This is a genomic window from Robbsia sp. KACC 23696, assembly GCF_039852015.1.
GTDB lineage: Bacteria > Pseudomonadota > Gammaproteobacteria > Burkholderiales > Burkholderiaceae > Robbsia.
In genome coordinates this window covers 517076-574153 of record NZ_CP156627.1, presented here as the reverse complement: position 1 = coordinate 574153, position 57078 = coordinate 517076, and the positions used below count along the sequence as shown (strand labels likewise).

The window sequence follows — 57078 nt, the reverse complement described above, 5'->3', positions numbered from 1 at the left end:
TTCCAGCCAGCGGTGATATTTCGCAGCACCAGCCACAGCAGCTTGGTCGCGGCCTCGTCACTCGGGAAGTGGCCGCGCGTGCGGATGATCTTGCGCAAACCTGCATTAACGCTCTCAAGTGCGTTCGTCGTGTAAATCACCTTGCGCACCGCCGGCGGGAATGTGAAGAAGGTGTCAATATCGGCCGTAATTTCCTCAAAAGTGGGTGCGGACAAAATCTTGGACTACCTGGAGGTAGTTCATGTATTCGTATGAAGACCGCATGCGAGCGGTTCGGCTTTATTTGAAGTTAGGGAAACGTGTTGGCGCAACGATCCGGCATTTAGGATATCCGACGAAGAAATCCTTAATATCGTGGCACCTCGAATACGAACAGCGTCGTGATCTACGGGCAGGCTATGCACGTTCCAAGCAGGTGTACTCGGCCGAACAGAAGAAGCTGGCCGTCGATCATTACTTGAGCCATGATCGAGAGGTTCCAGCGTCAATGAAACATCACGAGAAGCGAGCTCCGGAGCACGAGCGTGCGGATCTGGAAAAGCAAGTCGAATCGCTTCCACGCGATATCCGCAAGCTAGAGCTCGAGCGCGATATCCTCGCGAAGGCGAACGAATTAGTAAAAAAAGGAATAGGCATCGACTTGCAGCTCCTGAGCAACCGGGAGAAAACGACGTTGGTTGATGCCCTGAAACAGACCTATGCGCTGCCAGAGCTGTTGCCAGCTCTGAGGCTCGCCCGCAGCTCCTACTTCTATCACCGCGCTCGTCTGCTGGTAGCTGACAGATATCTTGGTGCGCGTCGTGTCATGGCAGACATTTTCGAATGCAATTATCGCTGCTACGGTTATCGTCGTATCCAAGCGGCATTGAGCAGGCAGCAGGTCTTGATCTCAGAGAAGGTCGTGCGACGCTTGATGCGACAAGAGGGACTGTGCGCCGCCACAACCAAACGACGTCGCTACGGCTCTTATGGTGGTGAAATCAGCCCGGCTCCAGCGAATCTCATCAATCGCGATTTCCGAGCAGCGGGGCCGAATCAAAAATGGCTTACTGACATTAGCGAATTCCAGATCCCTGCCGGCAAAGTGTACCTGTCGCCCGTGATAGATTGCTTCGACGGCCTGGTTGTAAGCTGGTCAATCGGTACACGGCCAGACGCTGAGCTCGTCAATGCCATGCTGGATGGTGCCATAGAGACAGTGGCCGAAAGTGCTGATCGGTCCGTGGTCCACTCCGATCGTGGTGCGCACTATCGTTGGCCGGGTTGGCTATCCAGGATGCGCGATGCGAGGCTCATTCGCTCGATGTCACGCAAGGGATACTCGCCCGATAACGCAGCCTGTGAAGGTTTCTTCGGACGACTCAAGACAGAAATGTTTTATTCTCGAGATTGGCGGGGTACGACCGTTGATCAGTTCATCGAGACGCTCGACGCCTACATCCGGTGGTACAACGCGAAACGGATCAAGGTATCGCTTGGCTCGCTAAGCCCACTTGAATACCGCGCAAGTCTCGGAATTGCCGGATAAACCGGTCCAAGAATTCCGCCGCACCCCAAACGGGTGGTTTCCGTGCAAATCAACATCCGGGACTATGTTTTGCTCCGGATAGCGGTATGAGAGAACAATGCCTTCACAGCACCGTCGCTGGAGAACAACTTATGCGGCCTCACGTCACCGTGTCACCCCTACGGGTGCTTGTCATGGACGATATCCGCCCGTGGGCGAAAGCCATTACAGCGTGGCTGGAAGATAATGGCTTCGAGGTGGCGGTCACCTACGCGGGTCCCGAAGCCATCGCTAAGTGCGTTGCTTGGCAACCGGATGTTGCTTTGCTCGATGTGTTGATGCCTGGGTGCAGTGGGCTCGATGTCGCGATTGCTTTACGTGACAATCCCATAACAAATCAGGTGTATCGTGTGGCCGTTTCTGGCTTGAACGCCAGAACGATTTGCAAATTCCCCAACGGGAACTGCTTTGACGCTTATTTTCAAAAGGGTCACCGCATGACAGATCTTGCCCGCATCATCACGCAATCCGTGCAAACGCGCTCTTTAGCTAACGGCATTGCCAACGGTCAGAAACGAGAATGAAGCGCTGGCAAGCACACCTCAAACGCCGCGCCAAGCCCTTCTCCGTCGCTGTAGACTGCCACGGTGCCGCCGTGCAACTCCGTCAGACTTTTAACCAGCCATAGACCCAGACCTAAACCACCAACCCTGCCACTTCGTTCGCGCGATGCCTGTTCGAACTTGTCGAAGATCTTCGGCAACAAATCCTCGCGAATGCCAACGCCGCTATCGACCACCCGCAACTTTACAACATCGCCTTCGTCGGTCAGTGACACCGTCACCGAACCTGTCTCCGTATACTTCAGTGCATTAGACAGCAGGTTGTAGACAATCTGGCGCAGCCGAGTTTCATCACCGGACACGGCCAAGGAGGCAACGTCTTCACCCCTCAGCACCAAGCCCTTTTCCAAAAATTGCACCCGGAAATCCTCTACGGCAGCCGCAACGACTGCCCCGAAATCGACAACCTCGTGACGCATTTCTACACCACCGTGGGCCAGTGCGCCTGTGTCGAGCAAATCGTCAACCATCGACGCCAGCTGCCGAGCGTTTCGCTCGATCGTCTCCGATGCTCGGGCGATCGATTGAGGCGAGGTCGTCCGCCGCGTGATTTGCGACCACGAGAGAATAGCGTTCAACGGCGTGCGGATTTCATGGCTCACGGCCGACAGAAAGCTATCCATCGCCGAAACCCGGTAGTCACTCGCTACTCGTGCCTCTTTTTCTACCTGCGCTTCGGTCGCCTGCCGCAGCTCAGCTTCCTTGCGGGCAGTAATGTCCAAGGTAAATCCGTGAAGCGACGACAAATCGCCCTTGTCGTCATAACGACCCTTGCCGCGCAACATGATCCAATGCGTGGATCCGTCGTGCCACATCGCCCGGTATTCGGTCTCAAAAAACGTTTTATCCGCTACCGCCTGGTTCATCGCATCTTGCACGCTTGCACGATCGCGCGGGTGGATGAACGAGTGAAAGAGATCGTATTTCGTCACGAGGCCGGCGTCGGTAATGCCCAAATTCTGCCGACACTGTGCCGTACAGGTGACAACCCCTGTTTCCTCATCGAGCCGCCATGCGCCAATATTCGCAAACGCAAGCACCTCATCGAGCTGTGCGCGCTCGTTCATGGCTTCTTCGCGCGCTTCCTCAACTAGGATGGCCCGTAGCTGTGCCGTCGAGCGCAGCTGCGCGCGTGCGCGCTGATCTCGATCCCTCGCCTCTCTCGCTTCGCTGTTGTCAAGCAGTCGGACGATGAGGATGTCTTCCTCTGCGACGTTGGCGCGCACTCTTTGCACTTCCAACGCCCATACTTTCACGATCGCGAAGCCGTTTTCATCCAATCCGAAGTCTTGGTGGTATTCGGGGGAACGGACTAAACGCGTTGACGTTGCCGCATCCAAGGCTCGGCGTAGCCACTCGTTTCGCTCTTGCTTAGCAGGCGCCGTTGGCGTCGAAAGCTCATACACGAAACGGCCGACCATTTCCGCGCGGGATCGCGCAGTGATCTCGAGATATGGCTCACTCACAGCCAGTACCACATGCGCTTGGCTCAACGCCATGTAAGCCTCTGGGAGGAAGCTGAGGAGCGTGAGGTCCAATGCGTGCGGAGGGACCGCATCGGGAGGAATGAAATTTCTCACAATGAGTAGGCAAATCAGGGGAATAAATGCGCACTGAGTCGCGCCCGTCTCTTGCTAACCAAACAGCCTCAACATCAGTCTGATTGCGGTTGCAAGGCCAATGTGAAAAATATCAGTGACAAGCGACAAGCAATTAATCGGGCTTGCGCTCAACGGTCTCAATCGAATTTTTCTCGGCGTTGAGCGATGTAACGGTGATGCCTTCCTCGTCCTTTTGTTTCAACGCCGGCTGAAGCGGCTCGTTGAGCACCGCCCAATACATGCCAATATCATTCACGGCCGCAAGGAAGTCAGCGTACTTCACCGGCTTGACGACGTAGCCATTGACGCCCAGATCATAGCTGCGCGTCAAATCCGCCTCCTCCCGTGACGAAGTGAGCATCACAATTGGGATATAGCGAAGGGCCGCGTCAGCACGCACAGCCTTAATAACCTGATGTCCGTCTATTTTCGGTAGCTTCTTGTCTAACAAAATGACACAGGGATGCTCATGGCTCGCCGTTTCCCACTGTCCTTTCCGACGAAGGAAATCGAGCGCTTCCGCGCCGTCTCGCACCGTGAAAACCGGGTTCGCCAGCCGGCTCTTCTCTAGGGCGATCAGTATCAGTTCGAGATCGTTCGCACTGTCTTCAACGATCAAAATAGGTTTTAACATAGGCTTACCCATCCTTCAGACTCTTCTTACGTACGCCAACACTCGGCGCAATTTCTCCAGCGGCCACCATTCTAGCAATGACTGCTGACGCCGACTCATCTGCATACGTTTTGTTCGGCCTGGCGAACACAGGAAGCGCCACGAAAAATGTAGCCCCTTGGCCAACGTCGCTTTTTGCCCAGACCTTTCCGCCATGGCGTTCGGCAATCCGTCGCACGTTTGCCAGTCCAATCCCGGTTCCGCTGTAGTCCTCGTCGCGGTGCAGGCGCTGGAACACCCCGAACAACTTGTCTGCGTATGCCATGTCAAAACCGACGCCGTTGTCTTTGACGTAAATAATATCAAAGCCCACAAGCTCGTCGGCACCGCTATAACATCCGATTTCGATGACGGGCTGAGCGTTTCCCGCTGAAAACTTAATCGCGTTTGAAAGTAAATTTTGCATGGCACGGCGCAAGAACACCCCGTCTGCCAGTACATTTTTCATATTCTCTAGCTTCCAGACGACCTTGCTAGCGCTTCCGATCTCTTCACCCTGAATGATCTCGTCCACCAACCTCTTGAGATCAACGTTCGTCGGCTCGACAGCCACTCTACCTAACTGCGCGAAAGCCAGCAGATCATCCACCTGTTTGCCGCCGAGTTCGGCTGAAGCTATGATTCGGTCGAGGAAGTTGCGACTGCGAGCGCTGACGTTGTCACCGTCCATATCGCGCACCAACTCGCTGAAGCTGTGGATATGTCGCAAAGGCGCGCGGAGGTCGTGCGAAACCGTATAGGAAAATTCCTCCAGTTCGCGATTTGCCTGCGAAAGCTCCACAACGAGATTGGCCAGTTCTTCCGCGCGCGTCAAGACAAGGGCTAATAAAGCAGTCCGGAATTCGACGGCTATTTCAATTTCCTGCCCCGTCCATTCTGAAGAGCGCCCTCGGACCGTTTGCGTCCAGACCTCGAAACTCTCCCGCGGCGACATGGTGCCGGCAAGATTGACCAGTTTCGCGCGAGGATCGCCAGCCCATGCGATCGTCTGGATCACCTCATGGCGAAACCAAACCACGTAATTTCGGAAGACTTTAGACAACGAAATGGCGCAAAACCCGACAATCGAAGTGCCTGCCGGAAAGTCGGAGAAATCTTCTCCCGCGTTGACAGTATGAACTTCATCGTCAGCTTGATTGACCAGCCACGCAACCAGCTTCTCAACCTCTTCCGTCGGCGGCGCATCCCCCATGAGCGTCACCCGCCCCTCAAAAATGATTGCCGCGCCGGTGGCACTCAAAATGTCGCAAAAGTCCTGAGAGTGCTCCTCGAGCGCATCAATGAAGTGCTTCGATTTGGCCGTATGTGCCAACAACTCATTCAGTTTCTTTCGCGCGCCCAGGCGATTCAGCGCGTCGACCTGCCCTTCGCGGGCAGCGATCTGCAGCGACACGAGCTGGGCAATGTGCTCGCACGCCACACGCACTTCGAAAGGCGGGATTTTCGGTCTGTCGTGGTGGCAGGAGATGAGACCCCAAAGTCTTCCATCGACCACAATCGACATCGACATGGATGCAGCCGTGCGCATGTTTTTCATGTACCTGATGTGCACTGGCGATACACTACGCAATGACGCGGGCGTGAGGTCCGTGGGCTGGCGTGTGTCGGGATGCAATTCAGGAATAAGCCGCTGCGGCACATAGTTCGCGTCTCCAATGAGGCGAATTCGGTTTTCTTTGTACAGGGCCCGCGCCTGTGCAGGTATATCTGCGGCTGGAAAGCGCTGTCCGAGGTACGAATCGAAGCCAGGAAGCAGCGTTTCGGCGAGCACCTCGCCGTGCTCATCCGATGGCGAAAAAGCATAGACGAGTGTACGGCCGAAGCCTGTAATGGCTGAAATCTCTCTGGCGGCAATCTGAGCAATCTCCACCACGCTTCGGGTCGATTCAATGTCGCCGAGGAATGAGAGCACGTATGGGTACATGGACGAATGCACGTCCCCGGCCGCCACCGTGCGTTCCAATTCAATGATGCTTGCGCCGGAAAAGCGATGAAGAACAAGTGCCCAATTTTCCAAGGAAGGCTGGCCCACATTCGACCGAAACTGCTCGTGCGCGATGGTGCCTAGCAGCCTTGTTTTTCCGTCGGGCAAGAGCGCTAGCTCGCGCAAAATTCGCTCCGCGGTCTCCGCGCCAAATAGCGAATCTAGGGGTCTCCCCAGCAGCGAATCAGCGGCCTCTCCAGACCATTCATAGATGTTTTCGCTTGCCTGGGCAATAACCCCCGTTTCTGCAAGCGTGAGAAGGTATCCATGCGGTTGGATCGCGCCAGGAATTCGAATCGGCTCACGCGAGCAATGCTCCTCGATCGACGAGGCGCTCAAAAATTGAGTCATAGAAGTGCTTCCATCTTAGAAAAGCCTCAGCTGTGCAAGCCGACCTGATGAAGATTATCCCTTACTCGTCAAGTGGATCGCCCCGGGAATCGCGGAGGCTGGTTGGCTTAAGTTGATGCGGATTCAGCGGCGGCTGTTTCAAGTTGCCGACAGTAGTTTGCCTCAGCGTCGGCCGGCGGGATGGAGCCGAGGGGTTCCACCAATCAATGGTGATTGAACCAGGGCACCCATTCCAGCGTTGCCATCTCGACGGAGTCCCGGGTTTTCCAGGTGCGGCGATGTATCAGTTCGGCCGTGTACAAGCCGTTGATTGTATCCGCCAGTGCGGTGTCGTAACTGTCGCCGCGGCTACCAATCAAAGGCTCGATGCCCGCTTCGGCCAGTCGCTCGCTACCGCGAACGCTAAAGTCTTGGGCGGATTCAACCGATTATCGCAGCACGTTTAATTGTGTAGGCGCGTGGAAGCCGCATTTTTTTCAGGAATTTTAAGCCTGTTCAATGGTGATAATTCCTATTATCACCCCCGCACCAGGTGGCAGGCTAAAGGTGAAGAAAGCTTAGAAATTTTGCTGGCGCGAGCGGATCGCGCAATGCTTGAAGTAAAGCGTAAGGGCCGAAACCAAACTGTCGCAGCCCAAACACCTCAAGATATCGGTGCCGATGCCGCTATCTAGCAGATTCGTACCGGTGGCATCATACACATCAACGTCGTAGCGAATCATGTCAGATTACACTGCAAAAGCGAAGGAACAGGCTCGCCTCCGGGCACTCCGTGCTACACGGATTCTAGACACGGCATTCGAGCCGTTTTACGACCGCATTGTAAAACTCGCAAGCCGCCTATTCGACGTTCCTACCGTCCTCGTTTCGTTAGTAGACGAGGATAGACAGTGGTTCAAAGCTCGACTAGGCTTTGATTGCACAGAAACGCCAAGGGGGATATCATTTTGTGCCCATGCGATATTGGACCCGAATGTAACAGTGGTTCTCGACGCGTCACAGGACGAACGCTTCGCTGACAATCCGCTGGTTATTAATGCTCCATACATCCGCTTCTATGCGGGCGCTCCATTAATCACTCATGATGGCCATGTTCTAGGCACGCTTTGCATCATAAGCGCCAATGCAAGAAAAATATTTTCTACTGTACATCGTTCCCTTCTCGCGGATTTGGCTGGGATTGTCTCGACAAAATTGGACTCTTTACGATCAGTAACCTATAACGACCCGCCAACCGGCCTCCCGAACCTTCCTCGGTTTATTGAAGATGTCTCCCACGATATAAATTCTCTAACCGTGGAATTAGACTCGCATATTCACGCTGTTTTGCTCGACGTATATCCATTTGGGGATATCAATGGACTAATAATCTCTTTGGGCTTTATGTCCATTAGTGAAATGGCTGAAATTTCTGCAAGTCGCCTTAAATCGGTATTGCCAGGAAACATCACTCTGTACAGAGTCGGTTATGCACGATTCAGCTTCCGCACCGCTTTACCGATAGATCAATTATACAGTGTCGTCGAAACCTGCTTAGGCGTGTTCGCCGCACCGCTTGTGGTGCGGAATTCAATCCCCGTTTACGCACGGCCGCATGCCGGTATCGTTTTATTGAGAAAATCCGTAGACGCTTTCGAACTTTCAGGTCAACTTGTCGCTATAACGCAAGAGGCTCGCTTAACGGGTCGCAAAATTTTATTTGGCAACGATGAAATGTTGTTTGGCGCGCGAAGAGCGTTTTCAATAGTAAATTCGATACAGTCTGCGTTAGCAGCAAAAAACGAATTGCGCCTGGTTTATCAGCCTATCGTGTCCCTCGCAACTGGTAATTGCTCCGCCTTTGAGTGCCTCTTGCGTTGGACACACCCCTCTCTCGGCCCCATCTCGCCAAGCGAATTTTTTCCCTTGGTGGAATCCACGGCGTTCATGGCATGCATCACAGATTGGGTTTTGGCAACCGCGTTAAACCAGTTGCGCGAATGGAAAGATGCCAACATAAATATCAAATTGGCGTTAAATCTTTGTGCAAACGACATTTTACGCGAAGATATAGTTCCCAGCATTTATAAAATGCTAACTGAACGAGAGCTTACTGGGCATGACATCGAAATAGAAATTACGGAAACCGCCGCAGTCAAAGATATCGAAACAGCGCGCGCTAACGTAATTGCCATAAAGCAGATTGGTGTCAGCATCGCCATAGACGATTATGGCGCCGGTTATTGCAACCTTTCTTTGCTACAGTCGATACCAGTAGATGCGATTAAAATTGATCAAAGTTTAGTCAGAGGTATTGGCTCGAACCCAAGAAGAGAGGCAATAATTAGATCCACCATAGCTTTGGCGCACGAGCTGGATTATAAAGTAGTTCTGGAAGGAGTGGAGACGCGCGAGGTCCTGAATGTAGCGCAATCTTGGGGTGCCGAATTCGCGCAAGGCTATTTTATTTCGCGGCCCATGGAAGCGAGTGATGTCCCGTCTTATGTAATGTCCAAAAATAATTTTGGATAAATATTATATTTTACCTTTTTAAATTAAACCAAAATTTTTAATCATGAAAAGTATACCTTTATTTATAATAATCGCATTTTTCCTCCTGTTGAGATATGATGTCTATCGCTGATTTTTCAAAACACGATAAGTGCGCGGTAAATAGCCGGAACCCGGCAAGCGTTACGAAGTTGCTCATATTGGCCGGAGCTGGATAGGCGCCGTCAGCGGCCTACGACATTACCCAATTCATCTATACTTCATGTACATGGCCGCAGTTTGTCCAACGCGCTTAGTGATGCTAAAATAAAATACGCTCCGATTGTCTCGGAAACGCTTGGACGAACGAAAACGTTGCTCGAAGATGAAACTGCATCCAGAAACGGTATAAAATGAAAAAACTGCAGTCGCGTCCAAATTTTTCTCTCGGGGACTACAATCAATTACAGCTATTGATATCTGCCGCATGCCACGCCTTGGGTTATTCCAGCGCTGCGCTTTATGAGCAAAAAAGCGAATCATTACAAATAATAGACGTTTTGTCATCGCAATCTGATGTATTCGTTAATAAAATTGCATCTAGCCTCTCAGCTACCCTCAAAAATCCCGGCATTGAAAAGTCTAATGGAGCGTTATTTGAGATCACATTTGAAGACATAGATTCGCAAGGTGGCGAAAGAAGGGAATGCAAAAGTCTAGCTGCAATAATAATTGATTCTGTTACGAAAAAGAAATTCTGGCTTATTTTTTCGTCACAGTTTAATAAAACAAAAAATGCATCCAAGAACACGTTTCTATATCTATTACCAAAAATAGTTTTACTCCTTCGCAGCCTATTTACGAAACCTCGCGCGCACATGATACGTGTTGAGGAAAAACCGCTTGATCCAAGAATATCTTTGCTGCAATCCGCCGTGCTAAACGCCAGAGATGCTATTTTAATTACATGTGCAGAGCCGATCGATGAGCCAGGTCCGGTAATAGTTTATTGCAATCCCGCCTTTACAAAAACTACGGGATATGAAATAGACGAGGTAGTAGGAAAAAATCCACGTATATTGCAAGGTCCGGCTACGGACCCGACGGCTCTCGCAAAACTTCGAGATGCATTGGAACATTGGCGGCCGATTGAAATAGAACTTTTGAACTATCGCAAGGATGGCACCGAATTTTGGGTGGAACTGAGCATTGTCCCGGTATCTGACGCATATGGCTGGTTTACGCACTGGGTTTCAATTCAACGCGACATTACAGATAGAAAAAAACATGAACGCGACGCGATTACTTTGCTCGAAACGTTAAAGGACCGCGAAGTGTTGGAAGCCACGCTTGCGGAACGGATTAAATCCGAGCGCGCGCTCTATCATGCTGCGACACACGATCATTTGACTGGCTTATACAACCGATCGTATTTTAGCGAATTTCTGCAGAATTTTTTAAAGAAAAATGAAGGAAAAAAAATTATTTCTGGTCTTATTTTATTTATGGATCTTGATGATTTTAAATCCATAAATGATAAATTTGGGCATGCTGCTGGGGATGTTTTTTTACTACAATTTGTAAAAAGACTTTTATCATGCCTACCTTCCGGATGTGTAGCTGCCCGATTTGCCGGGGACGAATTTGTAGTGTTTGTCAATAATGTTTCTGATTCAGCCAGCGCCCGTCAAATTGCGAATAAAATCATTCTCGCCAACTCCGTTCCACTTGGGGACAACTTCCATGGAAAAAGAATCTCTGCGAGTATCGGCGGAGCTTTTCTTTCAGTAAATAGTACTGCAGAGGATGTTTTGAATAAAGCTGATGCGGCGATGTACGTATCAAAGCGAAAAAATAAGGGGTCCTTTTATATCCATGACATTTAGCCCCTACGACTGACCGTACCCCGGAATTAGTCCCGCTCAGAAGTAGAGAAATCCGGCTTCGCGGTTACTTCTGACAACGCCGTTTCCCGCGCCTGGCGGGCGAATTCGGCAGGTGTCGCCCACTGCAATGCAGAGTGGGGACGGCGACGTCACCCCGGTATTGAGTAGCGCGAGGATTTAGAGTCGAATCACGTAGTCAGGAGATTGGGCATGAAGAAGCGGTTCAGCGAAGAACAGATCATTGGGTTTCTGCGCGAGGCAGATGCCGGCTTGCCGATCAAGGAGCTTTGCCGGCAGCACGGCTTCTCGGAGGCAAGCTACTACCTGGCGAAGCAAGTTTGGCGGCATGAACGTGTCCGACGCCAAGCGGCTCAAGTAGGTTGAGGCGGAGAACACGCGCCTGAAGAAGTTGCTGGCCGAGTCGATGCTGGAAATCGAGGTCACACGCGAGGCGTTACGAAAAAAGTGGTGAGCGCACCGCCACGCCGAGACTTGGTGCGCCATATGACCCACAGTGGCTTGAGCGAACGACATGCGCTGCGGGTGATCGGCATGAGTGCGAGCTCGTATCGTTATGCGGCTGCGGCGGATAAGAATCAGGCTCTGCGGGAGCAGATTGTGGCGCTGGCTCAGCGGCACCGCCGATACGGCTCTGGCATGATTTATCTGAAGCTTCGTCAGTCGGGCCTAGTCGTCAATCACAAGCGCGTGGAGCGGCTGTACGCCCAGGAGAACCTGCAAGTACGTCGTCGCAAGCGCAAGAAGGTGCCGGTGTCTGAGCGTCAGCCGTTGGGCAGACCGTCAGTGGCGAATCAGATGTGGTCGATGGATTTCGTGTTCGATCGAACCGCCGAGGGCCGTGTCATCAAGAATTTGACGGTCGTAGACGATGCGACGCATGAAGCTGTGGCGATTGTTCCGGAGCGGGCCATTGGTGGGCAAGTTCTCACGCGAATCCTTGACCGACTGGCGTTGTTGCGCGGCTTGCCAAAAGGCATTCGGACAGACAACGGGAAAGAGTTCTGCGGTAAAGCGATGCTGACATGGGCGCATCGGCGTGGCGTGAAGCTGTTTCTTATTGAGCCAGGTAAGCCGAATCAGAATGCTTATATCGAGTCGTTCAACGGTCGATTCCGTGACGAATGCCTCAATGAAAACTGGTTCACGAGCCTCGTTCATGCACGCGTTCTAATCGAAACATGGCGCCGGGAGTACAACGAAGAGCGACCGAAGAAATCGCTGGGCGGTCTGACGCCAATGGCTTACGCTCGGCAACTGATAGCAGACGCCGTCATATCAACTACGGATTCTGAAGCCAGTGCTACTGAAAACGGGGTGACGTCGGATGAGTCGAGGGGGCGGCCGACGCTGCCAGTACGCCGAACGCAACGCGTCACACACCAGCTTCGCGTCGATGCGCTCGGACATCGACCAGCCGACGATACGGCGGCTTCCCAGATCCAGAATCGCTGCAAGATACAGCCAGCCTTCGCCCGTTGCCAGGAACGTGATGTCCGCGACCCACGCCTGATTCGGTGTCCAACCATCAAAGCGTCGTGCCAATAGGTTCGGCGCCACCGGCAGACGATGCGCCGAGTCTGTGGTGGCGCGCCAAGCGCGGCGATACGCCGGACGTAGGCTTTGGCGCACCAGGCTACGACGCACGCACTCGGCACTCGCTTTCTGTCCTTGTGCGGCCAGCGCCTTCACCAGCCTGGGCCGACCATAGGTGCCCCGGCTTTGCGCGTGCAGGCGCACAATCTCGCCATCGAGCGCTGCCCGCCGCTGGCTACGCGCGCTTGGCGGGCGCACTCGCCATTGGCAATAGCCGCTACGTGAAACCTGCAACACCCGGCACAGGCGGCTGACGTCGTATTGGTCGCGGTGAGCATCGATCCAAGCGTATTTCACCGCGACCCCTTCGCGAAATACGCCGTCGCTTTTGCAAGCACTTCCAGGTCCAGCTTCAGACTGGCATTTTCCTTTCGTAAGCGCGAATTCTCTGCCTCAATCTCCGAGACAACCGGCTTGGCGCGAATGACGGGCGAGGCCACATCAAGTGCGACAATGACACCTTGCTTGCGTTGCCGCCGTGCCCAATTGCCAATCGTTGCCACAGGCACACCAAGACGGCGCGCCGCCTCGTTATGACCAACGGCGTTGGCCAGCCGTGCCGCTTCTTCTTTGAATTCCTCTGTGTACCGACGCTTCGGTACGTTCGTCTCGCTCATCGCCACTCCCGTTCAACAGATTATAAACATCTGCTGTACGTCGTTTCGAGGCAGGGTCAATTCTCGCGCTAACCTTACGTCTGCTTCAGCTCCAGTTGATATGCCTTCAATACGAAACACCGCGTCACACTGCTCGATTAATCGAATCGCCACTGGATATAAGAATTCCTAGCTAATTACATCGCCGATCACGTGCGAACCGGCAATCGCCGCTAAAGGAAGCGCCACCCATTCGCCAACCATCGGCATATGTCCTCGTTGATAGATCTGCAGGGCCGTTTCTTCCAGCCGCCTGAGGTTTGACGCAATGCGTGCAGGATCGCCTTTCGTTCCACTGCGATAGGGGCCTGCGATAAGGATGAGTTGAGCGTTCATCTAGTTTGTTGCCTGGTGAGTTGGCGTAACGCAAGATGCTGCAAAAGCATGATGGTCTTCCCGTCCACAATTTCACCACGATCCACGGCCGCTAGTGCGTCGTCCAGCGCGAGTTCTAGCACTTCGAGGTCTTCGCCTTCGGCTTTGACTCCACCGCCATTTCCGACGCGTGCCGTTGCATCATATTCAGCGATGAAGAAGAAAAGCTTCTCAGTCACCGATCCGGGACTCATGTAAGCCTCGAATATCTTCTGTACATCGTGTATGCGATAACCCGTTTCTTCCTCGACCTCGGCGCGAATACGCACTTCCGGTGACGCGTTGTCAAGCAGGCCGGCTGCGGCCTCGATCATCATTCCATCGTGGCCATTCACGAATGCAGGCAACCTGAATTGGCGAGTCAATATGACCGTCTGTCGCGTACGATTGAACAGCAGCACAGTCGCACCGTTGCCGCGATCGTAGGTTTCCCGACTTTGCCGCTGCCACGTGCCGTCGCGTCGAAGGAAATCAAAAGTCGTCTTTCTCAGGACGTACCAGTCGTCAGAAAGCACGGTCGTATCGATGATCCGAACACGGTCTTTCGTTGTCGTCATAAAGTGCTCCAAATAGGAAAAGGGCAGATCCATGATATCGTGCAGTTTCGTGTAACATCAAGAAAAAACGTGAAAATCATGTTGACCACTCAACGCAAGAAGACAATTCTTGAATGGCTGACCCGAGAGGGGCAGGTGCTGGCGGGTACGCTGGCCGAAAACTTCGGTGTTTCGGAAGACACGATACGACGCGACCTGCGGGAACTGGCTGCGGAAGGATTGCTACAACGTGTGCACGGAGGGGCACTGCCTGCCTCGTCTGCCGTTGCTGCATTCGCAGAAAGACGAGCGTTGGAGTCATCCGGAAAACGGGCGATTGGAATCGCTGCCGCATCCATGATCGGGCCGGGCCAGATCGTTATCATTGACGGAGGAACCACTTCTGCCGAGCTGGTGAAACATATCCCTCACACGTTGACGGCGACTGTCGTTACGCACAGTCCGACAGTCGCCGTCGCGCTGGCCGACCATCCTTCAATTGATGTGATCATGATTGGTGGCAAGCTATTCAAGCATTCGATCGTGAACGTCGGCGCCGCGGCCATCGAGGCGATGTCGCATATCAACGCCGACATTTACTTTATGGGCGTGACCGGTGTTCACCCGACAGCGGGTCTCAGTACGGGCGATCTTGAAGAGGCGTATGTGAAACGTGCGCTTGCAGCACGGTCGGCCGAGACAGTCGTCTTAGCGTCGATGGACAAACTTAATTCGGCGTCGGCATATGTGATAGGCAATTTGACGCTTGCGCAGACGATAGTTGTCGAAGGATTAAATGACCCTGTGCTGACTGCAGCACTGGAGGTTGCCAATGTGTGTATTGTTCCCGCGTGACCTCAACCAAGGCGCAGCTAGGTTGAGCCGGTCGATAGTCCGGTGAGGATTTCCGATGTTTGCGCGGCAAGTTTCAGAAATCGGCCATAAAGGGACATTCAACCGATCAGGCCAAATCGACGACAATATGCGTCTTAAAACAACCAGCGGAGGGGAACTTTGACGGTGACGATTCGAGCGGCCAGACACGAAAGACAGTGTCGCCATCGCTGCACTATTGCATCAGCTAGGATACGGCGTAACACCCGTAAAAATTCGTGTAAATATATCCGCTTCGGTCGACAGCGCTTCATATTCCGCGTTTGTAGCTTGCTAAGACAATATTGCGATAGGCTGCGTCAGCCTACACGCGCTTCCGCTGTTTCATATGCTTGGGTCGCTTGGACGCATTACGAGCCTCGTCGTCGAGAAAAACATCGTGGCCGCGGTACAGGCCAGATGTTGGTCCGAGTTGCTGAGCGCTGGTTCCATAGTGTCGGCTGCGTCAAGGCCGAGGTGACCAGCGGCGATGTTCGAATCGATGCGCACCGGCTTTTATGAGAGGGAAGGTTTTTCGCGTGATGGTCAGCGGCTCTCGAAGAAAATCTAGAACGTGGTTGCAACGCCTGACTTCGGCCACGAGCGGCCATTCGTGCACTTCATTGTTCGGGCGTCGGGACGTCGGCTTCACCTGGCAACCGGCCATAACATACTCCAGACTTTTATGCGCCGTGCGCTTGGCAGAGGAATTGCTTTACAAGTCGCCTCCTCCGTTCGCACATGGTTCAGTTATGCCGAGACCGTCGTTTTCCACTCAGCTTCTCACGCTCTGGATTCTCATCGCCGTGCTGTGCGGTCTGCTGAGCGTCGCGGTATGGCTCATGTTGTCGTCAGCGCTGAGCGAGCGCGTCATGGCCGCAAAGCAGCAGGCGGCGGCCGCCTGCACCGCCGTAGCATCGCGCTATGACCTGTCGATGCAGCGCTCGGGCGAAACCAACATCGATCTGATGCACGCGGTGCTCGATCTCGTGCTGATTCAGACCGATGGCGTCGAAGGCGGCTTCTGGACCAGCGACCCGCCTTCGAAGGCGCCCAATGGCTTCATAGCCTACGCATTTCCTACCTACGGAGGCAGCGGCGTCAAACGCGATATTCCAGAAGCCGAGACCCCACTTATTCTTCGCGCGCTGAAGAGCGAAGTGAGTGCCCGACAGTTGGAGGCCGAGATCGTGTCGAACGGAACGAACGCTGTGCTCGCGGTCGCCTGTCCGGTGCCACGTCACACTAACCTGCTCGCATGGACGCTCACGCGCGCCCGCCCGCCGCTTGGACCCTACCGCGAGCGCGCTACGGCGATTCTGGCGGGCGCGCTCGCCGTCATCGTCGTGCTCGCGCTATTTCTGGCGCTGACGCTCAAGCGATGGCGTCAGAACCTCACACGGCTGGAACATGCGCTCGCTCCGGACGGCGGATTTGAGCAAGGCAAGCGGCTCGAGCGCTTCGGCGAGCGCGATCTCGACCCGATCGTCGACGCGCTCAACCGCTATGGCGCGCGGATCGATCGACTCAAGCACGATGCCGACGCGCTGAACCGTCAACTCGCGCAGGCCGAGCGATTCAGCACATTGGGGAAGATGGCGGCGCAAATCGCGCACGAGATTCGCAATCCGGCGGGCGCGATGCGACTCAAGGCGGAGAATGCGCTGGCAGGTGATGGTGCACGCCGCGAGGCCGCCTTGAGGACAATCATCGAGCAAGTAGGACGCATCGAGTTGCAGGTGACGAGCCTGCTTGCATTGACGCAATCCGTTACGATCCATGCGCGCGAGGTCGATCTGCGCGCGTGGCTGGACGATATAGTTCATACGCATGAATCGCGCGCCGAAAGCAGGCGTGTTACGCTCGGCGCGGAAGTAGCACCGAGCCCGACGCAGCCGGCTTTCGATCCCGCGCAGATGGCGCGGGCGCTCGACAACCTGCTTGTGAACGCGCTCAGGCATACGCCGTCAGGCGGAAGAGTGATGGTTCGCGCGTATGGCACGGCTGCGGAAGATTGTGAGCGCCTCAGACTGGAAGTCATCGATAATGGTCCGGGCGTAAACCCCGTCGAACGCGAGTGGATCTTCGAGCCATTCGTGACGAGCCGCCCCGACGGATCGGGTCTCGGTCTCGCCGTCGTGCGTGAAATTGCGTCGGCGCACGGAGGCCGTGCTTACCTTGCGGAAGATTCGAACTTGACACGCTTTGTGATCGACTTGCCATGGCGACCATCCTGATCATCGACGATGACGACGGTTTCCGCGAAGGCCTCGCGGAAACCGTGCAGGACCTCGGCTATTCGCCGTTCGAAGCCCGCTCAGGCGACGATGCGTTTGAGCAGTTGCGCGAGCGTCCTGCACCCGACTGCATCTTTCTCGACTTCCGCTTGCCAGGCGCGGATGGCCTCGTCGTGTTGGAAACGCTGCGCAAAAAGCCGGGGCTACAGACCGTGCCGGTCGTGATGCTCACCGCGCACGCTACGAGCGACAACACCATCGGCGCGATGCGACTCGGCGCTTTCGAGCACCTCACCAAGCCGGTCGGACGAGACGAGATTGCGGCACTGCTCAAGCGCATTCTGTCGGTCCGCGTCGACACGCCCACCACGCGCGTGTTCGCTGATGAGGCACGATCCGATGAGCCGCAACTGCTCGGGGTGAGCGAGGCCATGCGTGAGGTGCAGAAGCGCCTCGGCCGCGCGGCTGTCGGAAATTCGACGGTGCTGATTACCGGCGAAACGGGAACAGGCAAGGAAATCGCGGCGCGCGTACTGCATCGTGCGTCGGCGCGCGCGAGCGGTCCGTTTGTCGCGGTGAACTGTGCGGCCATTCCCGACGATCTACTCGAAAGCGAACTCTTTGGGCACGGCAAAGGCGCGTTCACGGGCGCAAAGGGCGACAGGCGAGGGCGCGTCGAGGAGGCGCATGGCGGCACGCTCTTTCTCGATGAGGTAGGCGACATGCCGCTTCCCATGCAAGCCAAGCTCCTGCGTGTGCTCCAGGAGCGGCAAATCACGCCGCTGGGCACGAACCGGGTCGTTACGGTCGACGTGCGCGTGGCGGCCGCCACGCATCGCGATCTCGTTGCGATGGTCGAGGCGGGCACGTTCCGGCAGGACCTGCTGTTTCGCCTGAATGTGATTCCGTTGCATCTGCCGCCGTTGCGCGAGCGCGTGGCCGATATCCTGCCGCTCGCCGAGCATTTCCTTGCTGGCGCACCGGTCGGGATCGCGCGCAAACATCTTTCAGCCGATGCACAGCGCCTGCTAGCGACCTTCACCTGGCCGGGCAATGTCCGTGAGTTGGCCAATGCAATCGAGCGGGCAAGCGCGCTCGCTCCCGCTCAGGTACTGACGCGCGATGACTTCGCGTTTCTGGCCACGACCCGAGATAGCGCAGATGACGCGATTCCTCCGGCGCTGCTCGACCTTCCCCTGCCACAAGCGGTGGCACAACTGGAGCGCGCGCTGATCGTTCGTGCGCTGTCAGCATCGCGCGGCAATCGCGCCGAGGCGGCGCGGCGGCTTGGCATCAGCCGCCAGTCCCTTTACACGCGCATGTCGGTGCTGGGTATGTCCGAGGCTTCCACGTAAGGCCGACACCGTCAAGGAACCGGACATATGTTGTCGGTTTCCTTGACACTTCCACACGGCTTGATCAGATTACACGTTGAGCCACCAGCGTTTCTCGACTGGCATAGCAATTGCAAATGATTCCTCGCTACGCAAAAGGAGTGAATCATGCAATCGACCCGATACCCCAGCTTGCGAATCGCCGTGCTCGCGGCAGTGCTCACAGCGAGCGCCGGCTGTGCGGCACAAACTCAATTTCAGCCCGCTGCAACACCGACACCTCCCGTCGCCGGAGTGCCTCCACCTCCGAGCGTCGCTCCGCCTCCGCCTGCCGACGCGGCTTCTGTCGCGACCGCGCAAGGCACTGTCACGCGCTTTCTCATTAATCCGGATGGCGACGTCGATGGGTTCATAACCGACGACGGCACCCTCGTGCATTTTCCGCCGCATATGAGCGCGCAACTGACGTCGGCAGTTCGTCGCGGCGATCTCGTGCAAGTGAGCGGCAGGCGCGATGAAGGCGGCAGCTTCGCGGCGCAGCGCATCACCGATACGCAAACCGGCCGGCAAGTGATCGACGAACCGTCGATGCCCGGCACACCGCCGATGCCGCGCGACGCGCGCGGAGCAGGACTCTCGCGTCTTAGCGCGCAAGGACAGGTGGCGCACGTCACGACTGCACCGCGCGGCGAGCCCGATGGCGTGATTCTCTCCGACGGCACGGTCATCAAACTCACGCCGCCCGTGGCTCAACAGTTTGCGACGCTCGTGCGCACGGGCGCGACCGTATCGGCGCAAGGCTATGGCACACGCAATCAATACGGCACCGCGCTCCAGGCGACGGCTTTCGGCTCGCCGGGCAACCTCACTCCGCTCTACGCGCGCAACGCGCCGACGCCTTGAGCCGGCACTTTCATAAAGGACAAAGAACATGCACTGGATCGACCCAACAAGCCTTCCGGAAACACGCGGCAAAGTCACGCGCTTTCTACTGAACCCGCACGGTGAAATCGACGGCCTCGTCATTGGCGCCCGTCAGGTTCACTTTCCTCCGCATCTGTCGAAACAACTCGCGCGTCACGTTGCGCCCAGCGATATCGTTCGCGTGCGCGGAGTCAAGCCTCGCGATGCCGACATGATCGCCGCCGTGTCACTAACGACACGGAGCGGTGTCGTGGTTCTCGACGAGGGTCCGCATCTCAACGGCGAAAAGCACCACAAGCCGGATGTCGAACGCAAGCCAATGGATGCATCCGGTGAAGTGGTGCTTTCGCTCCTCGGCCCGAAAGGCGAACTGCGTGGGGCGCTGCTGGACGATGGCACGTCTTTGCGCATGCCGCCTCACGCTGCCGCCGAACTGGCCGACTACCTGGCGCCGGGCGCACACGTTCACGCCTGGGGCCGCGGCGTCAGGAACCGGCACGGTCGCACGATCGAGGTCGACGAAATAGCCGAACTCGTCGATGCATCGCAGGCAGCCTGACGAGCCCGCATCTCGCTATGGAGCATGTGTCATGTTGAGCTGGGTACACTTCGGCGACCTGCATGCGTCGAACGACGACGGCCATGAAAGCCTCAACCATCTGAAGTCGATGATCGGGCTGGTCAATCGCCATTTGTCGGACCGTGTCGATTTCGCTTTACTGCCAGGCGACAATGCGAACAACGGCTCGCCCGAGCAGTTTCGACGGATTGTCGATGAAGTGCAGGCGTTGAAGCTGCCGCTCCACGCGATTCCCGGTGACCACGACTACGAGCCGCGCAACCTTGACGTGCCTGCTACCACTGCGAATTATCGGCTGCCGTTGACGGTGACTGCCCGCACCGCTGACGGGCGAAGCGGCGAAGATACCGTCGCACTGCCGGCCGCAGGCCACGCGGACAAGCACTTCAAGCATCACCCGGCGCTCGGCGCCGATGCGTATGCGGTCGAAGCGTGGCCGGAGCACGGCATCGTTGGCTCGCAGCTCGGGCCCAACAAGAGCGGACGCCATTGGTGAGACGGGTGAGCCATGAACCCCCAGTACGCGCTCGAAGGACTGAACTTCTTCATGGCTGATGTGCAGGCGGGCATCGGGCCGTTCCTTGGCGTCTTTCTTCAGGCGCATGGCTGGCATCCCGAGGCGATCGGCACGGTAATGACCTTGTGTGGTATCGCCGGCATGCTTGCGACCCCTCTGGCAGGCGCTCTCGTCGATGCCACGCACCACAAGCGCGGCATTATTATCATCGCGGGGATATTGACGACGCTTGCATCGCTCGTGCTGTGGGTATCGCATAGTTACTGGATGGTGGCGGCGTCGCAGATCCTCACCGCCGTGACGGTGGCCGCGCTGGGTCCGGCCATGGCCGGCGTGACACTTGGAATCGTGCGCGCGAATGAGTTCGACCGGCAGTTCGGCCGCAATCAGGTGGCCAATCACGCGGGCAACGCGGTCGGCGCGGCGCTGTCGGGCGGGCTCGGATGGCGCTTCGGATTCGGCGCGGTCTTCGTGGTGGCCGTCGTGTTCGGCATCCTCACTGTCATCTCGACGCTGCTGATCCGGCGAGACGCGATCGATCACGACATCGCACGCGGTCTCCAAGAAACGGCGCCTGGCGCGTCGAACCCCGGGCATGAACACGCGAGCGGCTTTCGCGTATTACTGACCTGCCGGCCCTTGCTTCTGCTCGCAGCATCGCTCGCGATGTTCCATCTGGGCAATGCGGCGATGCTACCGCTCTACGGCCTTGCAGTCGTCGCCGCGCATCAGGGCGATCCGAGCGCCTTTACCGCGCAGACCGTCGTGGTCGCACAACTCGTGATGGTCGTCGCGGCCTGCTTTGCGAACCGCCTGATTCAGCGCATCGGTTTCTGGGGGGTGATTCTGATCACCTTCCTCGCGCTGCCGCTGCGTGGCATGACCGGCGCGATGTTCATCACCGCGTGGGGCGTGTGGCCGGTGCAGGCGCTCGACGGCATCGGCGCAGGCTTGCAGAGCGTCGCGGTGCCTGCGCTGGTGGTGCGTCTGTTGCAAGGTACGGGACGGGTGAATGTTGGGCTGGGCGTGGTCATGACCGTGCAGGGAGTCGGCGCGGCATTGAGTCCTGCGCTCGGCGGCCTGCTCGCCCAACACTTTGGCTACGCGACTGCTTTTCTTGTGCTGGGCGCCGTATCGACTGGATCACTGGCGCTGTGGCTGCTCTTCGGCACCACATTAAAGAAAGCTTGCGGCATCATCCACGGCACCAACAACGATTCCCCTCTGACGACATGAATCCGATTTTTTTTTCATGGGGCATTGCGCTCGCCGCGACTGCCGGCGTCATCTTGCGGCCTTTTCGCTGGCCCGAAGCGATCTGGGCCGTGACCGGCGCCCTGATGCTCGTCGCGCTCGGGCTGCTTCCAGCCCATCTTGCATGGCAAGCGATCGGCAAGGGCATGGACGTCTATCTGTTCCTTATCGGCATGATGCTGCTTTCGGAACTGGGACGTCGTGAAGGCTTGTTCGACTGGGTGGCGGTGCACGCCGTCAATTTCGCGAAGGGATCGCCTTGCAAGCTCTTTCTTCTGATCTATCTCGTGGGCGTCGTCGTGACGACCTTTCTGTCGAACGATGCAGCCGCGGTCGTCCTCACCCCCGCAGTGTTTGCTGCCGCCAAAAAGGCACAAACAAAGCCGCTACCCTTGCTCTACGTCTGCGCGTTCATCGCGAATGCGGCCAGCTTCGTCCTGCCAATCTCGAACCCCGCGAACCTCGTGCTCTATGCGAATCACACGCCGGCGCTCGGTCTTTGGGTCGCGCGCTTCGCCTTGCCTTCTGTGCTGTCGATCGTCGCCACTTTCGTGATGTTGCGCTGGACCCAGCGTGCCAATCTCCGCGATACCTGCGCGCGCGACCTGCTGGTCGAACCGCTCAGCACAAACGGCAAACTGACGCTGGCGAGCATGGGCGTCACGGCGATCGCATTGCTGGTCGTCTCGGCGCTCGATCTGCAACTCGGTCTGCCCACTGCGGTTCTCGGCATTCTCACGGCGCTGGTCGTGTTGATAAAGGAGCGCCAGTCACCCGTGGAGTTGGTCAGCGAAATATCGTGGAGCGTCTTGCCGCTCGTCGCGGGCCTCTTCGTGCTAGTCGAAGTGCTGGATCATACCGGTGTCATCCGCGAACTCTCGGCGTTTCTGCGGCAGGCAAACCAACAGAATCAGCCGATGACGGCGGCCGCTTCCGGTTTCGTTATCGCGTTCGGAAGCAATGCGATCAACAACCTGCCTGCCGGACTGATCGCCAGCGCGACCGCTTTGCAGGCGCACAGTCCTCAGCGCGTCATCGACGCACTGCTGATCGGCGTGGACCTCGGCCCGAATCTTTCGATCACCGGCTCGCTCGCGACGATCCTCTGGCTCTCGTCGATTCGACGGGAAGGCGAGGAAGTGAGCTTCATGCAGTTTCTGAAGGTCGGCGTCGTGGTCATGCTTCCCGCGCTCGTCCTGGCGCTCGGCAGCCGGCTCCTGACCGGACATTGAAGGTTCATAAACGGAGACAGGAACAATGAGCGGCGCGTGGATTTATCCCTTCATCATCCTGGGCGGCATTCTTCAGGCTGCGGGCGCTCCGATCAACGGCGAACTCAAAGGTACGCTTATCAATCCGTGGCTTGCGTCGAGCGTGTCGTTCCTGCTCGTCACGTTCCTTGCCATCGCCGCGTTCTGGATTCAGCCGACACCGTTGCCGACACTCGATGACCTGCGCAGCATGAAATGGTGGGCTCCGCTTGGCGGCATCGTCGGGGCCGTCGCGGTGTTTGCCGGTCTGACGCTCGTGCAGAAAGTGGGTGTCGGCACGCTCAATGGATTGACCATTTGCGCCAACCTAGTTGCATCGGTTGTAATCGACCATTTCGGTCTAATCGGTGTGGCCGAGCATCCGCTGGGCTGGATGCGCGCGCTCGGCACATTGCTGATGATGGCGGGCGTCGCGCTTGTCATACGCTTCTGAGATTTGAATCGTGAACAGCCGCACCGTATTGCACCAACGCCCACTCTCGCTCGATTGGCGCATCGTGCTGCTCATGGCGTTGGTCTTCTTCGCCTCGGCAACTCGACTTCAATCCGTGGACGGGGGTCAAAGCGAGCGCGGTGGAGCGAGAGGCGGTGCGCATCAAGGCGGATCACGCCTTGATGCGCGCCCAATGCGCTTACGTACTGGCCCACATCGAACGGGATGCGGGAGACGCGATCGCCGAGCATGCGCGCTTCATGTTCATCCTGGGTTGTTCGACGGGATTGCGGCTTGCCGAAATAGCCACCGCCACTCTCGGAGGATTGAACGCCAAGTGGATTGACGACGAGATCGGCACCGCCTGGACACTTGATGTGATCGGCAAGCGCACCAAAGCCCGTACGATCCCGCCCCCCCGCAAAACGTTTGCGGCCTTGCAGAAGAGGTTTGCCAGAGGATCCGACGCGCAGTGATCCAACCACGCCGCTGATCGGCCGTTTCTCGGGCGAGGATTTGCGGCCGCTGGAACCGCGCTCATTGGCGCTGGCGTTCAAGCTGATATTTACCCGTGCCGCCGGGGCGTCGCTTCTTGAAGATGCGCACGCGGCCGCACGCCTGGCAAAAGCCTCGACGCATTGGCTGCGTCATACCTTTGGCACCCGAGCCATCGAAGCTGGCACACTATTAGACATCGTGCAGGAAAACCTCTGCCATGTCTCGCCGGCGACGACGTCCATTTATGTCACAACGGAATTACATCGTCGCATCCGGGCGCTTGAGGAGGCGTTTTGATTGCGAAGGCACACCACGAAACCGACTAGGCGAACCTTTTAACTGCTTTTTTCCCCTTTGCTGAAGCGCTCACTACGAGACTCTCAACGATATTGCCTATTTGCAACAAAGTCTACTATAAGTCGTTTCGAGGCAAGGTCAGTGGGCCGCCAACGGCATAAGTCCTTGCATTCCTGGTGACTGATATCGCGCTGAAGAGACCTCGGAATCGGCATTGACACGGAAGATCGCCACCGAATCACGCAACGCTTGCGCTTGATCTGCCATGGCGCGAGCCGCAGCCGTCGCCTGCTCGACCAGGGCGGCATTTTGCTGTGTCACTTCGTCCATCTGACTTACTGCAACGTTCACCTGTTCGATCCCGATGGTTTGCTCGTTGGAGGCCGAGGCGATCTCTCCCATTATGTCGGTTACCCGTTTGACCGAGCGCACGACTTCACTCATTGTCTGTCCTGCATTTTGTACCAGCGCCTCGCCGGCAGTCACATGCTTTACCGATGTGCCTATCAGTTCAGTGATTTCTTTTGCCGCAGCCGCACTACGTTGCGCTAGCGTGCGCACTTCGCCCGCTACCACGGCGAATCCACGACCTTGCTCTCCAGCTCGTGCGGCCTCTACCGCTGCATTCAGTGCGAGGATATTGGTCTGAAATGCAATGCCCTCTATCACGGTGATGATTTCGGCAACTTTCGAGGAGCTCGTGGCGATGTCCTGCATCGTGGTAACGACGCTCCCCACGACCTCTCCCCCTGTGGCAGCTGTCTCAGAAGCAGTATTAGCCAGCGTGCTGCCTTGACGTGCATTCTCTGTATTCTGACGAACCGTCGCTGTAATTTGTTCCATGCTGGCCGCGGTCTCTTCTAACGAGGCGGCCTGTTCCTCGGTGCGTTGCGACAGGTCTACGTTGCCTTGTGAAATTTCTCCCGCTGCAACTGAAATAGACTCCGCAGAGGTCTTGATGCCAGAGACAATCTCGCTCAAATTGGTCCGCATCGTTTCAAGCGATGCCATTAGGCTTGTGTTGTCATCGGCGGCAAGGTGAACTTTTTGGGTCAAATTGCCCTCCGCGATCTGCCGTGCCATATTCTGCGCCACAGTCGGCTCACCACCCAACTGCTTCAGAATACTGCGAGTAATGAAAACGGCTAGGAATACACCCAATAAAAGTGAAAGCCCGACGATCGACCACGCAGCGACTTGGATAGCGTGGTAGGTACTATTTGCTTCTTCGGTGGCTTGTGCGTTTAACTGATCTTCGAAATCAGCGAGCTCATTTAGGTGTATCAACCAGGCAGCCTGTTTTGGCCGTGCTTCTTGAAGCAATACCTTTATTGCTTCTTCGGGCTTATTTGCCATGCCTAAGGCAATGGCCTTATCCATCAAGGGTACGGTAGCGGCGTTGTCTAACTTAAGTTGGGCAAAAAACGCTCGTTCACGCTCTGTAGTGCCCGCTTCTGTTGAGAACATCTTGCCCAGAGCGTCGTCGGCGTCCGCATAAATTTTCTTTTGCTTCTCTACGCGTCTTGACTCTTGCGCCAGTGCGGCCGGGTCGGTCAGCAGTGCAATGTTGCGAATCGCGATTGCGCGATCCGCAACGGAGGCTTTCATATCCTTGGCATACTTCGATTCCAAGTTGTTGACACGCGCTATACCATCAAGCCTGTTGTGAAGCATGGACATGCCGTAGAAGCCTACCAAGGCGATCATGAGCAACAGAAACAGAACGCTTCCAAAACCAATTGCCAGGCGGGTCGATACTTTTGAGTTGTTCATCACATTTTTACAAAAAAAGTTAGTGGGCTAACAACAACACCCTGGCGGAACCGCTATTTACGGTTGCGCAATGAGCAACCCAAATAGGTTGGTGTGCAGGGTTTTTTCGGAGTACAAGCCCAGTGTGGAAATGACGGTCAAGAGTTGGAGAACGAGCTCAGAGAACACAGCAAGTCGGGGCACTGCTTTCAATCCTTTCATTTTACTGATCTTTGACGAGTTTCAAACGTTTGTTCGTCTATTAACGGCGCAGTTCGTCCAAAATTCAGCAAATCGGTAAAAAATGGTTATTGTATTTTTCAATGGAACATTTTCCGATTGGGGAAATAGGCATTGTCACGTTATCGGGGGCGTTTGACGAAATGGGCGACAAAGTACACTAAGACGCCAACGGGTCAGACGCAGAAGTGTTCGCGAGTCACCCGGCCGTAAAAGCCTGGCGGAGCTGCTGGGCACGTTTGATTTCGTCGCTGTGCAGGTAATCGACGTTGTCGCGATCGCCCCGGGCGTCGGTCTGAATGCCCCCGAGCCTCGCGCCCACGAGTTCGCTTGCGCGCAGGCCGGTCGAATGCCAGATCCAGCACAAACCGCAGGCGCTGCGCGGCCGGAACCTCCCATCCGTAAGACCACTCCAGTCCGTCAGCGATGGTTCGCAGAAGTTGCCACTCGCCCCCGCAGAAGGCGTGCGACGTGTCGAGCGCGGTTGAACGCCCGCTTCCCCGTACCTTGACGCCGGCGAACGGATAGGTCAGCAGATATCTCTGTCCGATCAGCCAGCGGAACAAAGCGCCGAGCACAGATAACGCGTAGGCAGTTGACCAGGCAGACAGTCCGTGTGCAAACGGTCGCCATTCGGACGACGAGCTGGGGCGGGATTGCCCGACCCAGCGCCCATGTGGCGTAGGCCTTCGGAGGAAGCTGCGATATGCAATCGCGTCGTCGGTCGTCAGCGACGACAGGGCCCGTTCACGTTCAACAATCGCCCACAGGATCAGCCGTTCGGCTTCCTTGTGGTAAGCCCGCTGGGTCGCCACCGATTCGTGCGACGACAGCCAAGCCTGCACCGCTTCGTAGTCGTTGCTCGAGTTGAACGGGTTCTGTCGCGATAAGAGTTGGGGGTCGGAAGAATGTCTATATTTGTAGGATTACTTATGTAACTAAGGAGGCGAATTACTGAGCAGGCGAGAGTGCCTTAGCGCAGCCGTTCATCTGACCTTTGCGAATCATTTGCATGGTCTCGATTCCACCAAGGATGACGCATGCGCAGCGAAAATCTTTGAAACCTATCATTGGGCGCGTTCGACGTTTGATCGCGCGGTGATCCTGTTCGACAAGGTTGTTTAGATACTTTTGCTGGCGAATCTTAATCGGTATTTTCCGCTTGGCATTGATCGCTTTCAAAGGTAAGCGATCAGTTAACCACACCCTATCGAGGAATGCTGAGGTGCGAGAAAATGGACTTCCCCCGGTCTGACGGACAAATCGGACCCTCACGCCGAAGCCATTTCAAAGGCCTCGGGACTGACGCCACCCAGATGACTGTGGCGTCGGGTTCGATTGTAAAAGACTTCGATGTAGTCGAAGATATCGGCGCGTGCCAAGTCGCGAGTCTTGTAGATACGTTTGCGGATACGTTCCTTTTTCAAACTGCTGAAAAACGACTCAGCAACGGCATTATCCCAACAATTCCCCCTACGACTCATGCTTGGCACTAACGAATGCGCACGGCAGAAACGTTGCCAATCGTCGCTTCCATATTGGCTTCCCTGATCGGAGTGGACAATGACTTCGGACGTCGGCTTACGCCGCCATAGCGCCATCAATAATGCGTCCAGCGCGAGTTCGCGCGCCAACGTCGGCTTCATCGACCAGCCGATGACCTTCCGAGAATAAAGGTCGACGACGACCGCCAAATACAGCCAACCTTGCCAAGTGCGGATGTACGTGATGTCGGTGACCCAGACGGTATCAGGCTTGGCGACCTTGAATTCCCGGTTCACCCGGTTCGGTGCCAGGATAGATGGACGACCGGCGATGCGTCGCGGCGACTTGTATCCACGGACAGCCGTAATCTTGTTGGCCCGCATGATCCGCGCCACCCGATTTCGACCGCATGTCTCACCCGCTTCACGTAGGTCGCCGTATACGCGCGGTGCGCCGTAGACGCCGCCACTGGCAACGTAAGAATCTCGAATTAGCTTGAGCAGCCGACGATTAGCAATAGCGCGATTTGATTCGGGCTGGTGCAGCCATTCATAGAAACCAGTGCGCGACGCCTTCAATACACGGCACATCGTTGCAATGGGCCACGCCCTGCGGTGCTCATTGATGAAGCGGTACTTTACTCGGGCTCCCTGGCAAAGTACCGCGCGGTGGGTTCAATGGGTCATTGCAACACCTTCCTATTAATATCGAATGAGGGAGGGTTGACGAATGGCACAGATGGGAAGGCCTGGGTTGCCGACAGAAGGCAAGGCGGAAGTTTGGCGGAGGTGGCGCGCCGGAGAATCGTTTCTTGGCATCGGCAAAGCGCTGGGCAAACCAGCCGGATCGATCTACGGCGTAATCCGGCTATGCGGAGGTTACAGCCCTGCTGTGCGCAAGCGATCGTCGCGGGCATTGACTCTCAGTGAACGTGAAGAGATTTCGCGCGGCGTGTCAGCCGGGCTTTCCATTCGGGCCATAGCGCGTGAGTTGCATCGTGCGCCATCCACCATTTCGCGTGAGATTGCGCGTAACGGTGGAACGGGCCACTATCGGGCTCTGGACGCCGATGAGAGAGCCTTGAAGGTTAGCTTGCGTCCCAAAGATTGCCTGCTGGAGCGCAACCCGCGCTTGCGCTACGCTGTTGAACGGAAGCTCTCTCGCGAATGGTCTCCGGAACAAGTAAGCGGCTGGCTTAAGCTCCGATATACCGATGACGAGTCGATGCGCGTGTCACACGAAACGATCTATCGCAGCCTGTTTGTGCAGGCGCGCGGCGTTCTAAAGAAAGAGTTGCAGTATCATTTGCGCACGCAACGCAAGATGCGTCATTCGCGCTTCTCCAGCACCAAGGGCGCGCGCAACAAGATAGCTGGGGCTGTTTCGATTCATGAGCGCCCGCCCGAAGCGGCCGACCGCGCCGTGCCTGGGCACTGGGAGGGCGATCTTGTCAGCGGCGCGAACAATACTCACGTCGCCACGCTGGTCGAGCGGCGCTCAAGGTTCACCATCCTCGTCAAGGTTAAAGGCAAGGACACGGTGAGCGTTGTGGCGGGCCTTAAACGCGAGGTAAAGCGGTTGCCGCAGCATCTACGCAAGACGCTCACCTGGGACCGTGGCATGGAATTGGCAAACCACAAAGACTTCACGATCGCCACGGATGTGAAGGTCTACTTCTGTGACCCACGAAGTCCCTGGCAACGCGGCACCAACGAAAATACGAACCGACTTCTACGACAGTATCTGCTCCATGGTACGCAGCTTGATCAATACTCGCAGGCGCAACTGAACAAAATCGCAGCGCGCCTCAATGAACGGCCGAGAAAGACCTTGGGCTTCATGTCTCCGGCCGATAAACTACGCGAGGCTGTTGCGACGACCCATTGAACCCACCAAGTGGCTTTTTTTAAAATAGTCTTCTCCCTCTCGAGGCGTTCAACCCGCGCCTCCAACTCCTGGATACGCTGCTGCTCGGGCGTCATGGCAGGGCTCTGCGGTGTGATGCCACGGTGCTCTTGGTGCAGTTGTTGAACCCAGCGGCGCAGAACGGACTCGGCGACGCCGACCGAACGGCTGGGATCGACGTGGCTATAGCTCTGGTCGAGAACCAGAGATGCGGCACTGCGCTTGAACTCGGGGGAAAACGTACGACGTTGCTTGCCCATCAGACACCTCTTCATGGCGAGTATTCTCGCCTAAATTGATGTCCGGGGGGATTAGACCACTACACACCGACACCACTGGACTGAGCGACGCCACCACATGCTCGCCCGTCAATCGCTGGCCCAGATCAATGACTGAACACACACATGCGTTCATTGTTCTTCTTTGATTTCAGGCTGCGGTGTTACGAAGCTTGAAGATAGTCACTGTATCCCGAAGTCTCTTCGATTGCTCTGCCATCGCTTGCGCCGCTGCGCTTGCTTGCTCAACCAAAGCGGCATTCTGTTGCGTGACTTGATCCATTTGCGAGACGGCGATGTTGACTTGCTCGATTCCGGTCTGTTGCTCCGACGACGCAGCCGAGATCGAGCTCACCAAGTCGGTCACACTTTTAACGGATTGGACAACGTCATTCATCGTATGTCCTGCTTCTTCTGCGAGCTTCGATCCTGAACTTACTGTTTGGACGGACTTGCCGATTAGCGTGTTGATCTCTTTCGCGGCGCTTGCACTGCGCTGGGCGAGCGTGCGCACTTCTCCCGCGACCACTGCGAATCCCCGCCCTCCCTCCCCTGCGCGCGCGGCTTCTACAGCCGCATTCAGAGCGAGGATATTGGTTTGGAAGGCAATTCCTTCAATAACGGTGATGATTTCGGCTACTTTTTGGGAGCTTTCGCTGATCTCTTTCATCGTGTCGACGACCCGGCCGACCACCACACCGCCGCGCGAGGCCACTTGTGCGGCGTTGGCCGCGAGGATGTTGCCCTGTTGCGCGTTTTCGGTGTTTTGTTTAACGGCGGCCGTTAGCTCTTCCATGCTCGCGGCTGTTTCTTGAAGAGAGGCGGCCTGTTCTTCGGTGCGCTGGCTGAGGTCTGCGTTACCCGCAGCAATTTGTGCTGAGGCTGTTGCGATGCTTTCGCTGCCATTACGAACTCTTCCAACCAAATCGGCGAGACGTTCATTCATATGACGTAGCGCTCGGAGCAATTGGCCCGTTTCGTCCTTTCCCTCGTCGACGATCTCCGAGGTCAGGTCACCTTGCGCTACGGTCTCGGCAACCTTGAGCGAACGGCGGATAGGCAGAACGATAGAACGCGTTATAACGAGCGCTGCTATTACGCTGATAGAAACGGCGAGTACGATTAGTACTACGGTGACCATAAGCGTTTTGTGATAGTCGGTCGCTGCTGTCGCCGCGGCGTCGTTCGCGCCTCTATTGTTAAGCGCAATGTCTTGCGATATCAGATCCACTGCCTTGGCAAATAGAGCGAGCGAGCTACTGGCGGCCAACTTTCTCGCCTCGGCGAAATGATCGCTTCCCGCATCGTTCAACGCCTTGATCTGTTCATCCGCCTTCATATAGTCCGACCACACCGATGTAAAAGCATCAAGCAGCTGCTGTTCTTCTGGCGATGAGACAAGGGTACGGTAAGTGCCGAGCGATTTATCCAGACCTGCTAACGCATCGCTACGTATCTTAAGCTGCGCTGCTTTCCCTTCCGGCGTAATCGCGAGCACCGCACCTAACGAGCCTCGTCTAACGGCCGTCGCGGCCGACTGTACATTACCGAGTATTAGAACGCTCGGCATCCAATTGTTGGCCAGGGCATCCGTGCTTTGATACACCCTTGAAACCTGTAGCAGCGCGAGGGCACCAATGAGGCAAAGACCGACTAGTGTGAGTCCGAAGCCAATTCCGAGCTTCGCACCGATGCTGATGTTTCTTAATGCTTTCATCTAGGATTTTTCCCCATTCAAATGTAGTTAGACAGCCTAGGCGAAGTCGCGTCCATCGCTGCCCAGACGCTATAACGGCAGCAGTCGTGGAATCATTAATTTGCCGAATTTTGTGGGGAATACCAGCGTAATAGACAGACAAAAAAAGCCGACCTATGGGCCGGCTTGAAACCAACCTCACTGGGGAGAGTGGGAGGCCGGCTGGGGGGGAATCATACAATTTTACCGGATCCACTGTAAAGTTCTATTTTTGCCAATTTTCGGTGATAATTCGAATCTGTTACGATTGCCGTATCAATTGTCGGAGCAATATAAATGTTGGATGACGCCATCCTCACAACACGGGAGGCCGCGAAATTGCTCGGCGTGTCCGTGCGCACGGTACAAACGTGGGTGGAAGAAGGGGTAATCAATTCGTGGAAGACCCCAGGAGGGCACAGGCGTGTGCGCGAAAGCGCTGTTTTGGCGCTGCGCGAGCGTAGGATCGTCCAGCCGACGCGGATTGGATACACGGTGTTGATCATCGCAAGCGACGCGACCGCTGAACGATGCATACAGATTTTGGCCGAACTTCCCGAGGTTCGGGTGACCACGATCAACGATGCGCTACTTGGCTTGATCGAAGCCGGTCACCTGTCGCCGGCAGCAGTGGTGATCGAACTCGACCGCATGGATTGGGAGAGATTGGCACTTCTCAATAGGCTTCAAGGTTCGCAAAGGCTCGCGCATTCACGCATCGTTGTGATATCCGATCTACAGCCCGGTGAACTGCGTTTAGATCTAGAGACATCTCGGATCAGCATATTGAATAAAACACTGCTGCCGACCGAGGTTCGGATGACAATTGCGCCATATCAAAATGTGCCCGCCATTGCCGCGACCCGCTATCCGGTGCCTAAAAATGAGATGTCGCGGTTGCAGGCTGTGGCTCGAACGCAATTGCAAAACAGCGCAGAACAGTCCGACCTTAACGTAATTGCCACGTTGGTTGCAGCAAGTACGAAATCGCCGATCGCATTAGTGACGATTCTCACGGCTGAATCGCAATTGTTTAAAGCGCGGCATGGACTTGAAGCCCTCGAGACGCCGCGGGAATGGGCATTCTGTAATTACACAATACTGCAGAAAGGCGTGTTTTTCGTAGAAGACGCGCAAGAGGATGATAGGTTTCGTGCTAACCCATTAGTGACAGGTGGAATTGGCATACGGGCATACGCAGGTGCGCCGATCGTCGACTACGAAGGGTTCCCACTCGGTTCACTATGCGTCATCAGCCGCAAACCCCGTCGGTTTAAAGTGGCCGAAAGAGCCGCTTTGCAAACATTGGCAGCGGCAGTCTCGGACAAGATCAATTTGGCATTGCACGGCCGACAATTAAAAAGAGTGTGACCATTTCAACGGTACACCGTGAGCATGCCTCGTTTTCACGTACAGCAACTCGGGCCGCTTGGACTTCCCCCGGTCTGCTGGACGAATCAGACCCCCACGCCGAAGCCATTTCAAAGGCTTCGGGACTGACGCCACCCAGATGACTGTGGCGTCGGGTTCGATTGTAAAAAGACTTCGATGTAGTCGGAGATATCAGCGCGTGCCAAGTCGCGCGTCTCGTATATACGCTTTTGGATACGTTCCTTTTTCAAACTGCTGAAAAACGACTCAGCAACGGCATTATCCCAACAATTCCCTCTACGACTCATGCTTGGCACTAGCGAATGCGCACGGCAGAAACGTTGCCAATCGTCGCTTCCATATTGGCTTCCCTGATCGGAGTGGACAATGACTTCGGACGTCGGCTTACGCCGCCATAGCGCCATCAATAATGCGTCCAGCGCGAGTTCGCGCGCCAACGTCGGCTTCATCGACCAGCCGATGACCTTCCGAGAATAAAGGTCGACGACGACCGCCAAATACAGCCAACCTTGCCAAGCGCGGATGTACGTGATGTCGGTGACCCAGACGGTATCAGGCTTGGCGACCTTGAATTCCCGGTTCAACCGGTTCGGTGCCAAGATGGATGGACGACCGGCGATGCGCCGCGGCGACTTGTATCCACGGACAGCCGTAATCTTGTTGGCCCGCATGATCCGCGCCACCCGATTTCGACCGCATGTCTCATCCGCTTCAGGTAAGTCGCCGTACACGCGCGGCGCGCCGTAGACGCCGCCACTGGCAACGTAAGAATCTCGAATTAGCTCGAGCAGCCGACGATTAGCAATAGCGCGATTTGATTCGGGCTGGTGCAGCCATTCATAGAAACCAGTGCGCGACGCCTTCAATACGCGGCACATCGTTGCAATGGACCACTCCTTGCGGTGCTCATTGATGATGCGGTACTTTACTCGGGCTCCCTGGCAAAGTACCGCGCGGTGGGTTCAATGGGTCATTGCAACACCTTCCTATTAATATCGAATGAGGGAGGGTCGACGAACGGCACAGATGGGAAGGCCTGGGTTGCCGACAGAAGGCAAGGCGGAAGTTTGACGGTGGTGGCGCGCCGGAGAATCGTTTCTTGGCATCGGTAAAGCGCTGGGCAAACCAGCCGGATCGATCTACGGCGTCATCCGGCTATGCGGAGGTTACAGCCTTGCTGCGCGCAAGCAATCGTCGCGGGCATTGACTCTCAGTGAACGTGAAGAGATTTCGCGCGGCGTGTCCGCAGGGCTTTCCATTCGGGCCATAGAGCGGGAGTTGCTTTGTGCGCCACCCACCATTTCGCGTGAGATTGCGCGTAACGGTGGAACGGGCCACTATCGGGCTCTGGACGCCGACGAGAGAGCCTTGAAGGTTAGCCTGCGTCCCAAAGATTGCCTGCTGGAGCGCAACCCGCGCTTGCGCTACGCTGTTGAACGTAATCTCTCTCGCGAATGGTCTCCGAATCCCTCGTTTTTATGATGATGCCCTTATGATTGAAGCCGCGTGCAATTGGGCAGGCATCGCTTACGTCTATGAAACACTTGTGAAAGAAAAGGTGGCATCCTGCCAATTAAAAATTGCGATCGACGCCTGGTCACCACGGCCAAGCAGATTCTTCCTTTACTACGCAGGGCGGCGTCAATTGCCGTCGCCACTCAAAGCACTCGTCGATTTCAGTCGCGCAGCGTAGTTCGGGCGATAAGCTGAAAACCGCCGGTACGACGATTTCGACTCGACCGATGGGTTCAGGGCTGCTTTCCAGTCATGTGCTCCTCGCTTCCAGCAGTCGAAAGTGGAAAGCTTGCCATAACAGTCCTTTCGTTACTTCTCACCAATAGAAGAATGGCGGCTGCCCTGGCCAAGGCCACTGTCGCGGCAAGCGCGAAGGCGCTCGAAAAACTGCCGCTCCAGGTAAGCATGTAACCCGTCGCCATTGGCGCGACGATGGTTACCTTCATAAGACGCTATCCCCGCGACCGTTGTTTCAGCCGGCAGGAAAATAATGGCCATTGTCCAAATCGGCGAAGAGGCTCGGTTGGGTGGGGGTCCAACCAAGCACTTCGCGCGTGATCGCGTTCGAGGCGGGGGTGTCTAGCGTGACCAGATTCGCGAGGAAGCCAAAATAGCCCGGTAGCATCAATACGTCTGCCGGGATAGGGATAGCGGACAGTTTCAGACGGCTTGCAAGCGCCTCCGCGATGTCGCGGTACGGTATCGCTTCTTCGGCGACGGCATGCCAGTTTTTGCCGGCCGCGCCTTTTTCAAGCGCCAAGCGAAACACGACGGCGAGGTCCCGTGCATGCACCGCAGTCCATCGATTTCTGCCCTCTCCCGGGTAACCGACGATCCCTTTTTCCTTTGCCAGCCCGATGAGAAGCGGAAGGAAACCGGCATTGTCGGTCGTGCTGTGCATGATTTCCGGAATACGAACGACGGATGACCGTACGCCGCGCTCGGCAAGACCGATGACGGTCGTCTCGACGATATTGCGAACCCGCAGCGTACCCTTATGCGGATCGCCGCCGGGGAGGGGAGGATCTTCCTCCGTGGCGAAACGGCCCAGACCTTCCCAGCCCGGTGAACCGATGCTTCCCGATACAACCAACGGCTTTCCGCTACTTTCCAGCGCGTCGCCGTACGCCAGCATGATCTGCAGCTCGGCGGCGGCCACCGCGTTGATCCCGCCGGTGGGGATCAGGTCTTGCCGGTGCGCAACGTGGATAACGCCATCGGCTGCTTTTGCCGCTTGCTTGAGGCCATCGAGATCCTCCAGGCTGCCCCGATGCACCTTGGCGCCGAGCGCGGACACTGCTGCGGCAGCTTTGTCGGACCGTGCCAAGGCGGTGACCTCGTGGCCTGCACCGATGAGTTCGGAGAGGATATACGGGCCGGAATGTCCGGTCCCGCCAGTGACGAAAACATGCATGTTAGTAATCCTTAACGAATAGATAATATAAGATAAGTCGATGCCGATGCCATCAGGCGAGTAGGCTGATGCCGATCGCGAATCGGGAGTGCTTGACCGAGTGGGTCATAAGTCCCAGGGACAACAGACATACGTATTCCAGCGTCCGCGCCATCGGCAGCGGCCCGATGTCCATCGAGCGCAATCCGAGGCTTTCGATGAAAGCCGATACGCGTGCCTTTCCGTGTGCATGATCCCCGGCGACGAACACGTCCAGCGATTGGCCCTCGGCGCGTTCGGCGGCCAGCACGTGGGAGAAAAGGGTGTTGAATGCCTTGATGACGGGTGCATCGGCAGGCGCGACCTTGGCAATCTCCTGCGCGCCGGAACGGTCGATGGGCGTGACGAGACTCATATGGTCAGCGGCGACGGGATTCGTAATGTCGACGAGGATCTTGCCCGCAAGCGCGTTGCCATATTGCTTCACGACCTCCAGCACGGCGCCGTAAGGAACCGCCAGAATGACGATATAGCCGGCCGGCGGTGTGCCGTATTTGCCCGTCGTCGCGCCGCCGCCGATTTGCTCGGCAAACGCCCGCGCCTTAACGACGTCGCGACTCATGACCTCGACGGTGTATCCGGCCTTTGCGGCCAGACCGCCTATCGCCCTAGCCATGCCGCCTGTGCCGATGATGCTGATAGTGCTCATGTCCGATTTCCCTCAGAGTTAGCGTGACCGTGTGCTTCAACAACAATGCTATTCACATCACTTGCGGAAAGCAAGTGAAAATGAGAAATTACTTGCGGCAAGCAAGTGATGTTATCATCACGCTATGAAGACAAAGAGCAAAGAAGACTTTCGGTCCCATTGCGCGGTGAACTACGGTGTCGAGATCTTTGGCGACAAGTGGTCGCTGCTGATCATTCGCGACATCGTTTTCGCCGGCAAGAAGACGTATGGTGAATTCCTGAAATCGGAAGAGGGAATCGCGACCAATGTCCTGGCCTCCCGGCTGTCGTTGCTGGAAGAGCAAGGGATTCTCGCGAGGACGCCGAATCCTGACGATGGGCGCAAAGACTTCTACACACTGACCGAGAAGGGTCTGGATCTGATCCCGGTCGTGCTTAACATCGCGCTGTGGAGCGCGAAGCACGATGCGAAATCGTACCTGCGCGGCAGCAAGGTGTTTGCTGCCCGACTGCGACAGAATCCCACGGAAGTGAGTGAGGAGTTGAAGGCCTTGGTACGCAGCGGTGGATGCCTGTTTCCAGGGAGCTAGAAATCAGGACATCCAGTTCGATACGTTGAACGTGTGCTCGCCAGATGCGCGATGGCTTAATCGAATTTGACCAAGTCCTTGAAGATCAGCTGACCCCAGCTTTTCCCCCGTGCCTGTACCAGCAGTCCACCTTCCGAAAGACCGCCCAGTTTGACCGGCGCGAACCCCAGCGCTTCCGCAAGCTCGCCAACCTGCGCGGCGGCGGTGTCATCGTCGCTTGCCAGGAACACGACACGACGACCGCCCTTTACGGCCGGATCTTGCGCGAGCACAGCGGCGCCTAGATGGTTGAAGCCCTTCACCAGTTTTGCGCCGGAGAAGGCCTGCTCAACGGCCTTGGAGGAGGGACGTCCGCGCAATTCCTCGGGAGGCACGCCGTACGCATTCGTGACGTCGATGAGGGTCTTTCCCGTCCAGGACGGGAGCACCTTGGCGACGTCTTGATGCGATTCGAAACGCACCGCCAGAAAGAGCACGTCGGCCTCGACGGCTTCCGACAACGTTGTTGGAATGACTTTCGGCCCGATCGCTGCCGCGATCGAAGCAAAACTTTCCGGGTCGCGGCTGGCGGCAACCGATACGTCGATGCTTTTCCGGGCAAACGCCTTGGCTAGAGCCTGGCCGATATTGCCGAACCCGATAATTGCGTAACGCATAGCTTTCCCCTTTTATGAGTCTGGTCGCCGCACACGTCCTACGACGCGCCGTAGGACGTCAGGCGTTACAGTTGCGCCAGGCCGCCGTCGACGGCAAGTTCACTGGCGGTCATGAAGCTGCTGTCCGACGAAGCCAGGAACGCTGCCGCAGCACCGATCTCCGACGGATCTGCCATGCGTTGCAGCGGCGTCATCGACGCATAGATCTTCTGACCTTCTTCTCCTAGCGCCGCCTTCGCGAGTTCGGTCGCCGTGGCACCGGGCGACAGGACGTTGACGCGTATGCCCGTTCCCTTCAGGTCTTCCGCCCAGGTCCGCGCCAGGTTGCGGACTGCCGCTTTGCTCGCGCTATACGCGGTCATTCCCGGCGCGCCTGTGGTCCCCGCGCTCGACCCGGTCAGAATGATCGAGGCGCCTGACCCCATTAGCGGGAGGGCCTGCTGGACCGTGAAAATGGTTCCCTTCACGTTGGTATCGAACGTCTCGTCGATGTGCTCGGCGGTGATTTTGCCCAGTACGGCCTGACTTCCTGCCCCTGCATTGGCGAAAACGATGTCGAGTGTGCCGCGCTCCGCCTTCACCGCTGCGTAGAGTCGGTCGAGGTCGGCCGGGTCGGAGACCGAGCCTTTGACCGCGCGGGCATTGGGCCCGAGCGTGGCAAGCGCGGCGTCCAGTGCGTCCTGCCGACGGCCGAAGATGAAGACGAAAGCACCGTCCTCGATAAAACGCTTGGCCGCGGCAAGACCGATGCCCGTAGCGCCACCTGTGACGACCGCAACTTTACCTTGAAGCTTTCCCATGATGTCTCCCGTTGGGTATCGGACTGCGTATTCCCATTTTCGCCAATCCGAGGTATCTTATGGATCACTGATCCACATTCAATGTGAAATATATGGATCACTGATCCACTTGTCAAGAGTCATTATGCGTGCCGACGCGAAAAAGAATTACGACCATGTGCTTGCCGTTGCGCGGTGCGTCGTTGCCGAGCATGGGGCGGATGCATCCATGCGTGATATCGCGCGTCGCGCAGAGGTCGGTTTGGCGACGCTTTTGCGTCATTTCCCTACGCGGGAAGCGTTGTTCGATGCGCTGCTCCGGGAGAATCTGGATGCACTGACGCAGAAAGCCGTCGCGCTCGAAACGTCGAAGCCGCCCGGCGAGGCGCTTATTTCGTGGTTCCGTGAGGGCGTGGCTTTTGTCCACACCTACAGCGGCGTCACGGCGTTGATGGCTAGCGCCCACGAGGACCCCGATTCCGCGCTCTACGCATCATGCGCGGCGGTACACGCATCTTGCGCACGGCTGCTGCTAGCGGCACAGAAAGCGGGGGTGGCGCGAAGCGATATGGATGGCGTCGATTTGTTTGCCCTGATGTCGTCACTCGGCTGGCTCGCCGACCAGTCTGCGTTCGCACAACGGGGCGGTCGACTCTTCGACCTCATTTCGAGCGCCATTCTGATAGATTCGCCCGACAGGGTGATTAAATAGGCAGGTCGTTGAGGGACATCCCGCTGGCGTTGCAGGCCGACGCCTTGTTTCCTTCGCTTATCGGCGTCGGACTTGTCGTGCACATCAAAATGGGAGGTGAGCTTTGGGGATGCATACCTATGCCGTGTTCGTCACAGCAAGTTTGATTTTGTGCCTCGTTCCCGGCCCTGACATGGTGCTTCTGCTCGGACGTACGGTCGCGCAAGGGCGTAAAGCGGGAATCTGCACGGCCATTGGGATCAATCTGGGTGCTTACGTTCACCTTATTTGCGCTGCTACCGGGCTATCTGCACTTGTCATGGCCTCGGCGACTGCTTTCACTGTCGTGAAGTGGATTGGGGCCGGATATCTCTTTTACATGGGATATTGTGCTTTCCGGTCGAACGGCAAAGTGGGTCCAGCGGATGTAAAACCCAAGGTACGGACGTTATGGCGCGCGTTTATACAAGGTTTTTTGAGTGATGTTCTGAATCCCAAGGTTGGCCTTTTTTTCCTAGCCTTCCTGCCTCAATTCATTGATCCGCGCGATGCCAGCGCTGCGTTGCACATCATTGAACTGGGGATCGCGGGCAATATGGTCGGCATCACGACGAGCGTCATTTATGTATTCCTGGCAGCCAAATTGACGACCGCATTACGGCAGAATCCGACTATCTCGGTATGGCTCACGAAGGCGCTGGGCGGCCTGTTCATCGGTCTGGGTGTGAAAGTCGCCGCTGAGAAACTCTAAGCGTGATGGGCCACGATTGGCACAACGGCGATTCGCTGGCTGCTCATGCACGTCTTCCTAAGCGCAGCTCATAGGCCAGAGATGCCTACCGTACCGGGGGAACCCCCAGCGGTTGACTCAAGAAAGTCACTGGCGCGGCGACGGTACGCGGTTGCACGAGTAGCTGGGTTCAGTGGCTGATTAACTATCCCGGTGGCATTAGCGTGGGTTGTTGCTGGCCGCCGGTTCGATAACCCGATGATTGATGTCGCAGGCCTCATCCGGTACTGCTGCTGTTTCGCAGGTTTTTCCTCGTCGCCGCATTGTCGGAGCACCGCCCGCCTGCGCGTTCCCTGCTGTCAGATTCCCGGGATTGCGGCACGCAATATTGCGTGTTTAAATACGCTCAACTTCACGCTCTGCGCAGGCATGGCCCATTTTTCGCGGGCATTTCCCGCTAAAAGAGCTTTATGAAAACGTTATAAAAGACCACATCGCTCGGGGCGGGAAATGACACGCGAAAGAAATCAGGTTCTCGCTCGACTGGCCGCGCGCGACGCCGCCTCACTGGTCGGAATGGCGGCAGAGGTAAGCGCATCGACCGACCGCGAAAAGGCCCTTCTGCGGGTCTTTGGCGTTCTGGGCGTGCCGATCATCCAGGCGTACCCCGTTCTGAAAAGACTGACCGAGCATTTGCAGACTGCCGATCTGACAATCAATTTTGCCGCCTACAAGTTTTTTAACCGCCAGCCGCGCGGCACCGGGTACGTGAGCCAGTTCGAAGGGGGCAACAAGTGGGGCGGCAGTAGCTACATCACGGCACGCGACGAGGCCGAGGAAGCGATGTTCGACTACAGCGGAACGAAGGCGAAACCCGCTAGCGTCCACGCTGATGTATTGCGGCGCTTGCGTCAGTTCGGCAAGAAGAGCGAGTTGACGTTCGAGCCATCGATTCGTCCGAAATACGCCGCATTGAACTACGCGCAGTTGCTACACGGATCGGCGGGACAATGGGGTAAGTCGCACATGGTCCTGAAGGAGCATGTGAAACACAATGCCACCTACGTGCACACCGACTCCTTCGACGAGGCCGGCAATGCGCGGCTACGCGCAGCATTGGGCGACAAGACCGCGAGCTTCCTGAACATGGACCGGTTGATCGCGAATATGCCCGATACGATGCTCAAGGCGCTATACGACGCGTATAAAGGCGTGTCGTTGGGGACAGCATTGCAGGTACCCGGATTAGGGGATACCGCCTATATCGAAGCCCACGTTCACGGCGGACTGAACTTCGATCGCGATATAGCGAAGATTGTCATTTCGAATCATGAACTGACCAATGCCGAAGCCGACTTGAAGAACATCGCTCTGAAGAACAAGTCCTTCAAGGTCGTTAGTTCGAAAACATTGCAAGAAACGTTCGAGAAGTTCGCTCGCAAGTACGGCATTCAGGTCGTGCTGGTCTGAGGCGTGACGGCCGCGAAAGCGCCGCATCTGTTCCACCTCTTCGACGACCAGTTGCAGGGAACGACACGCCCGCCATTTTGCGCAGTGCGCTCGGCCGCGCCGCGCCGCGCCGCGCGGCTGCGCGATTCAATCCAGCCCCGTCTTTCCCTCCCCCCAATACGCTTTGACGCGCAAGCGGGACGCCGCGAGGCCGCCTTGTTTCAAGGCGTGATGCAGGTATCGGATGCTGGCGGCCTTTCCCGTCAAGATGAAGTCGGCTTCGTGCATCATGAACGCCGTCATTTTTTGGGATAGGCTAGGGTGATGCGCGTCGGCGGGGCAACGCGCGATCAAACTGGTCGAGCGCAAGCCGTGCGTCAGGTCAAACACATGACGAGCTTGGTCGATGATCTGCTCGATGTCTCGCGCGTCACGCGCGGGCAGGTAAAGCTCGAAGAGGAGATTGTCGACGTCTACCAGAGCGTGGTGGAAGCGGTTGAACAGGTGCGGCCGCTGATCGAATCGAGACGTCACAAACTGGCACTGCACACCTCGCCGGAGACGACGCTGGTACGAGGCGATCCGAAACGCCTGTTGCAGGTGCTCACGAACCTGCTGACAAACGCGGCGCGTTACACCCCCGAAAATGGTCATATCGCCGTTGAACTCTCGGTGGACAGCACTGTTCATCTCTGCGTCATCGACACTGGCGTGGGCATGTCGACCGAGTTATTGGGCCATTGTTTTGAGATGTTCGTCCAAGCCGAGCGGACATCGGACCGTACCGCGGGCGGATTGGGGATCGGCCTGGCACTTGTGAGAAGCCTTGTCGAACTACAGGGCGGCAGCGTCCAGGCGCAAAGCGAGGGCTCGGTAAGGGAAGCCGCTTTACCGTGACGCTGCCGCGGGTTGCACGAGAAAGAGAGGTCGTTAAACCACCGACATTCGCCCTATCCGCTCATGTCAGCGCGGAGCATCGTTTGAAAGTACTCGTCGTGGACGACATCGAGGACGCGGCGGAGGTGTTATCTATGCTTGTGCAGGAATTAGGCCACGATACGATGGTCGCATACCATCCGACACCTGCATTAAGCCGCGTGCAGCACGATCTTCCGGATCTCTGTCTCTTAGACATCGGGCTGCCGGATATGGACGGATATGAACTGGCGCGGCGTGTGCGGACGATGCTGGGTTCGCGCGTCACGTTGATTGCCGTTACGGGCTACGGTCTCCCGTGGGATCGCGAGGCCGCATTCGCTGCCGGCTTCGATGAACATTTCACTAAACCGCTCGATGTCGAGCGACTTATCGCCTTGATCGCGACGTTGCGCCCGGCATCGTGATATGTCGGGTTTTTTGCACTATCCGAGACGCGGCATCTTAGAGTTGACAGTTTAGTATCGTAATGAAAAAATAGAAATCTTAAGTAAGATGTAAAAATAAAAAACGAAAACGACTGACCCGCGGATTGCGCGCTTTCCGCGGGTCAGTCTCAAAATAGTGCGATAAGCACTGCACTGGTCGTGCTCGGGGGTAATGTGCGTCGGTTAGATGGGGAAAAGCGCGGGCCGGTGGCGCCTTGCACGCTGAGAAGCAGGACACGATCTCAGCAGTGGAGAAAGGTCCTGACGCTCATTTTGCTGGCTAGCCCAGCGGCGATTGTCGCTTGCGCACACGCGGCAACGTTACGCACCGATCGGATTCAAGAAGCCTGTCATTCCCTGGCCGATCTGGCTTGGACGTTTGCCAATGATCACCAGAACGGCGTCCCGCTCGATGAAGAAGAGCAACGCTATAGTCGCCAGACGCGTTCGCCCAAAGTGATCGAAGCGACGTACCGGCTATCCGAATACATGACGCCGGTGCAGGTTCAAGTGAGTACGTTCCGACAATGCGTCGTGCAGCTCCGGCATACGGCGCCGGCAGACAATAACGACAGCAACTGAGGGCGATAGCGGAAACCGTCGGTCGCGGCCTCAGGCATCGACTGGTCGTTGCCGGGCGGCTTCCGCGAGAATCGACCAGTCCTTGGCTGCGTTTCCATCTTGCATTGCTTGCTGCATGCTGTTTTGCACGATTCTCGCGCTGGGCACGGCTGCGCCTGCTTCCGCCGCGGCCTCCAACGCCAAGTTCACATCTTTCAGTCCGAGCGCGAGTTTGAAGCCCGGCGCATAACTTTGTGTTGCGATGTTGCGCGCATAACGCTGATAGCTCGGGCACGCGAACATCGTCTGCGTGACAACGTCGAAAAAATCGGCCGCCGGCAAGCCGTGCCCCTCTACGAGCGCGCTGGCTTCGGCCATCGCCTCGATGGCGAGGGTGATCATCATGTTGCCGGCGATTTTCGCGATATTGGCCCGCACCGGCTCCTGGCCCAAGGGCCAAATCTGCTTACTGATGACCGCGAGAATGGGCATGGCCGTTTGTACGTCGGCGCCGGCGCCGGCGAGCAAGACGTTCAGCTCGGCACGCGCCGCCACCGCAGGCACGCCGAAAACAGGCGCCGCCACATAGCCAACGCCCGCCTCCCGATGCGCGGCCTGTATTTCCGAGACAAAGCGCGTGGATAAAGTCGACATCACGATATGCACGACGCGTCTGTCGGCCGCACGTAAAGCACCGCTGTCGATGATGACCTCGCGGACCGCTGCGTCGTCGGATAGCATTGTCATGACGACGTCGTGGCCGAGGAAAGCATCGCGCGCTTGCGAGAGCGGCGTAACGCCCGGCAACGCCTCGACCGCCTCGCTGCGGCGACTCCAGGCACTGACCTGAAAGCCCGCGCCGAGCAGATGCGGAATGATGGCGGCGCCCATGCTGCCGACACCGATAAATGCGATACGTGTCATCGATTCAATCCTCTTAGGGTGAGGGGGCGTAAGGCCCTGCAGGCCCCGTCGGTAACATATTTACCGATCGATATAAATATACGGCGCATCACGTCCCGCGTCAAGTTTTCGCGCCCGACATCAAGGATGCGGGGGCACCAGGCGCATAACCGCAGGCTATACCGCCCTCTTTCTTTTCATTTGCGAGCGTGGGGGGCGCTCGCGATACTTGGTACCGGGACAACAACCGCGTCTCTTTCGCAGCCTGCCGGCGCTGCGCGTCCGCGCGCTTTTATATCGGGATAGATCATGCATGTATGCGTACTGGGTGGTGGCGTCATCGGCATCACGACCGCCTATTTCTTGGCGCGTGATGGTCATCGCGTGACCGTGGTCGATGCGCGGCCGGAAGTGGCGCACGGCACCAGCTTCGCCAATGGCGGGCAACTCAGCTATAGCTATGTCGCGCCGCTTGCCTCGCCTTCGGTCTGGCGCTATCTGCCGGCCTGGCTGGCCAGTCGGCGGGCGCCGCTCTTGTTCCGTCCCAAAATAGATCGGGCACTGCTGGAGTGGAGCGCGTCGTTTCTGCGGCATTGCACGACCGCGCACAGCGAACAGACGACGGTTTCCTTATTGCAGCTGGGCGCCTACAGCCAATCCTTGATGGCGACGCTGCAGGAGCGCGAGAACCTGGCATTTGATTTTCGACATAGCGGCAAGCTGGTGCTGTATCGCGACGCCGACGCATTCGCGGCGGCGCGCAAGCAGATGGCCTTCCAAAAAGCGCATGGCACCACGCAGGAAGCATGGGATGCGGCGGAGTGCGTGCGGCACGAGCCGGCGTTGGCGCGATTGCAGTCCGTGCTGGCGGGGGGCATCTATACGCCGACCGAGGATGCCGGCGATTGTCAGCGGTTCACGGAATCGCTCGCGACCGTGCTGCGTCAGCGGTCCGACGTCCGCCTGCTGATGGGCTGCAAGATCGAGGGCGTGAATACCGAGCGCGGCAGGGTCACGTCGGTGGAGACCTCCGAGGGCCCGCTGCAGGCCGATGCGTTTGTGTGCGCGATGGGTGCCGAAAGCGCCGGCCTGCTGCGGCGCGTGGGCTTGTCGCTGCCGGTCTATCCGCTAAAGGGCTATAGCCTGACGGTGCCGATCGATAGCCGACATAATGCGCCAGAGTACAGTGTCACCGACCTCCATCACAAGATCGTCTACGCCCGTCTTGGAAGCGATCTGCGTATCGCCGGCATGGTGGATTTTTCGCGGAACGATCCGGCAGCCGATGCGCGTCGGATCGCGTTGCTGAAGCAACAGGCAATCGCCACCTTGCCGGATGCGGGCGATTACACGCGGGTGCGGGAATGGACCGGTTATCGCCCGGCCACGCCGCATGGGCGGCCCTTGTTGGGCGCCACCCGCTATGCCAATTTGTGGCTGAACGTGGGGCAGGGGGCACTCGGATTTACCTTTGCCTGCGCGAGCGCCAAAATCGTCGCGGACCAGATCGTCGGGCGCAATCCGGCGATCGATGTGGAACCGTTTGCGTGGCGCGGCATGGCGTCAGCCGGCGCGAGGCAAACGCAAAATACGGTAAGCTGAGGGCATTCCTACACCCTCGGCACGGCGTGCGCCTTGCCTCATTGCCATTGGCTGTTGCCGACGATGCGTCTACGCCATATCGAAGTCTTTCATGCCGTGATGCAGGCGGGTTCTCTCTCCAGTGCGGCCGAGCTGTTGAACATCTCGCAACCCGCCGCCAGCAAGATGCTGGGACAGGCCGAGGGCAGCCTCGGCATGCTGCTCTTCAAACGTCTGCCCGGCGGCTTGAAACCCACCCGTGAAGCCGAGCTGCTTTTCGTCGAAACGAAGCATCTCCATACGAGTCTGGAGAACGTCCGGCGTTTGGCGCGTAACCTGACCACGCATCCCGGCGGCCTGCTGCGCATCGGCTGCATTCCGAGCCTTGGCCTGAGCCTCGTGCCGCAAGCGGTAGCGCGCTTCGTGCGCAGTTGTCCCGACGTGTCGCTCACGATCCGCACGGACAATACCGAGACACTCTGCACCTTGCTGCTCGCGCAGGAAATCGATATCGGCATCGCCTTCGATCCGCCGCCGATGCCGGGCATCGACATCACCGCGCTCGGTCGGGCGCGGGCGGTCTATGTCGGGCCGCCAGTCGAAACGGATGAGGCCTTGCGCGAAGAGTCGGCGGTGTCGTCGGTCGCGCTGGCGGCGCTCGACCCGGCGACCTGCATCGGATTGGATACGGAGGACCCGCTTGGGGCGCGCATCGTCGATGCATTCGAAAGCCTGGACGCGGTGGCGACGCCGTCGAAAATTGCCGTGCGTACTTATTATCTGGCGCGTGCCCTCGCTGACGCGGGCGTGGGCTACACGATCGTCGACGAGTTCACCGCGCAGGCGGGGCGTCCCGATGCGCCATTGCGCGCGATCGTGCCGCCTTTGTCGGTGGGTGTCTGCGCGTTGACGGCGGCCAGTCATGCAGGCAGCCATGTGCGGGACATTTGGGTAAAGCAGTTGCAAGCGCAAATCGATGCCCGCTGCGCGCCGTGAGCATCAGACACCTTCATACGATTTTGGGATGATCGGGCTTGGCCCGAGCGTAGAACGGAAGGCGCCCGTTCACGCGCACAAGTAGTCCAAAATCGCGTGCATCTGCTTGGCGATTTCGCCATAGTCGGCATCGGTCGCTGCCCGCATTTGCGCCGGCGTCTGGACGAAGCGCTGATCGACCAGATCATCGGCACAATGCGTCAACATTGCTGCCACGCTCGCGGGCGTGGTTTCGAGATGGAATTGCAATCCGATGGTGCGCTCGCCCAGCTGAAATGCTTGATGCGGATAAATCGAGGTCTCCGCCAATCGATGCGCGCCTTCCGGCAGATCGAAGGTCTCGCCGTGCCAATGGAAGACGGTACTGGATGCGGGAAAGACGAAGCGCGTAGCGGCCGGTGCAGTATCGGCGCGGTCCGACGATGCCGGCACGCCGCGTAACGGGTGCCATCCGATTTCCTTTTCCGGACCGACATAGACGCGTGCGCCGGTCGCGGCCGCAATCAACTGCGCGCCGAGACAAATCCCGAGTACCGGTGTGCCCTGCGCGATCGCGTCGGCAATAAAGCGCTTTTCTGCGCTTAACCAGGGATATATCGCCTCGTCGTTGACGCTCATCGGACCGCCGAGCGCGATTATCAAATCGAAATCCGCGCGGGCGGGCAGCGCCGGCATGGCGTGCAAGCGGCTCCAGCTCACGGTCGCGTTGCGTGCTTCGAGCCAGTCCGCCATATTCCCCAAGCCTTCGAACGGAACGTGTTGCAGCACATGTACTTTCATGGTGTTTCCTTGGTTTCAGCGTGACGGCTCAGCATGCGTCGGTGCGCTGGTCCTGCATGAGCAGGTGTTCGAGATCCTTCAAGGCCGCGGCGGCGGTTCCCGTCGGCCCGTTTTTCGAGATGACGAGCGTCTCGCCCATCGCGTCGGTGTGTACTCGAATCGCTTTCATTCCCGCACGCACTTGCGAGAAAGGATCCTGACTGTCATACGTCTTCAGTCGAACCGAGGCGTGATAGTGATCGCCCATCCGATCGATACACGCGACCAGCTTCGGCACGAGGCCGCGCGCGCGCCAGTCGGCGATCTGGGCCGGCGTGACGGCGGCAATCCCTTCGCGGACAACCGATTCCAGCCGGACGTCGGCGTCGAACGCCGCATTGGCGAGGATCGTGATCTTGATGGCGCTGTCCCAGCCTTCGATATCGAAGCGCGGATCAGGCTCCGCGATGCCATGCTGCTGGGCGCTGGCCAATGCGTCTTCGAAACGTTCGCCGTCCATCATCCGGCTTAAGATGAAGTTCGTCGTTTCCGTGACGATGCCTTCCACGCGCTCCACGGTGCAGCCGGTGAGGTTGTATTGCAGCAAATCGATCGTCGGCAAAGCGGCGGAGGTCGCGCCGCTTATTTTGAGACGTGCGCCGTGCGTTTCGGCAAGTTGACGCAGGCCACGATAGTCGCGTACCAATGCCCCTTTCGAGATGGCGATGACGTCGATGCCGCTCGTCAGCGCTTGACGGATGTAGCGTTCGCCGGCTCCGCCTGTCAGATAATCGGTCGGCCCCGATTCGATCAGCACATCCGGTTGCACGGTGTCGAGAAACGCCGGCCCGGTAAGCCCGTCTTGACTTGCCCAAGGTTGCGCTTCGGACCACGCGACAAGTCCCGACGGCGCGAAACACCCGGCGCGGGACCCGCAGACGCCGACCAATCGCACGTCGGCGCCATAGCGCGCTTGATAGTGTGCGCGGCGCTGATCGAGCAGCGCCGCGACCGACTTTCCAATCGCGCCGAAGCCCGTGATCGCCACATTCCATCGTTTCATCGTTTGCTCACAAGATAGCGGTTACGCCGGAGGCCCTTCCTGATGCCATGGTGCTATCTTAATCACAATTATTTTCGATGAAAAACGATATTATTTAGACATGACCTCAAATTTTATCGATTCGAAAATCAAGTCACGTCACGCAACCAGGATCGCTTTTTTGACCTCGCGTTCTTCGTAGGCCATCGCTTGTTCGATCTGATCGTAGCGAAATGTCTCGCCGATCTTCGTGCGGAATATCGGGTCCGCGATCACCTCCTCCAGCGCGTGGAGCGCGGCAATCAGGCGCGTGGGCGCTTTGACCGTTCGGCTCTCGAAATTGCTGAAGCGTCGAATCGTCAGGTTCTTCATCATGAAAAGAACGGATGGAATTGCGATACCACTGGGACCGCCGAGAAAGCCATAGCAGTAGATCGTCGCGTTCATCGGTAACGCCGGTGCGATGCGTCCGAGCAATTCACCGCCTATGCCGTCGAATACGGCCGTTGCCTCGAGCCGGGCGGCCAGGGCGGGCAGTTTTTCGAGATCGCTGTCTCGGGTCACGAGCACATGCTCCACGCCAAGCCGTAGCAGCGCATCGCGCGCGCTGTCCGAGCGCACCAGACAGACCGTCGGAATGTTTCTGAGACGTGCCAGCGCGGCCAGCGCCAAGCCGGTCGCGGAACTTCCCGCGGTGACGATGATGCCTTTATGCCCGGCTTCGACGATGTCGTCGAGAAAAGCGTACGCCGTCATGACATTGACGAGAGACCCGCAATAATCGATCGCGCGCACGGAGTCGGGCAGGATCAGGCAGGCCGCGTAGGGCATCGCCGCGCGCTCGCACCACAGGCCGACGCTATCCGGCGTCCGATGGAGCGACCGATACGCGGCGACCTGTTTTCCGAGATAAGCATCTGGAACGCCCGCGCCGATGGCCAGCACGCGGCCGGCCCCCGACGCGCCCCACACATCGTGACGACCCATGGCTAGCGGGTTCCCCGCGGCGGTCGGCAGCGTCAGGAACGTTCTGTCGCCGTGATTGATCGCGGACGCGACCATCTCGATCAGAACCTGTCCCGGCGCCGGCGTATCGGGTGTTGGAATCTCACGGACGGCAAGGGTACGGCTGGGTGTCACGCATAGCGCTTTCATCAGAATGCTCCTTTGTTTTTGCGGCGATGTCGTTCGCGTAGGGCGTAACGTAATCCGTTCGAGCCATTGCCGAAACGCGCGTCGGGACATACCATTCATTCCAGTCTGGAATACTTCGATAAAGGCACCATGGACCGATTGGATGCGATTCGCTTGTTTGTAAGATTGGTCGAGTGCGGCAGTTTCTCCGCGGTGGGGCGAGAGGAGGGCATTGGCCAGCCCGCGGTTAGCAAGCAGATCAGTGCGTTGGAACGGCATCTTGGCGCGCAGCTCGTACTCCGTACCTCGCGTCGTATCGCCATCACCGAGGCGGGCCAGACCTTCTACGACGCGGCGAAACAACTCGTCGACGATGCCGACGCGCTTGAGTCTTTGGTGGGAGAGCGGCAGCATTCGCCGCGTGGCATCGTCCGGATCAGTACCGCGCCTGCGCACGGGCGGCTGTGCATCACGCCTTTGTTGCCCGGATTCTTTCGGCAGTATCCCGACGTCGCGATCGACCTGTCGGTATCCGAGCGAAGTGTCGATCTGGTGGGCGATGGCCTCGATTTGGCGGTGCGCCACGGACGGCTCGTCGACTCGTCGATGACCGCCAGACAACTTGGCGAGACGGACTTCATCCTGGTCGCAAGCGTTGCCTATCTCGAAGAAAACGACGCGCCACGTCGCTTATCGGATCTCGATCATCATCGCTGCGTGGTGTTCGCGAAAGGACGAGAACGGTATCCGTGGCGATTGAAGGTGGGTAAGGAGGTGGTCTCCTATTTGCCGCATGGCGCGCTCGTGACCAGCGATGCGGAGCATATCCGCGCCGCCGTGCTGTGTGGCCTGGGCATCGCACAAGTGCCGTTGTGGTTGATGCGCGATGAAATCCGTACCGGACAGGTTCGGATATTACTCCCGACGTTGCAGCCGGAGCGTTTGCCGATTCATCTCGTTTTTCCGAGCGGCCGTCGCATGCCGATGCGCGTGCGCGTTTTCGTCGACTATCTCGTTTCCCACTACGCAGGCGAGAGGTCGACCGCAGGGCGCCAGATCGGATCCCCGTCAGGCATCGGCGCGAAGCCCTAGATGCGCATGGCGTTTCCGATAATCGGCCGGCGTCACGCGCATATGTTTGGCGAACGTCCGCCGTAACGTGTCGGCATTGGCAAATCCGCATTTCGCCGCGACTTGCTTCGGCGAATCGAGGCCGCCTTCCAACAGCGTGCGTGCCGCCGCGACCCGCGTTGTCTCGACCCATGCCGCCGGCGTCATGCCGACCTCGGCGTGAAATAAGCGGGCAAAGTGTCGCGCGCTCAGGCCCGCATGCCGTGCCAGATTCGACACGGTATGGTCCATTTCGGGATGCGCGGCCACCCAGCGTTGCACTTCCTGTAAGGCCGAGCGTCCCACCGTTTCCGCATCGCCTTTGCGGCTGAACTGCAATTGGCCGCCGGGCCGCTTGAAGTACATGACCAGTTGGGCGGCCACGCTCCTGGCGATGTCGCGTCCCAAATCCTCTTCGACGAGTGCCAATGCGAGATCCAACCCGGCGGTGACGCCCGCGGCGGTACGAAGTTTGCCATCCCGGACATACAGTGCGTCTTCGTCGATGTGCACCTCGGGATAGAGGCGGTTCATGGCTTCCACCGCGGCCCAATGCGTGGTGATATTCCGCCCTTTCAATAAGCCGCTGGCAGCCAGGACAAATGCGCCGGTGCACACGGAGCCGAACCGTCGGCTTTGTGCGGCTGCCGTGCGGACCCAGTCCAATACGCGGGCGGCCAGCGCGATGTGCATGGCGTTCGGTGCGCCGGCGACCAGAAAAGTATCGATCCGTTCGTGTTCGTCGCCAACTACCCAGTCCGACAGCAGACGTGCGCCGGATGCGCTATGGATGGGGCCGGATTCGCAGGCCACGATCCGTAGCGCGTAGAACAATTTCCCCGCTTCCACGTTCGCTTGCGCGAAAACATCGAGCGGGCCGGAGACATCCAGCAATTGCACTCCAGGGAGGGCGAGAATTGCAACGGTTTTGGCCATGGTCAGATGGTTTTGCCTGCGTGTCGGAATTTACCGTGAAATGGCTGAAATCGACGTGTTACATCAATTGATGCCATATCCCGCATTCTACACAATGGAGTCCTTCCCAAGGAGAGTGATCATGACGTTGAACGTTGACGGTATTTCGATTCCCGACAGCCAGCTCGCCCGCGATGTGACGGCGTTCGTACGCGACACCGCTTCCCCGCTGCTGTTCCACCATTCCAGCCGCGTCTTCTATTTCGGCGCATTGGCAGGCAAGCAGCGTGGGCTTAAAGTCGACCGCGAACTGCTTTACTGCGGATGCATGTTTCATGACATGGGCCTGACGCATCAACACAGCAGTGCTTGCGAGCGATTCGAAGTCGATGGGGCGAATGCGGCGCGAGACTTTCTCGAAAGTCGCGGCATTGGGCAACGGGAAATCGATCTTGTTTGGACGTCCATCGCCTTGCATACGACGCCGGGCATTCCGCAACACATGGATCCGGTGATCGCCTTGGTCACGGCTGGCGTCGAAATGGATGTGCTCGGTCTGACCTACCAGGAATACAGTGCCGCCGACAGAGACGCCGTGGTGAAAGCGCACCCGCGCGGCGGTAATTTCAAGGAAGACATCATTCAGGCCTTCTACGATGGGATCAAACACAAACCGGAAACGACGTTCGGTAACGTGAAAGCCGACGTGATCGCCGACAAAGACCCGCATTTTTGCCCCGGAAACTTCTGCAGCGTGATTCGCCAGTCCGCATGGCCGGCGAACGCGTAATCGACGGCCGCGCATTACCGCATTTGTAAAGAAGATAGGGCGAATTTCGGAGGATCATTTATTAAATTGTCGCATCGGGCTTATGCGAGAATTGAACCTGCCATATAATCTTTAAAATGAAATAAGGTATTTGTAAGGTGACGATATGTCAGATCGGTCCAAGCCGCCGATTCTTCCCGCGGACGACCTCGAGCCATGCGTTGCCCTGATTGGGCGTGACGCGGGTGGCGCGCTTGTCATCACTGCGTGCAACGATCCCTTTCGTCGGCTTTCCGATGCTACAGGCAAGGCCGAACCCACGTTCCCCGTGGCGTTCGACACCCTATTTCCGGGGGCGGAGTACGGCGCGTTCCGCGACGGACTCATCGCCTCCTTCATGGATCGTGAGGCCGATGCGCCACAGCCGATGGTCGACTTTCGCCATGGCAGCGCGGCATGGCGCTTTTCGATCAAGCGGATCCGTCAGGCTGCCGAAGGCGCGCGCGCGATGCACGCACTGTTGCTCACCGGTATCGACGTTCGCGTAAAGCGCGAAACCGCGGCGGCGCCGGATGCGAACACCTCGCGGTATCGTGCGTTGGTCGATCTGGCGTATGACGCGATCGTGACGATGAACGAGCAACATAACATCACGCTATTCAATCGGGCGGCGGAAAATCTTTTCGGTTATACCGCGGCGGAAGTATTGGGAAAGCCGATCGTCACCTTGCTGCCGGAGAAGTTTCGGGCCGACCATCGCAGAAAGGTCCAGCAATTCGCGGATACCTACCAGCCTAGCGTTCGTCAGGCAACGCCCCCCAAGATGGACGACACGAATAGTGTCTTCGGCCAGCATCGCGACGGATCGATCATCCCGGTGGAGATCGCCGTCTCGAAAATCGAGTTGAATGGCGCCATCGAATTCATGGCGGTCGTGCGCGATATTACCGATCGTGCGCGGCTGATGACGTTGCTGAAGACGCAAGCTTCGACCGATGCGTTGACAGGGCTGCCGAATCGGCGCGGCTTCCTGGAGTTTGCACAAAAAGCGCTGGGGAGCGGCGAGCCGCTATCGGTGTTCATTCTGGACATCGATCTCTTCAAGGACATCAACGATAGTCATGGCCATGATGCCGGCGACGAGGTGCTTCGGGCGCTGGCGAAGGTCGGCGAGTCGATGACGCCTCAGCCGCATTTATTCGCCCGCTGGGGCGGCGAGGAATTTGTGGCGGCGCTGCCGGGTACCGACGCCACGCATGCCCTGCAGATTGCCGATGCTTTGCGTCTGCGTTTCGAACAGCAGGCCTTCCAGCACGATTGGCCTGGCGCGCCCATTCCGTTCACCGTCAGTATCGGCGTCGTGACCTGCGCCGAAGGCGAGCGCGATGTCGAGGCATTTATGAAGCGCGCCGACATTGCCCTTTACCGGGCAAAAGCGTCCGGGCGAAACCGCGTCGAACTGGGTTAGATCGGTCGACGCCGGCAATCTTAAAAATAAAGAAAACGATAAGACCGATGCAGATCGAAATACGGGCCTCACGGTGGGGCGAGTGGATGCACCGAATCGAAATGCGGGTGCTGGGCAATCGCTCCGGTGACACTGGATTTTCCCGCGGCGTGCGCGCCTTTATTTTATTCGGCGTCAAACAGGCATGGGTCAGCTTGTTTGGCGGCTTGATGCTGTTGGCGTTGCTGCTGACGCATTGGTTTTATCCTGCGGATGCGGTGCTGCCGCGCTACGACTTTCTGACGCTCCTCGCGATCGCGATTCAATGCATGATGTTGCGCCTCGGTTTGGAAACCTGGGACGAGGTCGCGGTGATCCTGCTGTTTCACGTTGCCGGTACGGCAATGGAAGTGTTCAAGACGGCGGTTGGATCATGGGTCTACCCGGAAGCGAGTTATCTGCATATCGGCGGGGTACCGCTCTTCAGCGGTTTTATGTATGCCTCTGTGGGTAGCTATATCGCCCGCGCGTGTCGCGCTTTCGATCTTCGTTTTACCGGACATCCCGGACTGCGCCAGACGGGGGCGCTGACGCTAGGCATCTACGCCAATTTCTTCTTGCACCACTACTGGATCGATTGTCGATACGTATTGATGCTATGGACGGCGTTTGCCTTCCGGCGGTGTATGGTCTACTTCCGTATCGGCCGCACCTTCCATCGGATGCCGATGTTGCTGTCCTTCGTCCTGATCGCTCTTTTCATTTGGTTTTCCGAGAATCTCGGGACGTTCAGCCATGCATGGCTATATCCGAGTCAGCGCGACGGTTGGAGTATGGTATCCATCCACAAGCTGGGCGCGTGGTTTATGCTGACGATCATGAGCTACGTGATCGTCACGCTCGTCAAGCGACCGGTGAAGTACGTGGCCTGAGTCGACGTTAAAGGAAACAAGCGATGATGCGTACCAGCGCCGGCCTCACCAGTCCCGGTCGTCTCGTTCGGCTTGGCTCATGGGTGATAGCACTCGTGTTGGCCGGCTTTCTCAATACGCTGGGAAGCCTGGTTATCCGCGACATGGCTTTCGCGCCGCGCGGGGGGCCGCCAACCGCCGCGCAATTCGCCGATGCCGCGGCACAAGCGCGGCTCGACGCGCGTCAGCGCGAGGTACAGACTCAGCTCGATGCACTGAATGAAAAAGGCTCGACACTCGGCGTCTTGCACGATCGCGCCGAGAAAACCTATGCCGATGAGAAAGAGAGTTTTCAGAATTGGCTCGCCACGCGTGCCGTGACGGGGGACGGGACGAAGGATCCGGAGATACTGGCACGGACGCGAAAGTTAGATGCACTGCAGGCTGCGGCGGTCGAGTGGCAACATCAGATCGATGCGATCAATGATCAGAAGCGTCCGCTGGCGGCGTCGCAGGCCCAATTGGACCGGGACGTATCCAACGCCGATGCGCTCACCCAACTACGGCTCGACAAAGCGACGCGTAAATACGAGATGCAGGTTTTCGCGTTGCGGCTTGCGTTGACCTTGCCGATACTGCTGATTGCCATCGGCCTGTTTTTCCGTTTCCGCAAGACGCGTTATTGGCCCTTCGTATATGGCTTCGGCCTGTTCGCGCTAAGTGCGTTTTTCGTCGAACTTGTGCCCTATCTGCCTGATTTCGGTGGCTATGTCAGAGTCCTCGTCGGTATCGCGCTGACGATTTTTGCCGGTCTTTATATGTTGAAGGCCTTCCAGCGCTATGCGGAGCGCAAGCAGTTGGAGTTGCAGCAGGACCAAGGGGAGCGAGCCCGCACCATCGGCTATGAAAAGGCGGTAGGTTCACTAGCGAAAAAAACCTGCCCCTCGTGTGACAAGCAATGGAGCCTGGGAGGCGACAATGCCACGTTCTGCGTGCATTGTGGGCTGCGTCTCTTCAATATCTGCGGATGCGGTGGCCGAAACTTTTCGTTTTTTCCACACTGTTATCAGTGTGGTACCGCGCAGACCAATGCGCCGGTGACGCTGGCCGACTGATACCGGGCGTGCAATGCCGTCGCTCTGCCAAAACACGGCAGCGATTCAAACGGTTCGTTCCAGTATTTCGGTACGGACGCCCCAGCGATCGAATTCCACCTGGAATTCATCGAGTGTCAACAAGCCCATGCAGGATAGCGCGCCGGGGGCGAACGATTCGCCGCGTGCGAGTCGTCGTGCCAGCAGGATGGCCGGCATGCAGCAGATCTCCGGCCCGTGGCTGTCGTCCACGCTCAAATGCCATTCGAGCGTCAGCGGCCGGCCTTCGGTCGACAGTCCCGACACCCGTACGAACATGCCGCCAAGACCGGTGCCGAGCCGGTCGAACAAGGAACCCACACGATGCATCAAGGTCGTGAACGTGCTGACGCGTGGTATCAAACCGCGCTGCCGCAATGCCGCCAATAGGGCGAGAGTGCGTTGCGTAAAAGGCACCTCCAGCGCGCCGCGGAACATCACGCTGCGCGCAGTGGGATAGCGTTGTGGGAACAGCGCGAGGTCCGGGACGTCGCACACTGCCGCGAGACGGGACGGCATGTGCGCAAACGCAACCTGACGGGGCTTGGCCCAGCCGCTGACTGTCTGCCACTGATTGTCGTGCCAGGCCTTGAACGGCTCGCCGCAGTAAGACAGGATGGCGGCCAAGGTTGCCACGCCGCGCGGCGCCCGTTGCGCCGGTGCGATGCAGATATCGATAT

Annotated in this window: 49 protein-coding genes and 11 pseudogenes (2 of these 60 only partly in view); 34 read left to right on the top strand and 26 right to left on the bottom strand. The window is 57.6% G+C overall.

What is annotated here, in order from left to right:
• A pseudogene (locus tag ABEG21_RS17360) lies at window positions 1-218 on the bottom strand (transposase); its annotated part reaches 82 nt to the left of the window's first position; the annotation flags it as partial.
• A 23-nt stretch (window positions 219-241) separates the two neighbouring features.
• Between ABEG21_RS17360 and ABEG21_RS17355 the strand changes: the two are divergent.
• Both ABEG21_RS17355 and ABEG21_RS17350 read left to right on the top strand, forming a co-directional pair.
• Window positions 242-1528, top strand: a complete 1287-nt coding sequence (locus ABEG21_RS17355; RefSeq protein WP_347557879.1) for an IS3 family transposase — start codon at window positions 242-244, stop codon at window positions 1526-1528.
• A 173-nt stretch (window positions 1529-1701) separates the two neighbouring features.
• Window positions 1702-2091 (top strand): response regulator, encoded by a 390-nt coding sequence (locus tag ABEG21_RS17350; RefSeq protein WP_347557878.1) that lies wholly within the window; start codon window positions 1702-1704, stop codon window positions 2089-2091.
• Here the strand turns inward: ABEG21_RS17350 and ABEG21_RS17345 are convergent.
• The 4 genes and pseudogenes from ABEG21_RS17345 to ABEG21_RS17330 all read right to left on the bottom strand — a co-directional run.
• Window positions 2076-3629: a PAS domain-containing sensor histidine kinase gene (locus tag ABEG21_RS17345; RefSeq protein ID WP_347557877.1), complete on the bottom strand. Its 1554-nt coding sequence runs from the start codon at window positions 3627-3629 to the stop codon at window positions 2076-2078. The two genes, ABEG21_RS17350 and ABEG21_RS17345, sit on opposite strands and share 16 nt — an antisense overlap.
• A gap of 316 nt (window positions 3630-3945) precedes the next feature.
• Window positions 3946-4365 (bottom strand): annotated as a pseudogene (locus ABEG21_RS17340) (response regulator); the annotation flags it as partial.
• Between the two features lie 4 nt (window positions 4366-4369).
• Window positions 4370-6739: an ATP-binding protein gene (locus ABEG21_RS17335; RefSeq protein ID WP_347557876.1), complete on the bottom strand. Its 2370-nt coding sequence runs from the start codon at window positions 6737-6739 to the stop codon at window positions 4370-4372.
• A 107-nt stretch (window positions 6740-6846) separates the two neighbouring features.
• Window positions 6847-7155, bottom strand: a pseudogene (locus tag ABEG21_RS17330) (IS3 family transposase); the annotation flags it as partial.
• Between the two features lie 42 nt (window positions 7156-7197).
• Between ABEG21_RS17330 and ABEG21_RS17325 the strand changes: the two are divergent.
• The 4 genes and pseudogenes from ABEG21_RS17325 to ABEG21_RS17310 form a co-directional block, all read left to right on the top strand.
• Window positions 7198-7413 carry a hypothetical protein gene (locus ABEG21_RS17325; RefSeq protein WP_347557875.1) on the top strand — a complete coding sequence of 72 codons (216 nt, stop codon included), beginning with the start codon at window positions 7198-7200 and terminating at the stop codon, window positions 7411-7413.
• 46 nt (window positions 7414-7459) lie between these two features.
• Window positions 7460-9250, top strand: coding sequence for a sensor domain-containing phosphodiesterase (locus ABEG21_RS17320; protein WP_347557874.1), 1791 nt, complete (start codon window positions 7460-7462; stop codon window positions 9248-9250).
• 371 nt (window positions 9251-9621) lie between these two features.
• A complete protein-coding gene (locus ABEG21_RS17315) occupies window positions 9622-11094 on the top strand; it encodes a diguanylate cyclase (protein ID WP_347557873.1) in 1473 nt (490 codons plus the stop codon).
• Between the two features lie 210 nt (window positions 11095-11304).
• Window positions 11305-12372 (top strand): annotated as a pseudogene (locus ABEG21_RS17310) (IS3 family transposase); the annotation flags it as partial.
• Between the two features lie 66 nt (window positions 12373-12438).
• On the opposite strand, the pseudogene ABEG21_RS17305 reads toward ABEG21_RS17310, so the two are convergent.
• From ABEG21_RS17305 to ABEG21_RS17295, 3 genes and pseudogenes are all read right to left on the bottom strand, one after another.
• Window positions 12439-13325 (bottom strand): annotated as a pseudogene (locus tag ABEG21_RS17305) (IS3 family transposase); the annotation flags it as partial.
• Window positions 13326-13337: 12 nt separating this feature from the next.
• A pseudogene (locus tag ABEG21_RS17300) lies at window positions 13338-13700 on the bottom strand (DUF4406 domain-containing protein).
• On the bottom strand, window positions 13697-14296 hold the full coding sequence (locus ABEG21_RS17295; RefSeq protein ID WP_347557872.1) for an NUDIX domain-containing protein: 600 nt from the start codon (window positions 14294-14296) through the stop codon (window positions 13697-13699). The pseudogene ABEG21_RS17300 and the gene ABEG21_RS17295 overlap by 4 nt, the downstream one beginning before the upstream one ends.
• Before the next feature lie 78 nt (window positions 14297-14374).
• On the opposite strand from ABEG21_RS17295, the gene ABEG21_RS17290 reads away from it, so the two are divergent.
• The 11 genes from ABEG21_RS17290 to ABEG21_RS17240 all read left to right on the top strand — a co-directional run bounded on the left by ABEG21_RS17290 (window position 14375) and on the right by ABEG21_RS17240 (window position 24493).
• Window positions 14375-15130 carry a DeoR/GlpR family DNA-binding transcription regulator gene (locus ABEG21_RS17290; RefSeq protein ID WP_347557871.1) on the top strand — a complete coding sequence of 252 codons (756 nt, stop codon included), beginning with the start codon at window positions 14375-14377 and terminating at the stop codon, window positions 15128-15130.
• A 770-nt stretch (window positions 15131-15900) separates the two neighbouring features.
• Window positions 15901-17385, top strand: coding sequence for a HAMP domain-containing sensor histidine kinase (locus tag ABEG21_RS17285; RefSeq protein WP_347558067.1), 1485 nt, complete (start codon window positions 15901-15903; stop codon window positions 17383-17385).
• On the top strand, window positions 17370-18740 hold the full coding sequence (locus ABEG21_RS17280; RefSeq protein WP_347557870.1) for a sigma-54 dependent transcriptional regulator: 1371 nt from the start codon (window positions 17370-17372) through the stop codon (window positions 18738-18740). Before ABEG21_RS17285 ends, ABEG21_RS17280 begins: the two co-directional genes overlap by 16 nt.
• Window positions 18741-18887: 147 nt before the next feature.
• Window positions 18888-19622: a hypothetical protein gene (locus ABEG21_RS17275; protein WP_347557869.1), complete on the top strand. Its 735-nt coding sequence runs from the start codon at window positions 18888-18890 to the stop codon at window positions 19620-19622.
• A 28-nt stretch (window positions 19623-19650) separates the two neighbouring features.
• Complete coding sequence (locus tag ABEG21_RS17270) at window positions 19651-20202, top strand: hypothetical protein (protein ID WP_347557868.1); 552 nt, start codon at window positions 19651-19653, stop codon at window positions 20200-20202.
• Between the two features lie 31 nt (window positions 20203-20233).
• Complete coding sequence (locus ABEG21_RS17265; protein ID WP_347557867.1) at window positions 20234-20719, top strand: metallophosphoesterase; 486 nt, start codon at window positions 20234-20236, stop codon at window positions 20717-20719.
• 12 nt (window positions 20720-20731) lie between these two features.
• Window positions 20732-21976 carry an MFS transporter gene (locus ABEG21_RS17260; RefSeq protein ID WP_347557866.1) on the top strand — a complete coding sequence of 415 codons (1245 nt, stop codon included), beginning with the start codon at window positions 20732-20734 and terminating at the stop codon, window positions 21974-21976.
• The gene (locus ABEG21_RS17255; RefSeq protein WP_347557865.1) at window positions 21973-23226 is read left to right on the top strand and encodes an arsenic transporter; all 1254 of its coding nucleotides are present in this window, start codon (window positions 21973-21975) and stop codon (window positions 23224-23226) included. The genes ABEG21_RS17260 and ABEG21_RS17255 overlap by 4 nt, the downstream gene beginning before the upstream one ends.
• A gap of 25 nt (window positions 23227-23251) precedes the next feature.
• Entirely contained in the window at window positions 23252-23698 is a 447-nt protein-coding gene (locus ABEG21_RS17250; RefSeq protein ID WP_347557864.1) for a DMT family transporter, read from the top strand.
• A gap of 155 nt (window positions 23699-23853) precedes the next feature.
• Entirely contained in the window at window positions 23854-24174 is a 321-nt protein-coding gene (locus ABEG21_RS17245) for a hypothetical protein (RefSeq protein ID WP_347557863.1), read from the top strand.
• Window positions 24149-24493 (top strand): site-specific integrase, encoded by a 345-nt coding sequence (locus tag ABEG21_RS17240; protein ID WP_347557862.1) that lies wholly within the window; start codon window positions 24149-24151, stop codon window positions 24491-24493. Before ABEG21_RS17245 ends, ABEG21_RS17240 begins: the two co-directional genes overlap by 26 nt.
• A 138-nt stretch (window positions 24494-24631) precedes the next feature.
• Here the strand turns inward: ABEG21_RS17240 and ABEG21_RS17235 are convergent, their stop codons facing one another.
• From ABEG21_RS17235 to ABEG21_RS17220, 4 genes and pseudogenes are all read right to left on the bottom strand, one after another.
• On the bottom strand, window positions 24632-26266 hold the full coding sequence (locus ABEG21_RS17235; protein ID WP_347557861.1) for a methyl-accepting chemotaxis protein: 1635 nt from the start codon (window positions 26264-26266) through the stop codon (window positions 24632-24634).
• A 496-nt stretch (window positions 26267-26762) separates the two neighbouring features.
• A pseudogene (locus ABEG21_RS17230) lies at window positions 26763-27354 on the bottom strand (integrase); the annotation flags it as partial.
• An 82-nt stretch (window positions 27355-27436) separates the two neighbouring features.
• Window positions 27437-27661 (bottom strand): annotated as a pseudogene (locus ABEG21_RS17225) (DDE-type integrase/transposase/recombinase); the annotation flags it as partial.
• Window positions 27662-27756: 95 nt separating this feature from the next.
• Window positions 27757-28638, bottom strand: a pseudogene (locus tag ABEG21_RS17220) (IS3 family transposase); the annotation flags it as partial.
• Between the two features lie 61 nt (window positions 28639-28699).
• On the opposite strand from ABEG21_RS17220, the gene ABEG21_RS17215 reads away from it, so the two are divergent.
• Window positions 28700-29857: an IS30 family transposase gene (locus tag ABEG21_RS17215; RefSeq protein WP_347557860.1), complete on the top strand. Its 1158-nt coding sequence runs from the start codon at window positions 28700-28702 to the stop codon at window positions 29855-29857.
• A gap of 14 nt (window positions 29858-29871) precedes the next feature.
• On the opposite strand, the pseudogene ABEG21_RS17210 reads toward ABEG21_RS17215, so the two are convergent.
• Window positions 29872-30135: pseudogene (locus ABEG21_RS17210) on the bottom strand (transposase); the annotation flags it as partial.
• Between the two features lie 169 nt (window positions 30136-30304).
• On the bottom strand, window positions 30305-31870 hold the full coding sequence (locus tag ABEG21_RS17205) for a methyl-accepting chemotaxis protein (RefSeq protein WP_347557859.1): 1566 nt from the start codon (window positions 31868-31870) through the stop codon (window positions 30305-30307).
• Window positions 31871-32185: 315 nt separating this feature from the next.
• Here ABEG21_RS17205 and ABEG21_RS17200 point away from each other — a divergent pair, with 315 nt between their 5' ends.
• Complete coding sequence (locus tag ABEG21_RS17200) at window positions 32186-33259, top strand: excisionase family DNA-binding protein (RefSeq protein WP_347557858.1); 1074 nt, start codon at window positions 32186-32188, stop codon at window positions 33257-33259.
• 97 nt (window positions 33260-33356) lie between these two features.
• Here the strand turns inward: ABEG21_RS17200 and ABEG21_RS17195 are convergent.
• Window positions 33357-34236, bottom strand: a pseudogene (locus tag ABEG21_RS17195) (IS3 family transposase); the annotation flags it as partial.
• 247 nt (window positions 34237-34483) lie between these two features.
• On the opposite strand from ABEG21_RS17195, the gene ABEG21_RS17190 reads away from it, so the two are divergent.
• Window positions 34484-34762, top strand: coding sequence for a helix-turn-helix domain-containing protein (locus ABEG21_RS17190; RefSeq protein ID WP_347557857.1), 279 nt, complete (start codon window positions 34484-34486; stop codon window positions 34760-34762).
• 505 nt (window positions 34763-35267) lie between these two features.
• On the opposite strand, the gene ABEG21_RS17185 is transcribed toward ABEG21_RS17190, so the two are convergent.
• A complete protein-coding gene (locus tag ABEG21_RS17185; protein ID WP_347557856.1) occupies window positions 35268-36209 on the bottom strand; it encodes an SDR family oxidoreductase in 942 nt (313 codons plus the stop codon).
• A 52-nt stretch (window positions 36210-36261) separates the two neighbouring features.
• A complete protein-coding gene (locus ABEG21_RS17180; RefSeq protein WP_347557855.1) occupies window positions 36262-36897 on the bottom strand; it encodes an NAD(P)-binding domain-containing protein in 636 nt (211 codons plus the stop codon).
• Between the two features lie 124 nt (window positions 36898-37021).
• Here ABEG21_RS17180 and ABEG21_RS17175 point away from each other — a divergent pair, with 124 nt between their 5' ends.
• Window positions 37022-37468 carry a helix-turn-helix domain-containing protein gene (locus tag ABEG21_RS17175; RefSeq protein ID WP_347557854.1) on the top strand — a complete coding sequence of 149 codons (447 nt, stop codon included), beginning with the start codon at window positions 37022-37024 and terminating at the stop codon, window positions 37466-37468.
• Between the two features lie 56 nt (window positions 37469-37524).
• Here the strand turns inward: ABEG21_RS17175 and ABEG21_RS17170 are convergent, their stop codons facing one another.
• Together ABEG21_RS17170 and ABEG21_RS17165 are read right to left on the bottom strand one after the other, a co-directional pair.
• Entirely contained in the window at window positions 37525-38124 is a 600-nt protein-coding gene (locus ABEG21_RS17170) for an NADPH-dependent F420 reductase (RefSeq protein ID WP_347557853.1), read from the bottom strand.
• Between the two features lie 65 nt (window positions 38125-38189).
• On the bottom strand, window positions 38190-38924 hold the full coding sequence (locus ABEG21_RS17165) for an SDR family oxidoreductase (RefSeq protein ID WP_347557852.1): 735 nt from the start codon (window positions 38922-38924) through the stop codon (window positions 38190-38192).
• A gap of 124 nt (window positions 38925-39048) precedes the next feature.
• On the opposite strand from ABEG21_RS17165, the gene ABEG21_RS17160 reads away from it, so the two are divergent.
• The 3 genes from ABEG21_RS17160 (at window position 39049) to ABEG21_RS17150 (ending at window position 41794) form a co-directional block, all read left to right on the top strand.
• Window positions 39049-39615 (top strand): helix-turn-helix domain-containing protein, encoded by a 567-nt coding sequence (locus ABEG21_RS17160; protein ID WP_347557851.1) that lies wholly within the window; start codon window positions 39049-39051, stop codon window positions 39613-39615.
• Window positions 39616-39724: 109 nt separating this feature from the next.
• Window positions 39725-40345: a LysE family translocator gene (locus tag ABEG21_RS17155; protein WP_347557850.1), complete on the top strand. Its 621-nt coding sequence runs from the start codon at window positions 39725-39727 to the stop codon at window positions 40343-40345.
• A gap of 489 nt (window positions 40346-40834) precedes the next feature.
• Window positions 40835-41794 (top strand): DUF3626 domain-containing protein, encoded by a 960-nt coding sequence (locus tag ABEG21_RS17150; protein ID WP_347557849.1) that lies wholly within the window; start codon window positions 40835-40837, stop codon window positions 41792-41794.
• Between the two features lie 126 nt (window positions 41795-41920).
• On the opposite strand, the gene ABEG21_RS17145 is transcribed toward ABEG21_RS17150, so the two are convergent.
• Entirely contained in the window at window positions 41921-42064 is a 144-nt protein-coding gene (locus ABEG21_RS17145; protein ID WP_347557848.1) for a hypothetical protein, read from the bottom strand.
• A gap of 99 nt (window positions 42065-42163) precedes the next feature.
• On the opposite strand from ABEG21_RS17145, the gene ABEG21_RS17140 reads away from it, so the two are divergent.
• From ABEG21_RS17140 to ABEG21_RS17130, 3 genes are all read left to right on the top strand, one after another.
• Complete coding sequence (locus ABEG21_RS17140) at window positions 42164-42670, top strand: HAMP domain-containing sensor histidine kinase (protein WP_347557847.1); 507 nt, start codon at window positions 42164-42166, stop codon at window positions 42668-42670.
• 83 nt (window positions 42671-42753) lie between these two features.
• Window positions 42754-43116, top strand: coding sequence for a response regulator (locus ABEG21_RS17135; RefSeq protein ID WP_347557846.1), 363 nt, complete (start codon window positions 42754-42756; stop codon window positions 43114-43116).
• Window positions 43117-43410: 294 nt separating this feature from the next.
• Window positions 43411-43719, top strand: a complete 309-nt coding sequence (locus ABEG21_RS17130; RefSeq protein ID WP_347557845.1) for a hypothetical protein — start codon at window positions 43411-43413, stop codon at window positions 43717-43719.
• A gap of 30 nt (window positions 43720-43749) precedes the next feature.
• Here ABEG21_RS17130 and ABEG21_RS17125 read toward each other — a convergent pair whose 3' ends face one another.
• A complete protein-coding gene (locus ABEG21_RS17125) occupies window positions 43750-44622 on the bottom strand; it encodes an NAD(P)-dependent oxidoreductase (protein ID WP_347557844.1) in 873 nt (290 codons plus the stop codon).
• Between the two features lie 288 nt (window positions 44623-44910).
• On the opposite strand from ABEG21_RS17125, the gene ABEG21_RS17120 reads away from it, so the two are divergent.
• Window positions 44911-46203: a D-amino acid dehydrogenase gene (locus ABEG21_RS17120; protein WP_347557843.1), complete on the top strand. Its 1293-nt coding sequence runs from the start codon at window positions 44911-44913 to the stop codon at window positions 46201-46203.
• A gap of 33 nt (window positions 46204-46236) precedes the next feature.
• A complete protein-coding gene (locus tag ABEG21_RS17115) occupies window positions 46237-47178 on the top strand; it encodes a LysR family transcriptional regulator (protein WP_347557842.1) in 942 nt (313 codons plus the stop codon).
• Window positions 47179-47247: 69 nt separating this feature from the next.
• On the opposite strand, the gene ABEG21_RS17110 is transcribed toward ABEG21_RS17115, so the two are convergent.
• The 3 genes from ABEG21_RS17110 to ABEG21_RS17100 form a co-directional block, all read right to left on the bottom strand.
• Window positions 47248-47958 carry a gamma-glutamyl-gamma-aminobutyrate hydrolase family protein gene (locus ABEG21_RS17110; protein ID WP_347557841.1) on the bottom strand — a complete coding sequence of 237 codons (711 nt, stop codon included), beginning with the start codon at window positions 47956-47958 and terminating at the stop codon, window positions 47248-47250.
• Between the two features lie 28 nt (window positions 47959-47986).
• Window positions 47987-49000 (bottom strand): homoserine dehydrogenase, encoded by a 1014-nt coding sequence (locus tag ABEG21_RS17105; protein WP_347557840.1) that lies wholly within the window; start codon window positions 48998-49000, stop codon window positions 47987-47989.
• Between the two features lie 138 nt (window positions 49001-49138).
• On the bottom strand, window positions 49139-50134 hold the full coding sequence (locus ABEG21_RS17100) for a zinc-binding dehydrogenase (RefSeq protein ID WP_347557839.1): 996 nt from the start codon (window positions 50132-50134) through the stop codon (window positions 49139-49141).
• Between the two features lie 129 nt (window positions 50135-50263).
• On the opposite strand from ABEG21_RS17100, the gene ABEG21_RS17095 reads away from it, so the two are divergent.
• Window positions 50264-51205: a LysR family transcriptional regulator gene (locus ABEG21_RS17095; protein WP_347557838.1), complete on the top strand. Its 942-nt coding sequence runs from the start codon at window positions 50264-50266 to the stop codon at window positions 51203-51205.
• On the opposite strand, the gene ABEG21_RS17090 is transcribed toward ABEG21_RS17095, so the two are convergent.
• The gene (locus ABEG21_RS17090) at window positions 51182-52159 is read right to left on the bottom strand and encodes a GlxA family transcriptional regulator (RefSeq protein WP_347557837.1); all 978 of its coding nucleotides are present in this window, start codon (window positions 52157-52159) and stop codon (window positions 51182-51184) included. The genes ABEG21_RS17095 and ABEG21_RS17090 overlap by 24 nt on opposite strands.
• A 121-nt stretch (window positions 52160-52280) precedes the next feature.
• Between ABEG21_RS17090 and ABEG21_RS17085 the strand changes: the two genes are divergently transcribed.
• The 4 genes from ABEG21_RS17085 (at window position 52281) to ABEG21_RS17070 (ending at window position 56380) form a co-directional block, all read left to right on the top strand.
• A complete protein-coding gene (locus ABEG21_RS17085) occupies window positions 52281-52928 on the top strand; it encodes an HD domain-containing protein (protein WP_347557836.1) in 648 nt (215 codons plus the stop codon).
• Window positions 52929-53073: 145 nt separating this feature from the next.
• A complete protein-coding gene (locus tag ABEG21_RS17080; RefSeq protein WP_347557835.1) occupies window positions 53074-54375 on the top strand; it encodes a diguanylate cyclase in 1302 nt (433 codons plus the stop codon).
• Between the two features lie 101 nt (window positions 54376-54476).
• Window positions 54477-55286, top strand: coding sequence for a DUF817 domain-containing protein (locus tag ABEG21_RS17075; protein ID WP_347558066.1), 810 nt, complete (start codon window positions 54477-54479; stop codon window positions 55284-55286).
• A 26-nt stretch (window positions 55287-55312) separates the two neighbouring features.
• Entirely contained in the window at window positions 55313-56380 is a 1068-nt protein-coding gene (locus tag ABEG21_RS17070) for a hypothetical protein (RefSeq protein WP_347558065.1), read from the top strand.
• Between the two features lie 45 nt (window positions 56381-56425).
• On the opposite strand, the gene ABEG21_RS17065 is transcribed toward ABEG21_RS17070, so the two are convergent.
• A protein-coding gene (locus ABEG21_RS17065; protein WP_347557834.1) for a saccharopine dehydrogenase NADP-binding domain-containing protein crosses the window boundary here: on the bottom strand, window positions 56426-57078 show its 3' portion. The gene runs 457 nt beyond the window's last position; only the last 653 of its 1110 coding nucleotides appear in the window; the start codon falls outside the window, past its right edge; the stop codon is at window positions 56426-56428.

Bases quoted from the DNA above. Each gene is read 5' to 3' on its own strand.
- ABEG21_RS17145 (WP_347557848.1), bottom strand. From the start codon at position 42,064: ATGATGCACGAAGCCGACTTCATCTTGACGGGAAAGGCCGCCAGCATC.
- ABEG21_RS17165 (WP_347557852.1), bottom strand. From the start codon at position 38,924: ATGGGAAAGCTTCAAGGTAAAGTTGCGGTCGTCACAGGTGGCGCTACG.
- ABEG21_RS17285 (WP_347558067.1), top strand. From the start codon at position 15,901: ATGCCGAGACCGTCGTTTTCCACTCAGCTTCTCACGCTCTGGATTCTC.
- ABEG21_RS17205 (WP_347557859.1), bottom strand. From the start codon at position 31,870: ATGAAAGCATTAAGAAACATCAGCATCGGTGCGAAGCTCGGAATTGGC.
- ABEG21_RS17280 (WP_347557870.1), top strand. From the start codon at position 17,370: ATGGCGACCATCCTGATCATCGACGATGACGACGGTTTCCGCGAAGGC.
- ABEG21_RS17155 (WP_347557850.1), top strand. From the start codon at position 39,725: ATGCATACCTATGCCGTGTTCGTCACAGCAAGTTTGATTTTGTGCCTC.
- ABEG21_RS17250 (WP_347557864.1), top strand. From the start codon at position 23,252: ATGAGCGGCGCGTGGATTTATCCCTTCATCATCCTGGGCGGCATTCTT.
- ABEG21_RS17090 (WP_347557837.1), bottom strand. From the start codon at position 52,159: ATGGCCAAAACCGTTGCAATTCTCGCCCTCCCTGGAGTGCAATTGCTG.
- ABEG21_RS17260 (WP_347557866.1), top strand. From the start codon at position 20,732: ATGAACCCCCAGTACGCGCTCGAAGGACTGAACTTCTTCATGGCTGAT.
- ABEG21_RS17085 (WP_347557836.1), top strand. From the start codon at position 52,281: ATGACGTTGAACGTTGACGGTATTTCGATTCCCGACAGCCAGCTCGCC.
- ABEG21_RS17140 (WP_347557847.1), top strand. From the start codon at position 42,164: ATGACGAGCTTGGTCGATGATCTGCTCGATGTCTCGCGCGTCACGCGC.
- ABEG21_RS17355 (WP_347557879.1), top strand. From the start codon at position 242: ATGTATTCGTATGAAGACCGCATGCGAGCGGTTCGGCTTTATTTGAAG.
- ABEG21_RS17270 (WP_347557868.1), top strand. From the start codon at position 19,651: ATGCACTGGATCGACCCAACAAGCCTTCCGGAAACACGCGGCAAAGTC.
- ABEG21_RS17125 (WP_347557844.1), bottom strand. From the start codon at position 44,622: ATGACACGTATCGCATTTATCGGTGTCGGCAGCATGGGCGCCGCCATC.
- ABEG21_RS17345 (WP_347557877.1), bottom strand. From the start codon at position 3,629: ATGGCGTTGAGCCAAGCGCATGTGGTACTGGCTGTGAGTGAGCCATAT.
- ABEG21_RS17070 (WP_347558065.1), top strand. From the start codon at position 55,313: ATGCGTACCAGCGCCGGCCTCACCAGTCCCGGTCGTCTCGTTCGGCTT.
- ABEG21_RS17235 (WP_347557861.1), bottom strand. From the start codon at position 26,266: ATGAACAACTCAAAAGTATCGACCCGCCTGGCAATTGGTTTTGGAAGC.
- ABEG21_RS17160 (WP_347557851.1), top strand. From the start codon at position 39,049: ATGCGTGCCGACGCGAAAAAGAATTACGACCATGTGCTTGCCGTTGCG.
- ABEG21_RS17315 (WP_347557873.1), top strand. From the start codon at position 9,622: ATGAAAAAACTGCAGTCGCGTCCAAATTTTTCTCTCGGGGACTACAAT.
- ABEG21_RS17200 (WP_347557858.1), top strand. From the start codon at position 32,186: ATGTTGGATGACGCCATCCTCACAACACGGGAGGCCGCGAAATTGCTC.
- ABEG21_RS17185 (WP_347557856.1), bottom strand. From the start codon at position 36,209: ATGCATGTTTTCGTCACTGGCGGGACCGGACATTCCGGCCCGTATATC.
- ABEG21_RS17175 (WP_347557854.1), top strand. From the start codon at position 37,022: ATGAAGACAAAGAGCAAAGAAGACTTTCGGTCCCATTGCGCGGTGAAC.
- ABEG21_RS17215 (WP_347557860.1), top strand. From the start codon at position 28,700: ATGGCACAGATGGGAAGGCCTGGGTTGCCGACAGAAGGCAAGGCGGAA.
- ABEG21_RS17105 (WP_347557840.1), bottom strand. From the start codon at position 49,000: ATGAAACGATGGAATGTGGCGATCACGGGCTTCGGCGCGATTGGAAAG.
- ABEG21_RS17180 (WP_347557855.1), bottom strand. From the start codon at position 36,897: ATGAGCACTATCAGCATCATCGGCACAGGCGGCATGGCTAGGGCGATA.
- ABEG21_RS17100 (WP_347557839.1), bottom strand. From the start codon at position 50,134: ATGAAAGCGCTATGCGTGACACCCAGCCGTACCCTTGCCGTCCGTGAG.
- ABEG21_RS17265 (WP_347557867.1), top strand. From the start codon at position 20,234: ATGTTGAGCTGGGTACACTTCGGCGACCTGCATGCGTCGAACGACGAC.
- ABEG21_RS17150 (WP_347557849.1), top strand. From the start codon at position 40,835: ATGACACGCGAAAGAAATCAGGTTCTCGCTCGACTGGCCGCGCGCGAC.
- ABEG21_RS17255 (WP_347557865.1), top strand. From the start codon at position 21,973: ATGAATCCGATTTTTTTTTCATGGGGCATTGCGCTCGCCGCGACTGCC.
- ABEG21_RS17275 (WP_347557869.1), top strand. From the start codon at position 18,888: ATGCAATCGACCCGATACCCCAGCTTGCGAATCGCCGTGCTCGCGGCA.
- ABEG21_RS17320 (WP_347557874.1), top strand. From the start codon at position 7,460: ATGTCAGATTACACTGCAAAAGCGAAGGAACAGGCTCGCCTCCGGGCA.
- ABEG21_RS17335 (WP_347557876.1), bottom strand. From the start codon at position 6,739: ATGACTCAATTTTTGAGCGCCTCGTCGATCGAGGAGCATTGCTCGCGT.
- ABEG21_RS17075 (WP_347558066.1), top strand. From the start codon at position 54,477: ATGCGGGTGCTGGGCAATCGCTCCGGTGACACTGGATTTTCCCGCGGC.
- ABEG21_RS17170 (WP_347557853.1), bottom strand. From the start codon at position 38,124: ATGCGTTACGCAATTATCGGGTTCGGCAATATCGGCCAGGCTCTAGCC.
- ABEG21_RS17290 (WP_347557871.1), top strand. From the start codon at position 14,375: ATGTTGACCACTCAACGCAAGAAGACAATTCTTGAATGGCTGACCCGA.
- ABEG21_RS17095 (WP_347557838.1), top strand. From the start codon at position 50,264: ATGGACCGATTGGATGCGATTCGCTTGTTTGTAAGATTGGTCGAGTGC.
- ABEG21_RS17120 (WP_347557843.1), top strand. From the start codon at position 44,911: ATGCATGTATGCGTACTGGGTGGTGGCGTCATCGGCATCACGACCGCC.
- ABEG21_RS17350 (WP_347557878.1), top strand. From the start codon at position 1,702: ATGGACGATATCCGCCCGTGGGCGAAAGCCATTACAGCGTGGCTGGAA.
- ABEG21_RS17080 (WP_347557835.1), top strand. From the start codon at position 53,074: ATGTCAGATCGGTCCAAGCCGCCGATTCTTCCCGCGGACGACCTCGAG.
- ABEG21_RS17295 (WP_347557872.1), bottom strand. From the start codon at position 14,296: ATGACGACAACGAAAGACCGTGTTCGGATCATCGATACGACCGTGCTT.
- ABEG21_RS17110 (WP_347557841.1), bottom strand. From the start codon at position 47,958: ATGAAAGTACATGTGCTGCAACACGTTCCGTTCGAAGGCTTGGGGAAT.